The 55,493-nt window shown below is 60.3% G+C and carries 59 protein-coding genes and 1 tRNA gene (2 of these 60 cut by a window edge); 33 read left to right on the top strand and 27 right to left on the bottom strand.

The features are described from left to right. Positions 1-206: the 3' portion of a crotonase/enoyl-CoA hydratase family protein gene (locus tag ACP90_RS03065; protein ID WP_062486717.1), read on the top strand. It extends 583 nt beyond the left edge of the window; only the last 206 of its 789 coding nucleotides appear in the window; its start codon lies beyond the left edge, outside the window; the stop codon is at positions 204-206. Between the two features lie 231 nt (positions 207-437). Here the strand turns inward: ACP90_RS03065 and ACP90_RS03060 are convergent, their stop codons facing one another. From ACP90_RS03060 to hemC, 7 genes are all read right to left on the bottom strand, one after another. Further along, positions 438-1,175, bottom strand: coding sequence for a hypothetical protein (locus ACP90_RS03060; RefSeq protein WP_062486715.1), 738 nt, complete (start codon positions 1,173-1,175; stop codon positions 438-440). Positions 1,176-1,463: 288 nt separating this feature from the next. Continuing rightward, entirely contained in the window at positions 1,464-2,285 is an 822-nt protein-coding gene (locus ACP90_RS03055; protein ID WP_208984613.1) for a response regulator, read from the bottom strand. A gap of 743 nt (positions 2,286-3,028) precedes the next feature. Then, positions 3,029-3,104 (bottom strand) — tRNA-Thr (locus ACP90_RS03050). Positions 3,105-3,304: 200 nt separating this feature from the next. Continuing rightward, complete coding sequence (locus ACP90_RS03045) at positions 3,305-5,347, bottom strand: heme biosynthesis HemY N-terminal domain-containing protein (RefSeq protein WP_062486713.1); 2,043 nt, start codon at positions 5,345-5,347, stop codon at positions 3,305-3,307. 77 nt (positions 5,348-5,424) lie between these two features. Continuing rightward, positions 5,425-7,374: a hypothetical protein gene (locus ACP90_RS03040; protein ID WP_208993440.1), complete on the bottom strand. Its 1,950-nt coding sequence runs from the start codon at positions 7,372-7,374 to the stop codon at positions 5,425-5,427. A 120-nt stretch (positions 7,375-7,494) separates the two neighbouring features. Then, a complete protein-coding gene (locus ACP90_RS03025; RefSeq protein ID WP_062486705.1) occupies positions 7,495-8,211 on the bottom strand; it encodes a uroporphyrinogen-III synthase in 717 nt (238 codons plus the stop codon). A 7-nt stretch (positions 8,212-8,218) separates the two neighbouring features. Next, positions 8,219-9,145, bottom strand: a complete 927-nt coding sequence (hemC, locus tag ACP90_RS03020) for a hydroxymethylbilane synthase (protein WP_031270219.1) — start codon at positions 9,143-9,145, stop codon at positions 8,219-8,221. Positions 9,146-9,238: 93 nt separating this feature from the next. Here hemC and tsaD point away from each other — a divergent pair, with 93 nt between their 5' ends. The 13 genes from tsaD to ACP90_RS02955 all read left to right on the top strand — a co-directional run bounded on the left by tsaD (position 9,239) and on the right by ACP90_RS02955 (position 19,564). Further along, positions 9,239-10,345 (top strand): tRNA (adenosine(37)-N6)-threonylcarbamoyltransferase complex transferase subunit TsaD, encoded by a 1,107-nt coding sequence (tsaD, locus tag ACP90_RS03015; RefSeq protein ID WP_062486703.1) that lies wholly within the window; start codon positions 9,239-9,241, stop codon positions 10,343-10,345. A 103-nt stretch (positions 10,346-10,448) separates the two neighbouring features. Beyond that, positions 10,449-10,952: an NUDIX domain-containing protein gene (locus ACP90_RS03010; protein WP_062486701.1), complete on the top strand. Its 504-nt coding sequence runs from the start codon at positions 10,449-10,451 to the stop codon at positions 10,950-10,952. Between the two features lie 26 nt (positions 10,953-10,978). Then, positions 10,979-11,455 carry an NUDIX domain-containing protein gene (locus ACP90_RS03005; protein WP_055659702.1) on the top strand — a complete coding sequence of 159 codons (477 nt, stop codon included), beginning with the start codon at positions 10,979-10,981 and terminating at the stop codon, positions 11,453-11,455. Next, on the top strand, positions 11,442-12,449 hold the full coding sequence (locus ACP90_RS03000) for an NAD(P)H-dependent glycerol-3-phosphate dehydrogenase (RefSeq protein ID WP_062486699.1): 1,008 nt from the start codon (positions 11,442-11,444) through the stop codon (positions 12,447-12,449). Before ACP90_RS03005 ends, ACP90_RS03000 begins: the two co-directional genes overlap by 14 nt. 478 nt (positions 12,450-12,927) lie before the next feature. After that, the gene (locus ACP90_RS02995; protein WP_055659704.1) at positions 12,928-13,218 is read left to right on the top strand and encodes a YciI-like protein; all 291 of its coding nucleotides are present in this window, start codon (positions 12,928-12,930) and stop codon (positions 13,216-13,218) included. Next, positions 13,219-13,644 carry an EVE domain-containing protein gene (locus ACP90_RS02990; protein ID WP_023002897.1) on the top strand — a complete coding sequence of 142 codons (426 nt, stop codon included), beginning with the start codon at positions 13,219-13,221 and terminating at the stop codon, positions 13,642-13,644. It begins immediately after the preceding gene. Positions 13,645-13,671: 27 nt separating this feature from the next. Then, a complete protein-coding gene (locus ACP90_RS02985; protein ID WP_062486697.1) occupies positions 13,672-14,343 on the top strand; it encodes a methyltransferase in 672 nt (223 codons plus the stop codon). Between the two features lie 143 nt (positions 14,344-14,486). Next, the gene (locus ACP90_RS02980; RefSeq protein ID WP_055659708.1) at positions 14,487-15,659 is read left to right on the top strand and encodes a M20 aminoacylase family protein; all 1,173 of its coding nucleotides are present in this window, start codon (positions 14,487-14,489) and stop codon (positions 15,657-15,659) included. A 136-nt stretch (positions 15,660-15,795) separates the two neighbouring features. Next, positions 15,796-16,590 carry an ATP-binding protein gene (locus ACP90_RS02975; protein ID WP_062486695.1) on the top strand — a complete coding sequence of 265 codons (795 nt, stop codon included), beginning with the start codon at positions 15,796-15,798 and terminating at the stop codon, positions 16,588-16,590. A 1-nt stretch (position 16,591) separates the two neighbouring features. Beyond that, entirely contained in the window at positions 16,592-17,362 is a 771-nt protein-coding gene (locus ACP90_RS02970) for a sulfite exporter TauE/SafE family protein (RefSeq protein ID WP_062486693.1), read from the top strand. 180 nt (positions 17,363-17,542) lie between these two features. Beyond that, positions 17,543-18,655 (top strand): 3-isopropylmalate dehydrogenase, encoded by a 1,113-nt coding sequence (gene leuB / locus ACP90_RS02965; RefSeq protein WP_062486691.1) that lies wholly within the window; start codon positions 17,543-17,545, stop codon positions 18,653-18,655. Between the two features lie 80 nt (positions 18,656-18,735). Then, positions 18,736-19,155, top strand: a complete 420-nt coding sequence (locus ACP90_RS02960; RefSeq protein WP_023002891.1) for a hypothetical protein — start codon at positions 18,736-18,738, stop codon at positions 19,153-19,155. A gap of 13 nt (positions 19,156-19,168) precedes the next feature. After that, positions 19,169-19,564, top strand: coding sequence for a VOC family protein (locus ACP90_RS02955; RefSeq protein ID WP_062486689.1), 396 nt, complete (start codon positions 19,169-19,171; stop codon positions 19,562-19,564). A gap of 48 nt (positions 19,565-19,612) precedes the next feature. Here the strand turns inward: ACP90_RS02955 and ACP90_RS02950 are convergent, their stop codons facing one another. Together ACP90_RS02950 and ACP90_RS02945 are read right to left on the bottom strand one after the other, a co-directional pair. Further along, positions 19,613-20,044 carry a YqaA family protein gene (locus ACP90_RS02950; protein WP_062486688.1) on the bottom strand — a complete coding sequence of 144 codons (432 nt, stop codon included), beginning with the start codon at positions 20,042-20,044 and terminating at the stop codon, positions 19,613-19,615. After that, the gene (locus ACP90_RS02945) at positions 20,041-20,490 is read right to left on the bottom strand and encodes a MarR family transcriptional regulator (RefSeq protein WP_023002888.1); all 450 of its coding nucleotides are present in this window, start codon (positions 20,488-20,490) and stop codon (positions 20,041-20,043) included. The genes ACP90_RS02950 and ACP90_RS02945 overlap by 4 nt, the downstream gene beginning before the upstream one ends. A 69-nt stretch (positions 20,491-20,559) precedes the next feature. Here ACP90_RS02945 and ACP90_RS02940 point away from each other — a divergent pair, with 69 nt between their 5' ends. Both ACP90_RS02940 and ACP90_RS02935 read left to right on the top strand, forming a co-directional pair. Beyond that, positions 20,560-20,958, top strand: a complete 399-nt coding sequence (locus ACP90_RS02940; RefSeq protein ID WP_082809654.1) for an antibiotic biosynthesis monooxygenase family protein — start codon at positions 20,560-20,562, stop codon at positions 20,956-20,958. Further along, positions 20,955-21,449 (top strand): cytochrome b/b6 domain-containing protein, encoded by a 495-nt coding sequence (locus tag ACP90_RS02935; protein ID WP_062486685.1) that lies wholly within the window; start codon positions 20,955-20,957, stop codon positions 21,447-21,449. The genes ACP90_RS02940 and ACP90_RS02935 overlap by 4 nt, the downstream gene beginning before the upstream one ends. 88 nt (positions 21,450-21,537) lie before the next feature. On the opposite strand, the gene ACP90_RS02930 is transcribed toward ACP90_RS02935, so the two are convergent. Next, positions 21,538-23,757: an esterase-like activity of phytase family protein gene (locus ACP90_RS02930; protein WP_062486684.1), complete on the bottom strand. Its 2,220-nt coding sequence runs from the start codon at positions 23,755-23,757 to the stop codon at positions 21,538-21,540. A gap of 227 nt (positions 23,758-23,984) precedes the next feature. Here ACP90_RS02930 and ACP90_RS02925 point away from each other — a divergent pair, with 227 nt between their 5' ends. After that, positions 23,985-25,184, top strand: a complete 1,200-nt coding sequence (locus tag ACP90_RS02925; protein WP_055659725.1) for a multidrug effflux MFS transporter — start codon at positions 23,985-23,987, stop codon at positions 25,182-25,184. A gap of 35 nt (positions 25,185-25,219) precedes the next feature. On the opposite strand, the gene ACP90_RS02920 is transcribed toward ACP90_RS02925, so the two are convergent. Next, positions 25,220-25,729, bottom strand: coding sequence for an arsenate reductase ArsC (locus tag ACP90_RS02920; protein ID WP_055659727.1), 510 nt, complete (start codon positions 25,727-25,729; stop codon positions 25,220-25,222). A 16-nt stretch (positions 25,730-25,745) separates the two neighbouring features. After that, a complete protein-coding gene (locus tag ACP90_RS02915) occupies positions 25,746-26,084 on the bottom strand; it encodes a metalloregulator ArsR/SmtB family transcription factor (RefSeq protein ID WP_062486682.1) in 339 nt (112 codons plus the stop codon). A 165-nt stretch (positions 26,085-26,249) separates the two neighbouring features. On the opposite strand from ACP90_RS02915, the gene ACP90_RS02910 reads away from it, so the two are divergent. The 7 genes from ACP90_RS02910 (at position 26,250) to ACP90_RS02885 (ending at position 32,695) form a co-directional block, all read left to right on the top strand. Further along, on the top strand, positions 26,250-27,332 hold the full coding sequence (locus ACP90_RS02910; protein WP_062491294.1) for a pyridoxal-phosphate dependent enzyme: 1,083 nt from the start codon (positions 26,250-26,252) through the stop codon (positions 27,330-27,332). Next, on the top strand, positions 27,325-28,467 hold the full coding sequence (locus ACP90_RS02905; protein ID WP_062486681.1) for a Xaa-Pro peptidase family protein: 1,143 nt from the start codon (positions 27,325-27,327) through the stop codon (positions 28,465-28,467). The genes ACP90_RS02910 and ACP90_RS02905 overlap by 8 nt, the downstream gene beginning before the upstream one ends. 18 nt (positions 28,468-28,485) lie before the next feature. Continuing rightward, positions 28,486-29,229 (top strand): aspartate/glutamate racemase family protein, encoded by a 744-nt coding sequence (locus ACP90_RS02900; protein ID WP_062486678.1) that lies wholly within the window; start codon positions 28,486-28,488, stop codon positions 29,227-29,229. A gap of 208 nt (positions 29,230-29,437) precedes the next feature. Next, the gene (locus ACP90_RS28375; protein ID WP_006937785.1) at positions 29,438-29,575 is read left to right on the top strand and encodes a hypothetical protein; all 138 of its coding nucleotides are present in this window, start codon (positions 29,438-29,440) and stop codon (positions 29,573-29,575) included. Positions 29,576-29,685: 110 nt separating this feature from the next. Continuing rightward, positions 29,686-30,720, top strand: a complete 1,035-nt coding sequence (locus ACP90_RS02895) for an aspartate-semialdehyde dehydrogenase (protein ID WP_023002877.1) — start codon at positions 29,686-29,688, stop codon at positions 30,718-30,720. 336 nt (positions 30,721-31,056) lie between these two features. Beyond that, complete coding sequence (locus ACP90_RS02890) at positions 31,057-31,797, top strand: TenA family protein (protein WP_062486677.1); 741 nt, start codon at positions 31,057-31,059, stop codon at positions 31,795-31,797. A gap of 4 nt (positions 31,798-31,801) precedes the next feature. Continuing rightward, the gene (locus ACP90_RS02885) at positions 31,802-32,695 is read left to right on the top strand and encodes a DMT family transporter (RefSeq protein WP_062486675.1); all 894 of its coding nucleotides are present in this window, start codon (positions 31,802-31,804) and stop codon (positions 32,693-32,695) included. 491 nt (positions 32,696-33,186) lie between these two features. On the opposite strand, the gene ACP90_RS02880 is transcribed toward ACP90_RS02885, so the two are convergent. Continuing rightward, positions 33,187-34,179, bottom strand: a complete 993-nt coding sequence (locus ACP90_RS02880; protein WP_062486673.1) for a LysR family transcriptional regulator — start codon at positions 34,177-34,179, stop codon at positions 33,187-33,189. 111 nt (positions 34,180-34,290) lie between these two features. Between ACP90_RS02880 and ACP90_RS02875 the strand changes: the two genes are divergently transcribed. Then, on the top strand, positions 34,291-34,749 hold the full coding sequence (locus ACP90_RS02875) for a cupin domain-containing protein (RefSeq protein ID WP_055659738.1): 459 nt from the start codon (positions 34,291-34,293) through the stop codon (positions 34,747-34,749). A 9-nt stretch (positions 34,750-34,758) separates the two neighbouring features. After that, positions 34,759-35,259 (top strand): c-type cytochrome, encoded by a 501-nt coding sequence (locus ACP90_RS02870; RefSeq protein ID WP_062486671.1) that lies wholly within the window; start codon positions 34,759-34,761, stop codon positions 35,257-35,259. 77 nt (positions 35,260-35,336) lie between these two features. Here the strand turns inward: ACP90_RS02870 and ACP90_RS02865 are convergent, their stop codons facing one another. The 7 genes from ACP90_RS02865 to ACP90_RS02835 form a co-directional block, all read right to left on the bottom strand. Beyond that, positions 35,337-35,549, bottom strand: coding sequence for a hypothetical protein (locus ACP90_RS02865; RefSeq protein WP_055659743.1), 213 nt, complete (start codon positions 35,547-35,549; stop codon positions 35,337-35,339). Positions 35,550-35,658: 109 nt separating this feature from the next. Next, a complete protein-coding gene (locus tag ACP90_RS02860) occupies positions 35,659-36,072 on the bottom strand; it encodes a DUF1801 domain-containing protein (protein ID WP_062486669.1) in 414 nt (137 codons plus the stop codon). A 20-nt stretch (positions 36,073-36,092) separates the two neighbouring features. Then, complete coding sequence (locus ACP90_RS02855; RefSeq protein WP_055659748.1) at positions 36,093-36,521, bottom strand: SRPBCC domain-containing protein; 429 nt, start codon at positions 36,519-36,521, stop codon at positions 36,093-36,095. Beyond that, the gene (locus ACP90_RS02850; RefSeq protein WP_062486668.1) at positions 36,518-36,850 is read right to left on the bottom strand and encodes a metalloregulator ArsR/SmtB family transcription factor; all 333 of its coding nucleotides are present in this window, start codon (positions 36,848-36,850) and stop codon (positions 36,518-36,520) included. The genes ACP90_RS02855 and ACP90_RS02850 overlap by 4 nt, the downstream gene beginning before the upstream one ends. 60 nt (positions 36,851-36,910) lie before the next feature. Beyond that, positions 36,911-37,705, bottom strand: a complete 795-nt coding sequence (locus tag ACP90_RS02845; RefSeq protein ID WP_062491293.1) for an ABC transporter ATP-binding protein — start codon at positions 37,703-37,705, stop codon at positions 36,911-36,913. Further along, positions 37,702-38,688 carry an iron ABC transporter permease gene (locus tag ACP90_RS02840; protein ID WP_031270200.1) on the bottom strand — a complete coding sequence of 329 codons (987 nt, stop codon included), beginning with the start codon at positions 38,686-38,688 and terminating at the stop codon, positions 37,702-37,704. The genes ACP90_RS02845 and ACP90_RS02840 overlap by 4 nt, the downstream gene beginning before the upstream one ends. A 32-nt stretch (positions 38,689-38,720) precedes the next feature. Next, positions 38,721-39,755 carry an iron ABC transporter substrate-binding protein gene (locus ACP90_RS02835; RefSeq protein WP_062486663.1) on the bottom strand — a complete coding sequence of 345 codons (1,035 nt, stop codon included), beginning with the start codon at positions 39,753-39,755 and terminating at the stop codon, positions 38,721-38,723. Between the two features lie 342 nt (positions 39,756-40,097). On the opposite strand from ACP90_RS02835, the gene ACP90_RS02830 reads away from it, so the two are divergent. The 3 genes from ACP90_RS02830 to ACP90_RS02820 all read left to right on the top strand — a co-directional run bounded on the left by ACP90_RS02830 (position 40,098) and on the right by ACP90_RS02820 (position 44,965). After that, on the top strand, positions 40,098-41,738 hold the full coding sequence (locus ACP90_RS02830) for a Cache 3/Cache 2 fusion domain-containing protein (protein ID WP_208993439.1): 1,641 nt from the start codon (positions 40,098-40,100) through the stop codon (positions 41,736-41,738). Between the two features lie 468 nt (positions 41,739-42,206). Beyond that, positions 42,207-43,301 (top strand): HD domain-containing phosphohydrolase, encoded by a 1,095-nt coding sequence (locus tag ACP90_RS02825; RefSeq protein ID WP_062486661.1) that lies wholly within the window; start codon positions 42,207-42,209, stop codon positions 43,299-43,301. A 206-nt stretch (positions 43,302-43,507) separates the two neighbouring features. Beyond that, a complete protein-coding gene (locus ACP90_RS02820; RefSeq protein ID WP_023002861.1) occupies positions 43,508-44,965 on the top strand; it encodes a PAS domain-containing methyl-accepting chemotaxis protein in 1,458 nt (485 codons plus the stop codon). A gap of 101 nt (positions 44,966-45,066) precedes the next feature. Here the strand turns inward: ACP90_RS02820 and ACP90_RS02815 are convergent, their stop codons facing one another. The 3 genes from ACP90_RS02815 to ACP90_RS02805 are packed head-to-tail and all read right to left on the bottom strand — an operon-like array spanning position 45,067 to position 48,709. Then, complete coding sequence (locus ACP90_RS02815) at positions 45,067-46,089, bottom strand: substrate-binding domain-containing protein (protein ID WP_228872690.1); 1,023 nt, start codon at positions 46,087-46,089, stop codon at positions 45,067-45,069. Positions 46,090-46,145: 56 nt separating this feature from the next. Then, on the bottom strand, positions 46,146-47,174 hold the full coding sequence (locus ACP90_RS02810) for an ABC transporter permease (RefSeq protein ID WP_023002859.1): 1,029 nt from the start codon (positions 47,172-47,174) through the stop codon (positions 46,146-46,148). Next, positions 47,171-48,709 (bottom strand): sugar ABC transporter ATP-binding protein, encoded by a 1,539-nt coding sequence (locus ACP90_RS02805; protein WP_031270191.1) that lies wholly within the window; start codon positions 48,707-48,709, stop codon positions 47,171-47,173. The genes ACP90_RS02810 and ACP90_RS02805 overlap by 4 nt, the downstream gene beginning before the upstream one ends. Positions 48,710-48,847: 138 nt before the next feature. Between ACP90_RS02805 and mtnK the strand changes: the two genes are divergently transcribed. Genes mtnK through ACP90_RS02785 form a run of 4 tightly spaced genes read left to right on the top strand, consistent with a single transcriptional unit; the run spans position 48,848 to position 52,893 of the window. Then, positions 48,848-50,110: an S-methyl-5-thioribose kinase gene (mtnK, locus tag ACP90_RS02800; RefSeq protein WP_062486659.1), complete on the top strand. Its 1,263-nt coding sequence runs from the start codon at positions 48,848-48,850 to the stop codon at positions 50,108-50,110. Beyond that, positions 50,107-51,216, top strand: a complete 1,110-nt coding sequence (gene mtnA / locus ACP90_RS02795) for an S-methyl-5-thioribose-1-phosphate isomerase (RefSeq protein WP_062486657.1) — start codon at positions 50,107-50,109, stop codon at positions 51,214-51,216. Before mtnK ends, mtnA begins: the two co-directional genes overlap by 4 nt. After that, on the top strand, positions 51,213-52,232 hold the full coding sequence (locus ACP90_RS02790) for a sugar-binding transcriptional regulator (RefSeq protein WP_062486654.1): 1,020 nt from the start codon (positions 51,213-51,215) through the stop codon (positions 52,230-52,232). Before mtnA ends, ACP90_RS02790 begins: the two co-directional genes overlap by 4 nt. Next, a complete protein-coding gene (locus ACP90_RS02785) occupies positions 52,225-52,893 on the top strand; it encodes a class II aldolase/adducin family protein (protein WP_062486651.1) in 669 nt (222 codons plus the stop codon). Before ACP90_RS02790 ends, ACP90_RS02785 begins: the two co-directional genes overlap by 8 nt. 13 nt (positions 52,894-52,906) lie before the next feature. Here ACP90_RS02785 and ACP90_RS02780 read toward each other — a convergent pair whose 3' ends face one another. The 4 genes from ACP90_RS02780 to ACP90_RS02765 form a co-directional block, all read right to left on the bottom strand. Then, positions 52,907-53,410: a DinB family protein gene (locus ACP90_RS02780; RefSeq protein WP_023002853.1), complete on the bottom strand. Its 504-nt coding sequence runs from the start codon at positions 53,408-53,410 to the stop codon at positions 52,907-52,909. 22 nt (positions 53,411-53,432) lie between these two features. Continuing rightward, positions 53,433-54,092, bottom strand: a complete 660-nt coding sequence (locus ACP90_RS02775) for a carbonic anhydrase (protein ID WP_088665218.1) — start codon at positions 54,090-54,092, stop codon at positions 53,433-53,435. Positions 54,093-54,298: 206 nt separating this feature from the next. After that, entirely contained in the window at positions 54,299-54,676 is a 378-nt protein-coding gene (locus tag ACP90_RS02770; protein ID WP_023002851.1) for a hypothetical protein, read from the bottom strand. Positions 54,677-54,795: 119 nt separating this feature from the next. Continuing rightward, positions 54,796-55,493 carry the 3' portion of a diguanylate cyclase gene (locus tag ACP90_RS02765; protein WP_082809652.1) on the bottom strand. Its footprint extends 1,060 nt past the window's final position, so the window shows 698 of its 1,758 coding nt (coding positions 1,061-1,758); its start codon lies off the right edge, out of view; the stop codon is at positions 54,796-54,798.

Genomic DNA, 55,493 nt, shown 5'->3' with positions numbered 1-55,493 from the left:
AAAAGGAAATCAAACCGTATCTCTCCGCTGCCCCCGCTGCCGTAGCCGCCTCCAAGGCGCTGGCCCGCAGCCTTGGCCCGGAAATCACCGAAGAAATCATCGACGACACCATCCGCCGTCTCGCCGAGACCTGGGAAACTCCCGAAGCCCAGGAAGGCATCTCCGCATTCTTCGAAAAGCGAAAGGCGAACTGGGTCGGTTCATAGTTTGCAGCGGCTGATGCCAGCACCGGGTCTTCGGCAGATCGCCCCTCCTTCCGTCGGCGCCCCCACACGCCCTCATGCTGAGGAGGACCGTCAGGTCCGTCTCGAAGCATGTGCCAGAAACTCCTGCGCGTGCCGCCCATCCTTCGAGACGCGCGCAAGCGCGCTCCTCAGGATGAGGATGAAGTTGTGGTCAGCAGACAGCCGAATGAGATGTGAGGCTTAAAACCGCCCTCAATGGCCGGCGCTGCGCCTGGCGTGTTCGATCAGGGCTGCGATACGCGCCACTTCTCTCTGTTCCGACTGCGGCGGTTCCTGCGGCGGGCCACCGTACATGCGCTCGCGCCGCTGGCGGATCTTCTTGCGCTGATATTCACTGATCCCGTCAGGAAGCTCCATACCGGCCCTGTCGATGTTGATCAGCACCCGCTGCAGGTCCGGCACCAGTTCGGAGGAAATGGTAAAGGTTGCCCCGTCCGGGCGCTTGAAGACCAGAGTCGTGGTGGTTTCAGCCCCATTCAGCAGAACCGCTGATCTCGGCCCCAGCGAGCCGATCGTCGACTGGAACCAGGCAGCCCAGCCGGAAGCGTGCCACAGGCGGATGTCGATCTTTTTCAGATCCTCATACATCACCCGGACGCGCCGGCCGAACTGTGTGAATTCGAAACCGTTGCTGAAGAAACGGACCCAGGATGTCTCCTGTCGTGCGGACACGGTGAACAGCACCGGTGCAATCGAGGCAGGACCCAGGCAAAGCAGCGCCATCAGGGCTGCGCCTCCGCTCCAGTCTGCCATCCCGATGAATGCTATGGAAAAGAAAGCGGCACCAATAACAAACCCGATCATGTCGAGTACCAGAACCGGCGGATGACATACCGGTTTTACGGCACCGGACGGTACGTTCGGCCGCGGCAAGGCGGCATAGATCCCGGCGGCCGCGATAATGCAGAGCAGGCTGCTGAGCACCGACATGAAAAAAAATCCGCCGACTATACCCAGCACGCAGAGGCCGAGAGGCAATATCCGGCGAAGTAATTCAAGTTTTGCTGTTTTGCCCACACCGCTCTCCATGCATTCAGACAGTGGAACCGATACGAACTAGGGGGAGACTTCTGATTCTTTCATTGAATCAACTGAAGCGTTTTAAATCAAGAATGCTGACAAACAATCCAGAAACAATGTAAGCGTTCGGCAAATGGTTCCCGCGAAATGTCCAGGAGACCCAAGAGGAACGATCAGCACTCGCCAGTCCGGCGAGCCTCACGATGCCTTGCGTTCTCGTTCCATGAAGCTGAACATGTTGCGCACCTTGCCGAATTTTGGCGTATCCAGCTCCAGGAACTGATGCATGAGCGTATCTATGTCCTGAGGCGTGAACGGCTTTTTCAGGAAACCGGATATCCCGACGAAGGCCGCGGACCGCTCCAGATAGCTCGTGTCGTTGGTGGACATCATGTAGATGCCGATCTTGCTCGACAGGTCCCGGATCGAACCGGCAAGCTCGATACCGTCGACATCCGGCATGTGAAAATCCGTCAGCACCATCCGGAACTTGCCCGATGCCAGTGTACGAAGCGCCGCCTGCGCGCTGTCGGCTTCCGAGATTTCGAAGTCGAACCGGCTGGCCTCCAGAACCTTGCGCGTCAGTTTGCGCATCGTACCGCTGTCGTCGACGATCAGGATCGGATAGGTCGTCGTCATCGTCATGTAAGTGGCGACGATCTCCGACACATCCTCCTGGGTGAAAGGCTTTTTCAGGAAATGATAGGCCCCCAGCTGCTGAAGCATGTTGGCATTGCGCTCATCAAGGCCGCTTGAAATCGCGACCGTCAGACAATCTGCAGACTTCGTCTCGCTCATCGCGGCGATTACGTCCGGACCATTCAGCCCCGGCATGTTGATGTCGATGAAGGCGATGTCGATCTGTTTCTTCTTCAGAACCTCGACAGCGGAACGACCGTTATCGACGTTATCAACCTCGATGTACCGCTTGGAACGATGAACGGCGATGCCGTTGTTGATGACTTCACGAGCGATGCCGCTGTCGTCAGCGACAAGAATGCGGATCATTTTATGCAGCAATTCTCATCACCTTGTGTGCGGTTCTCGCATCGTCACTTGAGGCCATGTCTAAATTAACAAGTACAATAAGGAAACAATTGTATATTTTCTGTTACTGAAGCTCGCCAGGCATTTTACAACCTTTGATATACATAGATTTACATGAATATTCATTCACTCGATTCCAAAATTCTTACAAATAGGATGTAAAGACCGAAACCTCATCTGGGAAAATCCCACAAAATACGAGGAAACAGGCGCAACCCGTCGTCACAGGATTCCCGCAGTCGCATTATGGTTCAGTGACTTCCGTCGAATTGGAGCAACCTGTGGCCAACTTTTTCAAAACACGGGATCTAACCAGCCTGTTTCTGAAAATCAGACGAGGCCAAAACAAGCACCTGCTGGACGATACGATTGTCTCGTGAGGACAAGGGCGCCCACAACCTGCCAAACCAACTCTACGTCAATTTGTAGCGTCAGAATTGGACAATCACCTCGCCTCTTGCAAGGACTGCCGACGAGCCATCAATGTGGCACTTCCCATCCGACAAACAGAAACCGGATCAGCAGCAGGGCAACATAAGTTCGCCAGCATCAAAGTTGTCACTGTGACCTGTGCAGCCCGTGAATCTGGTGGCAGGGCCAACGATCGCACAGCTGTTTCTGAAGTCTCGTGACAGCTTCCTCAATTCTGAGGAAAGCATCAGAGAAGGGATAGCCCTGTCGGGCGCACCTGAAGAAAGGAACCTGGGCCTGGAAAGTGGTGCCGCTGAAGGGACTCGAACCCCCGACCCCATCATTACGAATGACGTGCTCTACCATCTGAGCTACAGCGGCGTTCTCCGGCAGATGCCGGGCATCGCGCGATTTGGCGCGGACACTCAGGTCAAGCCCGAGTGCGCCGCTAATTACCGGAGCTTGGCGTCAGATGCAAGAGCCTAAAACCGGTTCTTTCAGGAAGATCACATCTTCCCTTTTCCGGAAGCCAGGCAAACACATGCTCGTCAGCACATTCCGACTATCGCCGCAGCAGCGCTTCAGTTGAAAAAGCGCGGCCGTGGCGTCTTGGCGGTCTCGTCCTCGTCGTCCTCATCCGGGCCCGGATCGTCCGGCATCCGCGACAGGGGAAATTCGATTGGCCGGTTGAGATCCTCTTTGGAACTGCCGGATTTTGTTTCGCCTGTCTTGGCCTCGCTGGCTTTGGCAGCCGATGGCTTTGCATCCGCCGATTTCGAGGTTTCCTCAACCTTGGCCTCAGATGCTGCCTCTGGCTTGGAAGGCGTCTCGGAACCGTTCCGGGTGTCGGTCTTGCCGGTCACACCAGCTTTCGCTGTCCCGGCGTCTTTGCCTGTCACCACGGCAGGTTTGTCGTCTGCCCCGGCTTCGGCTTTTACCGCGGTTTCCTTGGCTGCCGTCTTCTCAACGGTCGCAGCCTTGTCCGAAGGTGCCTTGGTAGCCTCGGCGTCGGGCAGGTCCTTCAGCGCAGGGCTGTATTTGACATCGTCCGTCGTCCCTTCGTAGCCCTGCTTCTCCAGTGCTGCAGAGGCAGTGGAAGGTTCCGCGGCGGCTGACTTGGCGCTGCCGGATGTGGCGTCACCCGTCTCGGGTCCCGCAGGCTTGGCAGTGGCAGGCCTGGTGACGGGTTCGGCTTCCAGCACCACAGCGCCGTCATCCACATCTGCAACCGGGCGAACCGGCTCGGCTGGAGTGGCGGACGGCAGGGCCGGCGCCTCGAACAGGCTGTCCTCAAGCAGCGGACCATCCTCGTCCGACAGACTGCCCGGCGTTGCCCACTGGAACGCATCGAGCTTGCCGGTGACCGGTGACACCGGCTGCCATTCGGCGGAAATGATGCCGTCGGCCATCCAGACCTTGTCGAGCGGCGCACTGACGGCACGGGCCAGCCAGTCGCGTGTGCGGCCCCGGTCACCGTGTTCGGCTTCCTCCACTTCCGCCATCAGCAGAAACGCCTGACGGGTAGGTTCGGACTGCAGGACCTTTTTCAGCTGCTTGCGCGCTTCTTCAAACTCGCGCGCCTCCATGGCTGCGCGGGCGATGGCCAGCGCACCTTCGGGAGTGTTTGCCCGTTGTGCGGAAAGCGATTTCACCCGCTTCAAGCGATCGACAGCCGAATCGCCGGTACGCACATGGGCATAGGTTTCAGCCAACTCCGGATGCGGAAACAAACGCCAGGTCGCCTCCAACACTTTGGAGGCCTTGCGAATGTCGCCCCGGCGCGTTGCCAGACGAGACGTCAGCACGGCCGCCGGCACAAGGTCGAGTGCCAGGCCATGAGCTTCCTTGGCCAGCGAATAGGCCCGTTCCGGCTCGCCGTCCTCCAGCTTTGTCGCAAGCGCCGTCAGGATGACGGCGCGCTGACGCCGATAGGTTTTCTTGTCCAGCATCTTTGCGGCGTAGTTGCGCTCCAGGGTCTTGAGCGCTTCGTCCCAATGGTGGGCAACCGCCTGGTAGCCGAGAACAGCCTTGCCGGCCCACTCCAGACCCGGCGATGTCTTGGCGGCTTCCTCCGCATAATGGCGTGCTGCCACCGGCTCCCTGTGTCGCTCGGCCTCGATGAAGAGGCCGTGCAGACCAAGCGCCTTGGTGGCCGGATCTTCCAGCATCGCCTCGAAACGCTGACGCGCTTCGTCGTCCTTGCCGGCAAGCTGGGCCGTTTGCGCAAGCAGCAGCTTTGCCGCGGGTTCATCATCCAGCAGCTTGTCGGCGTCCAGCGCGTAGCGGCGCGCCAGTTTGGCATTGCCCGTGCCCAGAGCGATCAAGCCCTGTGACAGCGCATTATAGCCCTTGTCTTTCCGGCGGCGCCGAAAGAAGCGGCTGGCAATCTGCGGTGATTTCAGGACGACGCGGATCACCCAGACAATCGCCAGGAAGATCGCCAGGAAAATAGCTGCGGCAAGGGCAACAATCGCAGGCGACTGCTCCCAGATGTCCGTCCCGACCTGCTGGCCGCCTTCATAAACCGGCCAGGAAATCTGGATCGTTCCCGGCAGGTCCGCCATCCAGGCAAAGCCCATGGCAACGGCAAACAACAGCGCGAAAAAGAACAGAACGCGGATCATTCAGTTCGCTCCCTGCGACGGCCGGCTCCTGCCGGCACATAGTTCCATTGACGGGCGGGCGAGTGGCCGGCCTGCATTCAGCTATCCTTCGCAGCAAGCGCGTTGAGCACTTCCTGCGAGGCCTTGTCCGTCAGGTCATCAACCTCGACGCGGGCTTCGGCGCGCGTTGCCCAGTCGGCAGCAGCAGCCTGTCCCTGTTCTGGCAGATCCTTGTAGGCGGCAAGTGCCGACTTGAGGTCTCCCTTCCGGACGGCGTTTTCCATGCGCTGCAGGGCAGCTGCCGGCCCGTCGCCTTCACCTGAGCCCGAACGACGAACGGTGAACAGCGACTGTGCACTGGTCATCAGGCTGTCGAGTACATCACCGGACCGGTCCGGTTCGGAAAACGTCTGGTAGACAGAGCGCGCAACCGGCGGGAACTGGGCGATCAGCACGGGCACCGGTTCGACACCGGTCTTGGCGTTGGCCTCCAGTGCAGACAGGTCGAGCCCGCCCGGCAGCCCCGCCTTGACCGCGGCCAGCTCGGTTTCATAAGGGCGGCCGGAATCAACGGCCGACTTCAACGCGGAAACGGACAGTGCCCTGGCAGCAACTTCACGCGCCGTCGCATCGCCCATCGTTGCCTCAACCGCGGCAAGGCGCGTTGAAAGCGCGTCCAGTTCAGAGCGCAAACCTTCCAGCGCTGCCGTGTTGGCCGCACCGACAGACTTGATATCGGCAGCCAGCGAAGACAGGGTCTCGGTTGCCCGTGCCTGGCTGTCGGCAAGGGTCTTCAGGGAAACGTCCGACGTCGATACGGCTGTCTGCGCTGCCTTCGCGGTCGCTTCGGTATTGGAAAGGCGGGTTTCCACCTCGGAAAGGGTCGTCTTCAGGTCCGAAAGCTGGCCCTCGAGCCCGGTTACGGAACCGGAAAGCTTGTCGGCTTCGGAAGAGGTCGACGTGGTGTCGGTTTCCAGCTTGGCCAGGCGGCTTTCAAGCGGCGCCAGATCCACCTGGCTGTCGCCCTTCACTTCCTCTTCCAGCGCGGCCAGACGGCTTTCAAGCGGCTGGAGATCGGCTGGGGTTCCTTCGCCGGTGCCGGCCCCAGCCGAAGCAACGGTACTGCGCAGTCCTTCGACATCCTGCTTCAGGGCATCGACCGCGGCGCTCAGATCGGACGACGATGCATCCTGCAGTTTGGCTTCAAGCGCGGTGACCTTGCTTTCCAGAGCAGAAACAGCACCGGAGCTGCCCTGGCTGGAGACCGAAGACGTCACGTCGCCGAGTTTTTTCTCCAGATCGGAGATCTTGCGTTCGGCGGCACTGAGCGCGCTGGTGAGCTGCTGGTTCGGCTCGGGCGACAGTTTGACGAGCCCGGCCTGGTAGAGGCCGAAGCCGCCGCCAAGCACCAGGATACCGCCGATAACGGCCGCAATCAGAACGCCGAATGCCCCGACACCGCCGCGGTCTTCAGCAGCCGGCGGATTGGAAAAGCTGGTTGATCCCCCAGGACGGGAGCTGCTGCTTGTCGAGGAGGTTCCGGTCTGGCTGGTGGCAGACGTCGATGAGCCTGCCGGAGACGCCGGTTTGCCGGTCGCAGATGACGACCCGGTTGTGCCGGCTCCGGCGGGCTTTCCGGCTGTGGAAGACCCGGCAGTGGTAGAAGACGACGAAGAATAGCCTGATCCGGTCGAGGACGAGGTCGATGCAGACGAAGAGGGCGACGATGTGCTGCCCGAACTGCCGGTAGACGTTGTATTTCCGGTTGACGTTGAGCTGCCGGACGCAGTCGTGCCGCCGATGCCGCCTGTCTTGGTTGCACCCGCAGTCGTGCCGCCAGACCCCGTCGTGGCGCTCGTCGTTGAGCTCGTACCAGAGGCTGGCTTCGTGTCTGTCGGCTTGGCACCGACCTTCTCTGCGGTCAGATCGATCGTTACCGGCCGCTTGCTGCTGCCGGAGGAAGACGCAGTGCTGCTGCCCGGCTTGTCCTTGCCGCCGGTGCCGCCCGATGAAGATGTCCCGCCCGGGGATTTCTTGTCCGTCGTCATCTCATCTCCTCCTGAACCCTGCCGGTCCCAAGACCTTCACTATACACACCTCTTTGCGAAGCGGTACCGCCGCAGCAAAGACTTTTGCGCGCTGCAAAAGAACGACTCCCCCGGATCTGGTTAACACTGTGTTAAAGCCAGATCCATCAAGGCGCTTTCGTTCGGCGCAGCTGCAATACGCACCTGGCTTACCTCAAATAGGGGCTCGGCCGACTGCCGCGAAAGGGCATAAACAGGCAACCTGGAAAAAATATGGTCGAGACCGTGCCTGCGAACCAGCGCCAGAAAAGCTTCAGCCGTGCGTTTGGAATAAATGAAGACACCATCAAAGGCATTCTGGCGAAGGCCGTCAACCACGGCAGAAGGCAGGTTTTCCGCCGGCTCCATGCGGTAAAGCACGACGGTGCGACAGGAAATGCCCCCTGCGGCGAGAAGTCCCTCCAGATCCCCCGCCCGATCCTCGGCAGCTGGATAAAGGACGGCCCCTGAGGACAATCCGCTCCGATTATCGAGAATCAGCTGAGCCAGCGCAGCGACATCCCCGCTGGCCGAAAGTACATTTGAAAAGCCCGCTTCCCGGCAGGCGAGTGCGGTCGCGTCGCCCACCGTGAAAACCGGCAAGTTCCGCAAGGCATCGATCCGGCCCTGCGCTAACAGGACGGCGACCGACCGCCGGCTGGAAAACGCCAGCGCCGACACGCCATCCGGCCCGAATTGTGCCGACCGCACCTCAACGGTTTTCAGAACGGGAGCTTCATCGGCAACATGCCCCAACGCCCGCAGTTTTTCAGCGGTCCGCCGGCAATCCGGCTGGGGGCGTGTCACCAGAAAGCGCATGACCGGGTCAGGCTCCTGCCAGAAAGTCCGGTCCCATCCGGGTTTTCAGATCTTCCCCGACAGACCGGCCAATCCGCGCGGCCTCTGCCGCAGGCCCACTGCCCGATGCCTCATGCGCGGCCGATCCGTCCGGCTTCAGCACAATCCCTCGGAAGTGCATCGTATCACCTTCGAGCGTTGCCAGGCCGCCGATGGGCGTGCGGCAAGACCCGTCCAGAACAGCAAGGAAGGCGCGCTCCGCATCAAGGCGGATCTGCGTTGCCGCGTCGTGAATTGCCGCCAGCATTTCAAGGGTAGCCTTGTCGTCCGCCCGGCTTTCGATGCAGATCGCACCTTGGCCGACAGCCGGCAGAAACTGGTCGGTTTCCAGAAGGCTGGTGATTTCCGCTTCCAGGCCCAACCGGCGCAGACCGGCCGCCGCCAGAAGTGTTGCGTCCACCTCGCCCTCTGCCAGCTTGCGCAGGCGTGTCTGCAGGTTGCCGCGGTACATCACCACTTCGATATCCGGGCGCAGCCGCTTGATCATCGCCTGGCGCCGCAGCGAACTGGACCCGACGACGGCACCCTGCGGCAGATCGGTCAGGGTCTTTGCCTTGGGCGACAGGAACGCATCGCGCACATCTTCCCGCGGCAGGAAGGCCGTCAAAGCCAGACCATCCGGCAGGACCGTCGGCATGTCCTTGGACGAATGAACGGCAAGATCGATCCGCCCGTCCAGAAGCGCTTCCTCGATTTCCTTCGTGAACAGCCCCTTGCCACCGACTTCCGACAGCGGCCTGTCCTGGATCCTGTCGCCGGAGGTCTTGATGACCACGATCTCGAACGCGTCTTCGGCCAGATCATGGGCCGCCATCAGCCGGTCGCGGGTTTCGTGGGCCTGTGCCAGCGCCAGCGCGCTGCCCCTTGTTCCGATACGCAAAGGATTTGATTGCAAGGTTTACCGTCCAGATGCTACGCCCGGCAGAAATGACGGGCACCGATTTATGTCTTTTCGGATGTCCTAACACAGGCCACCGCACTTAGACCAATGACCTCAGTCAAAACAGATGACAATGCGACCAATCTGACGGTCCTGGGCATTGAAACCAGCTGCGACGAAACCGCAGCAGCGGTTGTGTGCGGCCCTGCGCACAAGAAGATCCTCTCCAATACGATCCGTTCGCAGATCGACGAGCATACAGAATTCGGTGGCGTGGTGCCGGAAATTGCCGCCCGTGCCCACATCGAGATCCTCGACCGGATCGTTGCCGAAGCCATGAACGAGGCCGGTTGCGGCTGGGACGATATCGACGCGATTGCCGCAACTGCCGGTCCCGGCCTCATCGGTGGTGTCATCGTCGGCTTCATGACCGCCAAGGCCATCGCGATGGCAGCGGGAAAGCCGATCGTCGGCGTCAATCACCTGGAAGGCCACGCCCTGACCGCGCGCCTGACCGACGATCTCGAGTTTCCGTTCCTCTTGCTGCTCGTCTCCGGCGGCCACAGCCAGTTCCTGCTGGTGCGCGGCGTCGGGGACTATGAACGTCTCGGCACGACCATCGACGATGCCATTGGCGAAGCTTTCGACAAGACAGCCAAACTGCTGGGCCTGCCCTATCCCGGCGGCCCGCATGTAGAAAAAATGGCTGCCAAGGGCGACGTCACCCGCTTCCGCCTGCCGCGTCCGCTTCTGGATCGCCCGGGCCTCGACATGTCCTTCGCCGGACTGAAGACGGCCCTTCGCACCCAGGCGAAAAAGCTTGAACCTGTCGATGAACAGACGATTGCCGACCTCTGCGCGGCATTTCAGCGATCTGTGTCCGACGTTTTGGCAGCCCGCACCCGCTCCGCACTCGATCTCTTCCGGACACGCCACCCAGGTGTCAAACCGGCAATCGTTGTGGCTGGCGGCGTCGCGGCGAACCAGGAAATCCGCAACAGTCTTCTGGCTGCGGCAGAAGAGGCAGATGCCCGTTTCATCGCGCCGCCCATGCGCCTTTGCACCGACAATGCAGCAATGATCGCCTGGGCCGGTATTGAGCGGCTTCGACTTGGCCCCGTGGACGACATGAGCCTGTCACCCAGGCCTCGCTGGCCGCTGGATTCAGCCAATGCCGGTGTGCTCGGCGCGGGTAAAAAGGGCGCCAAGGTCTAGGATGTGGACCTGTAAATCATCGCTCAATTTCCCACCGACCCTTTTGCGCGACCAAAGACCCTGTTAGGAAACTTCAGCCTTCCAACAAGGACTGTTCTGAGAAATGCGCGTCTACCACAAGGCCTATGTCTACCTGACCTGCGGCACGGACCTTCTGGTCTTCGACGAACCGGACACGCCTCATCTGGGCCTGCAGGTTCCGGGCGGCACCATCGATCCGGGGGAAAGCTTTCTGCATGGCGCCATGCGGGAATTTGCCGAGGAAACAGGCCTCGAACTGGACGTGGCCTTTGATCATTTTTCCAGTCAGGATATCCCGTTCGAAACGATCCCTCCCGTCGGCCAGTACCGGCCCGCACCAAACCGCCCGCTGCTTGGCCGCCACATCCGCCGCAACTACCATGTCCGCCTCGGTGCCCGGCCGGAGAGCGAGTGGGAGCATTACGAAATGCATCCCAGCAGCGGCGGCGAACCGATTCGCTATCGTTTCTTCTGGGTTGACCTCTTTGGCGAACGGGCAAGCGACGAGGAAAACTTCTTCGCAGCCTTCGGCGCGCCCCTCGATGCGCTGCGCAAACGTGTGACACGCCTCGCCAACGCGGCATAAACAACAGTTCTTTCAAGGACCTGCCCGTGCTGATCTACCAAAAGGCCTATGTCTACCTGACCTGTGGAACAGAGCTTCTCGTGTTTGTGGAACCCGATTTCCCGAATGCCGGCCTCCAGGTTCCCGGAGGCACGGTCGACCCCGGCGAAAGCTATCTGCAGGCTGCCAGGAGAGAATTTGCCGAGGAGACCGGACTTTCGTTGGATATCGCGCTCGAATCGTTCGCCGACCAGGACCATATCTTCAAAGATGTTCCCCGTTGTCTCGACGGCTTGCATCGCCGGCGGCATTTTCACGGCCGAATTCGTGAAAAGCCCGCGACAGAATGGGAACATTTCGAAATGTCACCGAACGCAGGCGGTCCACCGATAAGGTTCCGTCTGTTCTGGATTGACCTGTTCACCATGGATGCGCCGACCGAGGCCCGCTTTTTTGAAGGGTTTGGAGCGCAACTTGAAACATTACGGACGCGCGTGGAAAGGCAGAGCAATGGGCGCCATTAGGTCTATCGGCGTCGTTGGCGGCGGCGCCTGGGGCACTGCCCTGGCCCTGACCGCAGCCCGTGCCGGACGGGAAGTGCGCCTTTGGGCGCGTGATCCCGGCACGGTCTCCGATATCAGGTCCCGTCGGCAGAACCCGAGGTATCTGCCGGGAATCACCTTTGACGAGGAACTGGAAGCGACATCTTCGCTGGAAGAGGTTGCCGACGCCGATGCCATCTTGCTGGTGACACCCGCCCAGACAACCCGTGCGATGCTGGCTGCCCTCAAACAGACCGGCAAGGTACGCGGCCCCGTCGTGCTGTGCGCCAAGGGCATCGAACAATCCTCCGGAAAGCTCTTGTCCAAGGTCATGAGCGAGGAACTGCCCGGCGTCGAACCGGGCGTGCTGTCCGGCCCGAGCTTTGCCGACGACGTCGCCAAGGGCCTGCCGACCGCCGTCACCGTTGCCGCCAATTCGGCCAAGACCGCGCTCAGCCTGTGCGAAGCGATGCAATCGCCCTGTTTCCGGCCTTATGCCTCGATCGACATTCTCGGTGCCCAGATTGGCGGCGCCCTCAAGAACGTGCTCGCGATCGCCTGCGGGGCCGTGGTCGGCCGCAAGCTCGGCGCCAGTGCCCAGGCGGCGCTGACAGCACGCGGCTTTGCCGAACTGTCTCGCCTCGGCACTGCCATGGGCGCACAGGGCGAAACCCTGACAGGCCTTTCCGGTCTGGGGGATCTTGTGCTCACCTGTTCGTCCAGCCAGTCGCGCAACTTTTCCTTCGGGCTGCGGCTCGGGGAAGGCTTCATGGCTTCCGAGCTGATTTCGGCAGGCGGCAAGCTCGCGGAAGGCGCCTTTTCCGCCCGCGTCGCCGTAAAGTTGGCCCGCAAATACGATGTCGAAGTGCCGATCTGCGAGACGGTGGCCAGGATGATCGACGAGGACCTGACCATCGATGACGCCCTCAACACCCTGATGGCACGCCCACTGAAATCGGAAACGGCAGGGCTTTGACCCCGTCTCGACGAAACCGGCCTTCGACATAGGCACAAGCCGGCACCTGGCTCTCTTTCCGCTTGTGATAGGGGATTGGCATATGAGCGATATCCTCATCCCCACGGCGTCACCCCGGACAAGCGAAGCGCAGATCCGGGGCCCACTCGCCGCGCCGCTTGCCGAAGCAGACAAGGTGCCCTGAAGAGGCACAACCCATTCCAGCTCTCTGGAAACGAGTAGCCCCCGGGTCTCGCGTTGCTCGCCCGGGGTGACACTTGTGCTTGCTGCCTGTCTTTAGTCCAAAGTCAGTTGCCCTGCCACAAAGGGGAGAACAGCTCCCCCACGTCCTCATCCTGAGGAGCCGGGCAACGCCAGGCGTCTCGATGGATGGGCCGCTTGCATAGGGTGTGATGCACCTCCCCGACTTTCCCCCATTGAGTTTCCCCCGCCCCGGCCCTAGGTTCGACGCAGATTCGACCAACCCGGGGAATTCTTCATGCTTTATGCCCTGATCTGCACCGACAAGCCCGGTGCCCTGCAGACGCGCCTCGACAACCGCGCCGCCCATCTCGACTTCCTGAAAGGCCTCGGCGACAGCCTCAAGGCAGCCGGCCCGTTCCTTGACGACGACGGCAACATGACCGGCTCGCTGGTGGTGATCGAAGCCTCCAACCGCGACGAGATCCTGGCGATCTCCCAGGAAGATCCCTACGCCCGTGCCGGTTTGTTCGAAAGCGTCGAGATCCGCCCCTGGAACTGGGCAATCAAGAACCCGGAGGCAAACTGAGTGCAGTACTGGCTGATCAAGTCCGAGCCCGACAAATGGTCATGGGAACAGCAGAAGGCCCGTGGCGACAAGGGTGAGCAGTGGGACGGTATCCGGAACTACCAGGCACGCAATAACATGCGGGCCATGGAAATCGGCGACAAGGCGTTCTTCTACCATTCCAACATCGGCAAGGAAGTCGTCGGCATCGTTGAGGTCTGCAGCGACATCCATCCGGACACCACCATCGATGACCCCCGCTGGGAATGCGTGGACTTCAAGGCCGTCCGCGACATGCCCAAGCCAGTGACCCTGGCCGACGTCAAGGCCGAACCGCGCCTTGCCAAGATGTCGCTGGTCACCTCCATGCGCCTGTCGGTTCAGCCGGTCACGGAAGAGGAATGGAAAATCGTCTGTGAAATGGGCGGTCTCAAAGAGCCTGCGTAACTTCCTCTCCTGAGAGATCCGCCCTGAATGGCCCTTATCAAGGATCCGGCAGCCTTCATCCGGAAGGAGACCAAGGTCAAACCCGTGCCGCATGCAGAGGAAATCCTGCTGCATGTGGCCGATGAGGCCATGGATCTGTGGCAAAAGACCGAAGACGAACTGGGTGAGCTTGGCCTGCCGCCGCCATTCTGGGCCTTTGCCTGGGCAGGTGGCCAGGGACTTGCCCGCTACGTGCTCGACACGCCGGAACTGGTCGCAGGAAAGCGCGTTGTCGACTTTGCCTGCGGCTCCGGTCTGGTCGGTATAGCCGCCATGAAGGCCGGCGCAGCGTCCTGCCACGCGGTCGACATCGACCCCTACGCCCTGACCGCAACACGCCTCAACGCCGCGCTCAACGAGGTGGAGATCACCACCGAGACCGCGGACATCACCACCGGAGAACCGCCGCAAGCGGACCTTGTCTTCTGTGGTGACGTTTTCTACGACAAGCCCATGGCCGACAAGGTGCTGGCATTTCTCGACAGGTTGCTGGCGAACAACATCGAGGTCTATGTCGGCGACCCTGGCCGGTCCTATCTGCCCTCGTCACGCTTGATTGAACTGGCGGCCTACAGCGTTCCGGTGGTCGGTGCGCTGGAAGACAACGAGATCAAACGCACGCGCGTTTTCCGTTTGCAGGAAAAATCATCCGGAGAATGACCTGGTGGCGGATCAGTCTTGCAGACCATCGCCTTGCACATAACTTTTTCCGCAATCCCACTTCCTCTTTTTGCAGCTTGCGATAGGTTAGCCGTTCAAGCTTAATGCGCTTTCCTGTTCCGATGTGTTTCTAGGAGTCCTGCATGCCCATCGTTAATCGCCTCGCGGATCTGGCCGACGAGATCACCGCCTGGCGCCGCGACATTCACGAAAATCCCGAAATTCTCTACGAAACGGTGCGGACTGCCGAGAAGGTGTCCGAGCTGCTGCAGAGCTTCGGTGTCGATGAAATCGCAACGGGCGTCGGCAAGACGGGCGTCGTCGGCGTGATCAAGGGCCGCAACGGTGGTGCCGGCAAGACCATCGGCCTGCGTGCCGACATGGACGCGCTGCCGATCGAGGAAATCACCGGCAAGGACTATGCCTCCAAGATCCCGGGCAAGATGCACGCCTGCGGCCATGACGGCCACACCGCCATGTTGCTGGGCGCTGCAAAGTATCTCGCCGAGACCCGCAACTTCGACGGCACGGTCGTCGTCATCTTCCAGCCGGCTGAAGAAGGTGGCGCAGGCGCGAAGGCGATGATCGACGATGGTCTCCTGACCCGCTGGCCGATCGAGGAAGTCTACGGCATGCACAACTTCCCGGGCATGCCGGTGGGCGAATTCGCCATCCGCAAGGGCCCGATCATGGCCGCGACCGACGAATTCCGCATCACCATCACCGGCCGGGGCGGCCATGCCGCCAAGCCGCATGAGACCATCGACCCGATCGTGATCGGCTCGCAACTGGTGTCCGCGCTGCAAACCATCGCCAGCCGCAATGCCAATCCGCTCGATTCGGTTGTTGTGTCGGTGACCGTTTTCCAGGGTGGCAACGCCTTCAACGTCATTCCGCAGGAAGTGCTGCTGCGCGGCACCGTGCGCACGCTGAGCCCGGAAATGCGGGATCTCGCCCAGGCACGGATGGAATCCATCGTCAGCTCTGTTGGCGATGCGTTCGGCGCAAAGGCAGTTCTGCAGTTCACGCGCGGGTATCCGGTCACGGCGAACCACGACGAGCAGACGGATTTCGCGGCAGCCGTCGCCGAAGGCATTGCCGGGGTCGGCAAGGTCAATCGCGAGATCGAGCCGATGATGGGCGGTGAGGATTTCTCCTACATGCTGGAAGAACGCCCGGGCGCGTTCATCTTCGCCGGCAACGGCGACAGCGCGGGCCTGCACCATCCGGCCTATGACTTCAACGACGACCTGATCCCTGTCGGCTGTTCCTACTGGGTGAAACTGGTCGAAACGGCCCTGCCCGCGGCGGCCTGACCGCCTGTGAAATCCTTCATCGCCATCCCGGTTCGCACGATGCCGACCCGGGATGACGGGCCGGGATGACGGCGGGAAGGTTTTGGATTAAGAGTGACGCCGGTTCCGACCGGCGTTTTCATTTGGATTTTCAAATATGGCTCTTTCCCCGTTCAAGCTTCCCTTTCTGGCAGCCTATGTCGTGGTCGGGGCCATTGTCGGTGTCCTGGTGATCCACCCGCTGAACCTTGTGGTGGTCTGGTGGGAACTGGCCCGTTTTTCGGAAACGGCTCCGAACCTCCTTGAATTTCTGACGGCGCGCCTGTGGCTGGTGCTGCTTCCCCGGCATCTGGATGTTGCGGTTGCCTATACCGGTCTCGGCGCAGTTGTCGGCCTCGCCTTCGGCATCTTCACCCGCAACTACATGCGAACATCCAAAGCCTACCGGTCGCTGCGCGAAGAGCAGACCGCGCTCATTCCCGATCTTCTGAAACAGGGCGAAAACCGGCGCGTGGAGTTCAAGTCGTCGCTGCGCTGGGACCTGAAGGAAAACCGGACCAACCGGTCCCTGGAAAAGGTCATCGCCAAGACCCTTGCCGGCTTCTTCAATGCCGATGGCGGCCATCTTCTGATCGGTGTTGACGACAACGGCACACCGCTTGGTCTCGACAAGGACCTGGCAACGCTGAAAAGCCCGGACCTCGATTCGTTCGAGCGCACCGTCAACGACATCGTTTCCAAGACACTCGGCGGAGATCTCTGTCCTTACATCCACACGGTCTTTTCCAGGGTGGACGGCAAAGACGTGGCGATGGTCATCGTCAGCCCGGCACCCCGCGCCGTCTATCTGGAAGAAAACAAGGCCTCGGTCTTCTATCTGCGCAGCGGCAATTCCACCCGCGCACTGGATGTCCGCGAAGCGGTCAACTACGCCAACAAGAGATGGTCGTGACATGTCGGACATCGCCGGCTTCTTCTTTCCCGATCAGCTGCACCTTGCTGCATCGCTGACACTGATCGTCACGAGTTTCTTCACCTCGGCCCTGACAGCGGCCGTCGGCCTTGGCGGCGGGGTCGCGCTGATCGCGATCATGGCAACCGTCATGCCGGCCAGTGCCCTGGTGCCGGTCCACGGTGTCGTTCAGCTCGGATCGAACGCCGGGCGTGCGCTGGTGCAACTGAAACATGTCGACTGGCTGATTGCGCTGTGGTTCGCAGTCGGGGCGGCAATTGGCGCAGCCGTGGGCGGCGCTATCGCGGTGGAATTGCCGCCGGCGGTTCTGAAGGCGGGCATCGGCCTGTTTGTGCTGTGGGTCGTCTGGGGCAAGGCACCGCATTTCGGCAAGGCGCCGAAACGGGTCATGGCAGCAGCGGGTTTTGCCTCCACGTTCCTGTCCATGTTCTTCGGTGCGGCCGGCCCCATCGGCGGTGCCGTCTTGTCGACCCTCGGCCTGCCGCGCCACGGGTTCGTCGCCAACCAGGCAATCACCGCGCTGATCATGCACATCTTCAAGATCATTGCGTTCGGCGCGCTCGGCTTCGCCTTTGCGCCCTGGCTGGGACTGATTGTCCTGATGATCGCCAGCGGCTTTCTCGGCACACTCGCCGGCAGCCGCCTGCTCGGCCGAATGGACGAGAAGAGCTTCAAGACCGGCTTCAGATGGGTGATGACCGCGCTGGCGCTGAACCTCCTGTTCCAGGCAGTGCGGGGCTGGCTCGGCTGATCCTTGCAGGAGCTGTCCTGAAACCGGCTTCAATCCCTCTGCTCTCCGGGCCCTTCAGCCGTTCTTGACCTTTCCCCACGGCTTGCTTGAGTTCTTCGCAACTGGCTTCATCTTGAAAGACAACGGCCGACGCGCTAACCCATCGCCATCAGATTTCTCAAAATGCGGGATGGAACATCCATGGCTTCACAAAACCTTCTGCTTCTGCCGGGTGACGGCATTGGCCCGGAAATCATGCAGGAAGTGAAAAAGGTCATTGCCTGGTTCAATGAAAAGGGCGGCATGTCCTTTGAAACCGACGAAGGCCTGGTGGGTGGTTCCGCCTATGACGCGCATGGCCAGTCGATCTCCGAAGAAGACATGGCCAAGGCCATGGCTGCCGACGCGGTTATCTTCGGCGCCGTCGGTGGGCCCAAGTGGGACGACGTTCCCTACGAAGTTCGCCCGGAAGCCGGCCTTTTGCGTCTGCGCAAGGACATGCAGCTGTTCGCCAACCTGCGCCCGGCCATCTGCTACCCGGCGCTTGCCGATGCATCCTCGCTGAAGAAGGACGTGATCGAAGGTCTCGACATCCTGATCGTGCGCGAGCTGACCGGCGGCGTCTACTTCGGCGAACCGAAGGAAATCATCGACCTCGGCAACGGCCAGAAACGCGGTATCGACACGCAGGTCTACGACACCTACGAGATCGAGCGCATTTCCGGCGTCGCCTTTGAGCTGGCACGCACGCGCGGCAACAAGGTCACGTCCATGGAAAAGCGGAACGTGATGAAGTCCGGCGTACTGTGGAACGAAGTCGTTACCCAGACGCACAAGAACGGCTACGAGGATGTTCAGCTGGAGCACATGCTGGCTGACGCCGGCGGCATGCAGCTTGTCCGCTGGCCCAAGCAGTTCGACGTCATCGTGACGGACAACCTCTTCGGCGACATGCTGTCCGACGTTGCCGCCATGCTGACCGGTTCGCTCGGCATGCTCCCGTCCGCATCGCTCGGCGCACCGGATGGTGTTACCGGCAAGCGCAAGGCGCTTTATGAGCCTGTCCACGGCTCGGCTCCGGACATTGCCGGCACGGGCGCTGCCAACCCGATCGCCATGATTGCCAGCTTCGGCATGGCGCTGCGTTACTCCTTCGAGGAAGTTGCAGCCGCCGACAAACTGGACAAGGCCATCGCCAACGCTCTCGACAAGGGCCTGCGGACGAAAGATATCGCAGCGCCTGGCCAGGCCACCGTTTCCACCGTGGAAATGGGCGACGCCATCATTGCCGAACTGGACGCCTTGAGCGCTTGATAGGCAATCGCCATTTGCAAGCAGAGCCGTCACCGGTTATCCCGGTGGCGGCTTTCCCTTTTCAAGATACCGCTGGTCCCATGATCGAAGACAAACTCGCCCCCTTTCTCGGCACCTGGATCCTCGACACGGAGGAAAGCGACTTCGAACAAGGCGAACCGCCACGCAGCGCCACACTCAAGATCGATGAGAACTTCGGCGTTGCCGTCTTCACGATGAACCAGGTGGCCTCCGACGGCGAAGTCACCAACGACACTTTCGAGGCAATGCCGGACGGTCCGGAAGTGCGTCTTGGCAAAAGCGGCCTGGTCGACGCCATGCGTCTCGTGTTCCAGGGAGATCGCAACCTCATTTCGGAAGCCCGCCGCGGAGGGTTGACGATCATGAAAGCCGACCGGGAACTGTCTGACGACGGCAGAACGCTGACCGTGACGCAAACCGTCCACCTGGTCGACGTTGCAAGCTACACGAACGTGTCCGTCTACCGGCGCGCGCAGTAGGAAACGGCCTGCCATGAAACAGATGATTGGAGCGATCGCCCTCATCGTGCCGGATTATGACCAGGGCATCGACTTTTATGTCGGCAAGCTTGGCTTTAACCTGGTTGAAGACACTCACCTTGGCGGCGGCAAGCGCTGGGTACTGGTTGCGCCCAAGGGCAGCTCCGAGACACGTCTCCTGCTGGCGCAAGCCGACGGTGACGATCAGCACGCCGCCATCGGCAACCAGACCGGCGGCCGTGTGTTCCTGTTCCTGCACACCGACAACTTCGATCGCGATCATCAGGCGATGCTAACGGCCGGCGTCACCTTTCTGGAGACACCACGCCACGAGGCTTATGGCAAGGTTGCCGTCTTCCAGGACCCCTTCGGCAACAAGTGGGATCTGATCGAGCGTTTTGAGGGTTAAGCGTCCCGCGCAGCGAAGGTTTCGTATTCCCCCGACTGGCCCGCAGTCTCAGATAACCTGCAACGTGATCAACGCGACAGCGACATAGCGTGCTGTCTTTGCAATTGCGACCAGCAGGGTGAAGCTCCAGAAGGGCTCCTTGAGCACGCCTGCCGCCAATGTCAGGGGATCGCCGATAATCGGCGCCCAACTGAGCAGCAGGCTCCATCGTCCGTAGCGGTGATACCAGCCCGTTGCCTTGGCGAGCTTGTCAGGCTTGACCGGAAACCAGGAAGCGGTCGACCAGGCGGTTGCGGCCCTGCCGAGGCCCCAATTGACCATTGATCCGAGCGTGTTGCCAAGGCTTGCCGCCGCAACCAGCAGAACGACAGGTTCCGTTCCAAGCGCAATCAGGCCGGAAAGGCCCAGTTCGGATTGGGCGGGCAGCAGGGTGGCAGCCAGAAAGGATACGCCGAACAGGCCCAGCATGCTGGCACTCATCGGGAACTGCCGGTCTGGGCTTTCTGCATGGCTGAAATGGCTCTGTGCATGAAATCCAGGAACTGCGCCTTTTCCTGTTCCGAAAACCCCTCCAGCGCCTCTCCGTTCTGGGCAATCGCAGACGCGATGGCTTCCTTTTCCAAAACCTTGGCCTTGTCGGTCAGGAATATTTCCTGAACCCGGCCGTCTTCTTCACTCGCCCGACGGGTGATCAAGCCGTCCCGCTCCATCCGGGCCAGGGTGTTTGCCAGCGTTGCCTGTTCGATATCAAGCAACTGCACGAGTTCCTTTTGCGTGCGTCCTTCCTTTGCCCAAAGGGCGACCAGTGCCGGAAATTGGCCCGGCGAAAGGCCTAGCGGCCGGATACGGCGATGGAGACCGGCGGCAAACAGCCGTGCCATGTGGTTTGCCAGATACCCGGCGGAGGAATCTTTTTCGAAGGTCATCCCTTGCATATACGATAGATAGCACCCTATATAAATAAACATAGCTTGCTATATAATTAGGAGTTCGAAATGACATCACTCTGGACACGTCGTGCCATTCATCTGGCAGCACTTTCCTTCCTGACCGCCAACTTGGGAGTCTCCGCCATGGCGAGTGAAATCAACACCAACACACCGGTAACGCTGATCAATTCCTTCGAAGTTCCCGAAGACCGTCTTGCCGACGCAGTTCGCAGCTGGGAACAGGCGCGCGACTTCCTGAAAGAGCAGCCTGGCTACATCACCACGCGCCTGCACCAGTCCCTGTCTCCGCAGGCGAAGTTCCAGCTGGTCAACATCGCGCTTTGGGAAAGTCCAGATGCGTATCAGGCCGCCATTCAGAAGCTCGGCAAAAGCGGCATTGTCGCCGAATTCAAGGGCATCAGCTTTCATGCCGCACTCTACACCGTCATTCGGGAGGATGAATGATGGCGGCCTTGCCCGTAACCGGATACCGGTTGCTGCACTGGACGATTGCCGCTCTTACCATCAGCGCCCTGGCTACCGGCTATGCCCTGACGAACAACGAACCGTTTTCGCCAAACCTTCTGAAAACCCATCTGGGACTTGGCTTGTCTGCGGGCCTGCTCGCTCTTGTCCGCACAATCTTTTGGCTGGCAAAGGGTACCCCTCACCCGGTGTTCGCCGTTCATTCCGGGTTGCAGCAAGCTATCGGCAAGGGCGTCCACGCCGCCTTGCGCCTCATACCGCTGCTGCTCCTGGTCAGCGGTATCGGCATGATCGTCATATCCGGTAGCCTTGAAAAGATTGCGAATGGCACATTGCCGGGACTTGCGGCTTTCGCCGGATTGCCACCGGCAGGCCTGCACCATGCCGCGGCGCTTTTGCTTGCAGCACTCATCGGACTGCACAGCCTTGCTGCCCTGTGGCACTGGCAAAGACGAAGTTTCACGGCATGAGAATGGCAATGCAGAAAAGGAAAGGCCCGGCTGCATAAAGCGGCCGGACCTTCGCTCAGGTCTTGGGAGGACCTTTGTCTGAAGTGCCTTAGTTCAGGCGGCTTGCCGGGCCGAGGTCGATCAACCGGGTTTCACCCGGTGCATCGTCAACACCGTCATTGTCGGTGACCAGGATCAGACGGCCATCGGCCGTGATCGTCAGGCCTTCCGGCTTGTCGAGAACCCAGCCCTTGCCTTCAGCCAGAGCCGGCAGGATATCCATGGCGTAGCGCTTCTGGACCACCGGGAGCTCAGATCCGTAGGCAGCCGGGGTCACACCTTCCAGGGAAATCGTGGTGATCTGCTTGATGGCTGCGTCTTCACCACCCTTGTTATCGCGCTCCAGAATGGCGAACTTGCCGTCGCCCATGGAGACGATTTCCGACAGGCCGACCCAGCCGCCGGCTGCGCTCTTCGGCTTGTCGAGCGGATAGTGAACGAAGCCCCAGGACTTGTCGGCCGGGTTGTAGATGGCCAGCTTCACCATGCCCTTCGGGTCGTCTTTCCATTCACGCTGAACGGCGACGGCCACCAGCGTCTTGCCGTCCATTTCGAACTCGGCAACGCCTTCAAAGGAGAAACGCGCGGACTGGGCGTTCAGCTCTTCCGGAAGCGTGATTTCTTCCTGAACCTGACCGTCGGTGCCGACTTTCAGCAGCAGGTGCTGCAGTTCCTTTTCCGGATTGCCTTCGGAAGCCAGCCAGAAGCCGCCATCCTTGGCAACAGAGATGCCTTCCAGGTCCAGTTTTGCCTGCTTGCCACCCTGAACGGTTGCATAGGCAACGATTTTTGCCGGTTTGGAAGAGATGTCCAGCGTGTAGATGCGGGCGTCGTCATAGAAGCTGTCGCTGACGGCGTAGAGCTTGTTGCCGTCTTCCGGGTCTGCAGCCAGTGCGGACAGTGCGCCCCAGCCGATCGGCGCGCCTTTTTCCGGGTCGGTTTCGGACACGACCATCGGGTAGGACGGAGCGTCCGCACCGAACTTGTAGAGGGAGACCTGCGCGCGAACGTTGTCTTCCGCACTGTCGACCTCGTTGGCAACCACAAACAGGTCACGGCTCGGGATCGCAAGTGAGCCTTCCGGACCGACGTGGGTCGGCAGGAACTGGACGAATTCCGGCTCGGCACCGGTGTCCTTGTAGACAGCGACGAAGTTGCCGCGTTCGGAATTGACGAAGATCAGCTTTTCACCGCCGAATTCACCAACCGTCACACCTTCCGGCTCGGTGCCCTTCTTGGACGCGCGCTTGGCCGGATAGTGGCCGTTGGCCATGCCAAGGTGTTCCATCTGGTTGCCGCTGTCGAACAGGACCTCGCCCTTGGTGTTCCAAATGGTGAAGCCGCGCGAACCGCCTTCGTAGTCGCCTTCGTTGGCGGTCACGAAACGCTCGTCGTCGATCCAGGCAACCGCATCCGGCTCACGCTTGACGTTTTCGGTCGAACCGGAGGCATCGCTCATGCGCGCCTTGGACACCGGAATGTTTTCAGCCGAAGCCGTACCGGCGGAAAAATGGCTGACAACTTCACCGGAGGCCAGATCGACCACGGCGATATGGTTGTTTTCCTGCAGCGTGACGACAACCTGGTTCTGGGAGTTGATCGAAACGAACTCCGGCTCCGAATCGGTCGGCGCAATTTCGGCAAGACCTGTCAGGTCGACAATGCGAACCGCGTCGCAGTTGGTCGGCGTGCCGGTTTCGTCCAGATCGAAGATCGCGAGATGGCCGGCCGGCATTTGCGGGATCACACCGTCGTTCAGATCTTCATCGCGCTCGTTCTCGATGGCGATCGCAACGAACTTGCCGTCCGGAGAGATGGCAACGCTGTCCGGCTGACCCTTTGCATCGCACTTCGCGGTGATACCAAGACCGTCGAGAGCGATCACGGCCAGATGGCCGGACGCATTGACGTAGTCTTCGGACGTGTTGACGCCGGCATAGGCGAATGTTTCGCCGACGGCGACCGAAGTCGGCTCACCACCAAGCGCGGTGCGGCCCATCGGCTGCAGGTTCAGCGGGTTGGCCGCATTCACGAAAACAATGGCTTCGCCCGGGCTGTCGGTGAAGACGAGCGTGCGGCCGTCCTTCGTGGCGTAGATGATTTCGGCAACGGTTTCGGTGGCCTGATCCACGCCTTCCGGCAGGGTCTTGTAGACCGGGAATGTGTTGATACGCTCGAAATACTCTGCCTGTGCTGCCGACACGGCGCCAAGGCCGAACAGGACTGAAAGGCTGACACCTTTTAAAAAGCGCCCACGAAGGTCCGCCATTGCACTCGCTCCCACAAAATATCGGGTTGATGGTGCGCGCAAGCTAGTGGCCCTGATTACAATATCGGTGACAGTTGCATGAAGCTTTCATGACAACACCCAGCAAGCCTTGAATTTGCATTTCGAGCACTTACATCATATCAAGGCCGGGCGGTAATCTCCGCCACCTCCATCTTCCAGACTTTCCCGCATTTGTGCCTCCGGCGCATTTTTCATCGGATTTTCCAATGCAGATCGGTTTTGTCCGCTCCGCCATTGTGCTGGGGCTTCTCGCTGCTGTCGGTCCATTTGCCATCGACCTCTATCTGCCCGCCATGCCGGAAATCGTGCAGGCATTGCAGACGGACGACGCTGCGGTTCATATGACCTTCACGGTCTATTTCATCGCTTTCGGGTTAGCCCAGTTGATCTACGGTCCGCTGGCAGACCGGTTTGGACGCAAGCTGCCCGCCTTCCTGGGCCTGATCGTCTTCCTCATCGGATCGGTCATGTGTGCGACCGCGGTGGACGTTTCAGCCCTGACATTCGGCCGTTTCGTGCAGGCGCTTGGTGCCGGCGCGCCGATGGTCATCGTGCGGGCCGTGGTCCGCGACCTCCACACCGGACCAAAGGCGACCAGGCTGATGGCTCTGGTGATGCTGGTCTTCAGCGTTTCGCCGATGCTTGCACCGCTCGCCGGCAGCCTGATCATCCAGTTCGGCAGTTGGCGCCTGATCTTTGTGGCCCTGGGCGTGATTTCCCTTCTCGCCATGCTGCAAATGGCCTTCTTGCTGCCCGAAACGCTACCGGCCGAGCGCCGGGGCAAGATCGACCCGACAGCAATGCTGCGCAGCGCCATCTACCTGATGCGTGACAGCAGGTTCATGGGTCTGACGCTGATCGGTGGCTTCTCGCTTGCGAGTTTCTTCGTCTTCATCGCCGCAGCGCCGCTGGTCTACATGACACAGTACCAGTTGACGCCGACAGCCTTCAGCCTTGTTTTCGCGCTGAACGCGATCGGCTTCTTTGCGTCTTCCCAGTTTGCCGCCTCGCTTGGTGAGCGCTTCGGCATGGGCAGAGTGGCATTGAGGGCCGTCAGCGGATTTGCGGCAGCCAACGTTCTGCTGGTCATTCTTGTGTGGAGCGGCATCGACGACCTGCCGGTTCTGATGGCACTCTTCTTCATCGGCAACACCTGCCTCGGACAGGTCATTGCTCCTGTGATGGTCATGGCGCTGGAAGAACATGGCGAACATGCCGGCATGGCATCCTCCCTCGGTGGCACCTTCCAGATGGTTGCCGGTGGCGTGATGATCCTCGTCTGCAGCCCGTTCTTCGACCGGACAGCTTTGCCATTGGTTGGCGCGGTTGCCGCCTGTGCTCTCATCGCCCTGGTCATCGCACTGCTGACCCTGCGCACGTCGCGCGAAGGCCAGGCAGTCGCCTGACGCGACAACCTTGAAACCAGTCCGCCGGAGAAACGTTACACGCGCTCTTCGGCGGACTGCCCGATTTGATCGAGTTTCTTCTGCAGGGACAGACGGTCGAGCGAAGACATCGGCAGGCTCACGAAAACCGAGATCCGGTTGCTGAGCATCCGGAAGGCATCGTTGAATGCGACAGCCCTTTCGCTATCGCTTCCGGAAACGGCTGCCGGATCCGGCAGGCCCCAATGGGCTGACATTGGCTGGCCAGGCCAGACAGGGCAGGTTTCCTTCGCCGCATTGTCGCAAACGGTAAAGACGAAATCCATGACCGGGGCATCCGGCGCAGCGAATTCGGCCCAGTCCTTCGAGCGCAGCTCATCCGTCTTGAAATTGAGCTTGCTGAGCAAGGCAAGTGCTTCCGGACGCACCGCTCCAGCCGGTTGTGACCCGGCAGAAAACGCCCTGAAGCGGCCCTGCCCCTCCCGGCTCAGGATCGCCTCCGCCATGATCGACCGGGCGGAATTGCCAGTGCACAGGAAAAGCACGTTGTAGACATCGCCGGACATTTGATCCCCCTTAACCTCAACAGGTCTCTCCGCAGGCAATCGTCTCGATGACCTGCGCACAAAGTTCCGGATGACCACCACAGCAATCAGCCATCAGAAACGTCAGCAACTCGCGTATGCCGTCAAGATCCGCGAAGTAGCGAATCGACCGCCCCTCGCGTTCATTTCGGACCAGCCCGGACTGAAGCAGAACAGCAAGGTTCGCCGACATGGTGTTCTGCCGAACGTCCAGAGCCTCACCGATCTCGCCGGCGGTCATTCCTGCCTCACCAGCCCGGATCAACAACCGGAAGACTTCCAGTCTGGTTTTCTGGCTGAGCGCCCCAAAGGCGCTCAGTGCATCTTTCATATCCATAATTCATGATATTTCGATTCATCAGAAACAGGCAAGTCTTTTTCGCAACCAGGCGCAACATCTCGGACACGGCCCGATCTGGTTCGTAACCGTCATTTTCAGCAAGTCGCTTGCAACCGGCCTTCAGAGCTGCTGACCTGCCTGGGAAACCGCGCGGGGCAGATGATGAAAACACTGAAAAATCCGTTCCTCGGCAAAGGCCTTCCCGAGCAAAGCGGGCTTGCGGATGGATCCGTGTCGCAGGACGTCGCCGGAGCAGAGAACCTTTTTCGGAAATGCCCGCGTGCCGATGAAACCCCGCTGCTGATTGTGAATGACCTCGCGGCCGGTCTTGCTATCGGCAACCTTGCCCTCAAGGACGAACGGCAACGCATGGGTCTTGGCAGCTTCAAGGCACTTGGCGCGGCCTATGCGATTGCCAAACTGGCGGACAGCCGCGTTCGGGGCGGACTTGCCCAGTCGCACGCTTCCGCGCTGACCGGCAGAACCTTTGTGTGTGCGAGTGCCGGGAACCACGGCATGTCCCTTGCAGCAGGCGCTCCGCTGTTTGGGGCCAGGGCCGTCGTCTTCGTGGCCGAAACTGTTCCAAGCGCCTTTGAGGCCCGCCTCAAGGCCCGGGGCGCTGATGTTGTCCGGGCCGGAGCCACCTATGAAGACAGCATGGCGGAAGCCCAGAGACGCGCCGACGCCGAAGGCTGGACCTTGCTGCCAGACAGCACCTGGCCGGGCATGACCGCCGCCGGACACGACGTCATGGAGGGCTATCTTGTGATAGCCGCGGAAATTGCCCGGCAGATCAAGACGCCGCCCACGCATGTCTTCTTGCAGGCGGGTGTCGGCGGACTTGCCGCCGCCTGTGCCGTCGGCGCTCGCCTGACCTGGGGCCGCGATGTCACCATCGTCGTGGTGGAGCCAGAATACGCACCCGCCCTTATGGCCAGCATCGAAGCCGGAAAGCCCGTCACGGCGCCCGGTCCGGTGTCGAACATGGGCCGGTTAGACTGCAAGGAACCCTCGCATCTGGCGCTGAAGTACCTGGCCAGGGAAGCCGATTTCTTCGTGACCGTTTCCGACAGCGAAGCGGCTGAAACGGTCGACTGGCTGGGCAACAACGGCATTGCGACGACGCCATCCGGTGCGGGCGGCATCACAGCCGTTCGACACGCAGGTGGCGGGGCATCGACCCTCGGCCTCGGATCTGAAGCCCGGGTGCTCTGCTATCTTTCCGAGGGACCGGAAGATGTCTGAACAGGATTTTCCTGAAGACGAATTTGCCGCGCGCACGCAAGCGGCCCAAAAAGCCATGCATTCCCAGGGCATCGAGGCGCTGTTTTTCACGACCGAAGCCGAAATGCGCTATTTCACCGGGTTCCGGACCCTGTTCTGGCAGAGCCCTACGCGGCCCTGGTTCCTCGTGGTGCCGGTAACCGGCAAGCCGATTGCGGTCATTCCGCAGATCGGCGCGCACCTGATGGCGAGCACCTGGATTGACGATATCCGGGTGTTTTCCGCCCCGCACCCCGTCGATGACGGCATCGCCCTGCTCGCGGATACCCTCAAGGGCTTCACGAAAATCGCCATGCCGATGGGGCGGGAAAGCGTGCTTCGCATGCCACTTCGCGACTTTCAGCGCCTTCGAGATCTCACAAACGACGCTGAATATCTGGACGGAACCGGTGTGATCCAGAGCCTCAAGATGGTGAAATCTGAACGTGAAATTGCTCTCCTGCGCGAGATTTGCGGTATCGGTTCGGAAGCATTTGCCAGGGCACCGGAGCTTTTCCACACCGGCCAACAGCTCAACGAGGTTTTCCGGTCCTTCCGGATCGAGCTTCTGAAGCAAGGTGCGGACGATGTGCCTTATCTGGTCGGCGGAGCCGGACAGGACGGCTACGGCGATGTTATTTCTCCCCCCTCGGCCCGGCCCCTACAGGAAGGGGACGTCCTGATGCTCGATACGGGTGCCACCAAAAGCGGATATTTCTGCGATTTTGACCGCAACTTTGCGATCGGCCAGGCGAGTGATGCCGTCAGATCCGCCCATGAAACACTTGTCCGGGCCGTTGAGGCAGCTGCCGAAATTGCCCGCCCGGGCCGTACCTGTGCCGATCTATTCCAGGCCATGACCAAGGTGCTGGACCAGGGCGAAGGTGACGTCGGCCGGCTCGGCCACGGGCTTGGCATGCAGCTTACCGAAGCGCCCAGCCTGACCGGCTTCGACGAGACCCCACTTCGAGAAAACATGGTGCTGACACTGGAGCCGAGCCTTGCTCTCGGACCCGGCAGGATGATGGTTCACGAGGAAAACATCGTCATTCGAGACGGATCGCCCGAATTCCTGACCGTGCCGGCAGGGCCGGACATTCCGGTTATCACCCGCTAGAACACCTGGAACCGCGGCATGAAACTTTCCTTCGACTGCGACAGGGGATCGGCAACCAAAGCGGCTTTAGGCCTGATCTTGCTGTCGGTTGACGAAACCATCGAGCGCGAGTTTCGGCCCCTCTTTGATCAGGAAGGCGTCTCGCTGCTTCACGCAAGAATCGAGAGCGCTTCCGAAGTCACCTCCGAAAAACTCATGCAGATGAAGGCCCGGCTGACGGACACCGCGGCCCTCTTGCCGGGAACGCGCCCACTCGACGTCATTGCCTATGCCTGTACGTCCGGCGCAACGGTGATCGGATCGGATCAGGTCGCCGGTGCGATCCAGGCAACTCATCCTGGCGCACGCGTGACCGACCCCGCCCGCGCAGTCGTTGCAGCCCTTGCACACCTTGGTGTCTCGCGGATCGCCATCGTCTCGCCCTATGTGGAGGAAGTCTCCGACGCACTCTGCCGTCTCCTGGAAGAAAACGGCATAACGCCCTTGAGTGTCGGTTCTTTCGGGCAAGCGGAAGAAGCCGTAGTTGCAAGGATCAGCCTGCAGTCCGTGGAAGAGGCAATCTGCGAGGTCGGGAAAGATCCGGAGATAGAAGCCGTCTTTGCCTCCTGCACTAACTTGCGCACGATGCCTGTCATTGAAGCCTGCGAAAAACGTCTTTCCAAACCCGTCATCAGCTCCAACCTGGCGCTCGCATGGCACATGATGCATCTGGCGGACCTGCCGACGGCGGACCGTGGACCGGGACGGCTCTTTGCCACCTGACCTGCAAAAAACGAACACATCCACGCCAGAACACAAGGCTGCCGAAGGTCTTCTTTCGGTGAAATTGCCGAGGCTGTTGCTATTCGACTGTTCCCGAACGGCATCAATTCGTTCACTTAGCTGGCAACACCTGCCTATTCCTTGTTGACTCGCGGGGATTTCCGGGCAAAAACACCGCCGTCTCAAGTTTTGACGATTGCGAGCCCCGATGACCCGGCTGAAAGCCGACATTCTGGATATGATGTCCCAGGCCCTTGCCAGCGCTACCTTCATGCGCGGCGAGCCCCGGACGGCTGCCGCAACCGCTCTTAAACGCACTACCAAGACCACCAAGACCACCGCTTGACGGTGCCGCTCATCCCGCCTCCCCGGGGATGGGAGGCGCCGGGAGCCGGCCACGCCCATCCAGAACCGGGCGGCTGGCGAAGCGGGGAGACGGACAAGGACTAGTCAAAGATGGGTTTCAAGATCGCAATTGCAGGCGCTACCGGCAATGTCGGACGCGAGATGCTGGACATTCTCGCTGAGCGCGGCTTTCCGGCAGACGAAGTCGTCGCCCTCGCTTCCCGCCGTTCCCAGGGCACCGAAGTCTCCTTCGGCGACAAGACGCTGAAGGTTCAGGCCATGGAGAACTACGATTTCTCCGACACCGACATCTGCTTGATGTCCGCCGGTGGCACCGTTTCCAAAGAATGGTCGCCGAAGATCGCTGCCAAGGGCTGCATTGTCATCGATAACTCTTCCGCATGGCGCTACGACGCGGATGTGCCGCTGATCGTGCCGGAAGTGAATGCCGATGCCGTTGCCGGTTTCACGAAAAAGAACATCATTGCCAATCCGAACTGCTCCACCGCCCAGCTGGTCGTGGCGCTGAAGCCGCTGCATGATCACGCAAAGATCAAGCGCGTCGTCGTTTCCACCTACCAGTCGGTTTCCGGTGGCGGCAAGGAAGCGATGGAAGAGCTGTTCAACCAGACCCGTGCGGTTTTCGTGAACGATCCGATTGAGCCGAGCAAGTTCACCAAGCGCATCGCCTTCAACGTGATCCCGCACATCGACAGCTTCATGGAAGACGGCTACACCAAGGAAGAATGGAAGGTGCTGGCGGAAACCAAGAAGATGCTCGATCCGGCCATCAAGGTGACCTGCACCGCCGTGCGCGTACCGGTGTTCATCGGCCATTCGGAAAGCGTCAACATCGAGTTCGAAAACGAGATCACCGCTGAAGAAGCCCGCAACATCCTGCGCGAAGCTCCGGGATGCCTCGTCATCGACAAGCAGGAAGACGGCGGCTACATCACGCCATACGAAAGTGCTGGCGAAGATGCGACCTACATCTCCCGCATCCGCGAGGACGCAACCGTTGAAAACGGCCTCAACATCTGGGTCGTTTCCGACAACCTGCGCAAGGGTGCGGCGCTCAACGCCGTCCAGATCGCCGAGGTTCTCGTGAACCGCGGCCTGATCACGCCGAAGAAGGCAGCAGCCTGATCGACAGTTCAAACGGGCGCCTCGGGCGCCCGTTTTCTTGTGGCCTGCCGGCTGCCATCCGGTCGACGGCACTGCGAAGGTCCTGAAGCGGGAACCGCGTTCCCGACACGTACCAAGCAGCCCCCCGAGCCATCGATCCAGGCCCCGGATTTCCTCTTTGCGGGGAAGCTCGATGCGCTATGTCGAGCGTTGAAGCGACAACACTCAGCTCAGCGCCACAAACCCGAACATTGCCGGCGACCGACAGGTTTTGATGTTGACAGGCCGCCAAAACAGCATCACCTCTGTCATCTCCTGTTCCCGGCGTTCGCAAAGGTCGCCAACGAGTTTTCTCCCATGCCCTCTGAATTTGACGGGTCGTTCACCGACTTCCTTGAAAGCACTCCCGGCGGACGCTTCACCGACTGGCTGGCAGCTTGCGCCGAGCCCTACTGGAGCGATGCGTGCAGCCACCCCTTCACCGTTGCGATCGGCGATGGCACCATGCCGGAGGAAGCCTATGCGCGTTATCTGATCGAGGATTACACCTTCGTCACGGATCTCGCTTCCACGCTGGGATATCTAGTCGCCAAAGCTCCCGGAATGCCCGCCAAGTCTCGGCTCTCCGGTTTCCTGGCTCTGCTGACCTCGGAGGAAAACGACTATTTCCTGCGCTCGTTCGAGGCGCTCGGCGTGGAACCGCGGGTTTACGAGACCGCAGCACAGGGCCCCGTGACCCGCGCCTTCTCGCAGCTCCTGCTGAAATCGTCCGGACAAGGCAGTTACGCCGAAGGGCTTGCATGCCTTCTCTCCGCGGAATGGTGCTACCTGACCTGGGGCCAGCGCGAAGCGGGAAAACCGCGCCCGGACGCGTTTTATCTCGCCGAGTGGATTGACCTGCACGCCGTGCCTGGCTTCGAGGCTTTCGTGACCTGGATTCGGGCGGAAATGGACCGGATCGGCCTCAATCTGCCGGAACCCGAGCAGGCCCGCGTTGCGGGCCTTTTCCGCCAGATGAGCAAACTGGAAGTCGCCTTCTTCGAAGCCGCCTGGACCGGCAAAGTGCCCGGTCCGGAGGACGATCTGTTACGGACCTGACCCGATGTTTCTCTATGAAGCCGCAGCCCTCGGCGCGGCTGCCCTGTGGGCGCTGACAGGTCTGCTGTCCACCGGCCCCGCTCAGCATCTCGGCGCGATTGCCTTCAACTGTACCCGCATGGTGCTTGTGGCATTGATGCTGTGTGCCTGGGTTCTCCTGACCACGGGGTGGAGCTCCATCGGCGACGCGCAGATGCTGCCTCTTGTCCTGTCCGGTTTCGTCGGCATCTTTCTTGGCGACACCGCGCTTTTCCTGACGTTGAACCGCATGGGTCCACGCCGGACTGCAATGCTGTTTTCTCTGAATGCCCCCATGTCGGCGATCCTTGGCTGGCTGCTCTTGAACGAAGACCTCAGCCCCACGCAGATGGTCGGTATCGGCCTTACCTTTCTGGGTGTCCTGCTGGCCATCCGTTTCGGCAAGCGCAAGTCCCAGCTTCACAAATGGGAAAACATCAAGGGTCCGGTATGGATTGGCGTGCTTCTCGGCCTTGCCGCGGCGCTGTCCCAGTCGGTCGGCTCCCTCATTGCCCGTCCGATCATGGAAACCGGCGCTGACCCGGTCGCAGCCTCCAGCATACGCGTCGGCGTTGCGGCTGTGGGCCTGCTGCTCCTGACACGCCTTCCGGTCAGCTGGGTCAAGCCGGCGGGAAATTTTACGCTTCCGGTCGTCGGCCTGATCGCCATTTCCGGCTTGCTCGGCATGGGTCTCGGGATGACGCTGATCCTGTTCGCGCTGTCCGGCGGAGAAGTCGGCATCATCGCGACCCTGTCGGCAACGACACCCGTCCTCATGCTACCGATGATGTGGTGGCGAACCGGGGAAGCACCGGCGCTCGGCGCCTGGGTAGGCGCGGCAGGTGTTGTGGCAGGCAGTGCGCTGCTCTTTGCCAGCTAGGCAAAAGGAAGTTGGCAGATCGGAACAATGGATCTACAAGTGTGAGAGGAATATGGGAGCCGGATTCGAACCGGTACTTTGCAGCGGGCTGCAAGCGGGTAGTTCCGACCTCACCCGGCTCCCTAACGCCAGTATCGATAGTTTAAAAAACACCCGAAACGAATTTCGAGGACCGACCGCCCCTCGAGTAAGCAACCGGCAAAAACACAGCTGACACCAAACAAGACGTTCCAGCTTAAACAGCCATACCGCCCCGACGCAGCCAGGAAGATCTTATGCCCCTACGGCATATCTCCTATTCCCCATCTGGGGAATATATCGGTACTTTTTTCGAAAAATTTACTTAAACCCGTTTCTCAACCTCGCCTGAATTACTACTAATGGGTGTATTTTTTCAACAAACACCTCAATGACAGGAACAGGCGTCAGCATCGATTTACGGCCAAGCAGCGCCTTTCGGTCGCCAAAAACCGAACGGTAATGCGCGCAAATCAACGCAAACTGGCGGCCTGTTCGTCGGGGCGCGAACCATCCGAAATCACATTTATGCCATCTGCGGGACATCCATCTTGCGCTACGTCCATGTCCGGCATGTCGCTTAGACTTTGGCGCAGGATCGGCGCCAGGTGATCGACAAAGCGGCGCACCTTCGCCGTCACCAGTCGGTTTGAAGGATAGACGGCATAGATGCCGCTTTCAGGTAGCGTCCAGTCCCGCATCACCCTGACCAGGGCCCCCTCATTCAGCTCAGTGGCAACCGCCCAACGGGGGAGTGCCGCCAGGCCGATACCCGACACGACCGCTGCCCGTAGCGATGCCGTGCTGTTACAAATCATCACGGGAGACAGTGAAACGGTGTGTTTCTGAGGCGACAAGAACGGCCATTCCCGTGCCCAGTAGAGCGCAGCGAACCCGATGCACTTGTGGTCCGGAATGTCGACGGGATGTTGCGGCACCCCATGCCTTGCGATGTAGTCCGGTGCGGCACAGACGAGGATCTCCGACATGCCGAGTTTACGGACAATCGTCGCAGGCTCCGGTTCACGCACGATCCTTATCGACAGGTCGAGACGCTGCTCAACGAGGTTGACCATGCGCATGTCTTCTACGATTTCTGCTGTCACTTGCGGATTCTCTGCAAGAAAAGACCCGAGTGCCGGAATGATAAACCGGTCAGCAAAAGCTTCAGGCGCACCGATCCGCATATGGCCAACTGGAGTTTCCTGATACGCCATCACTTCAGTTACGCCTGCGTGTGCCTCTTCCAGTGCACGGGTACAGCGCTGGTAGAAAATCACACCGGCTTCGGTTGGAGAAACGTGACGGGTGGTCCGGTCGAGGAGCCGTACCCCCAGACGTTTTTCCAGGGCAATGACACATTCGCTGACACGGGATTTGGACAAGCCGAGCTGCTCGGCGGCCCGGGTAATGTTTCCGGCTTCAACCACCCGGGCGAAGATCTCGATTGCATCAAAGAGTGCCATGCGAACGTCCTGTGAAACCGGACAAACTGTCCGGAGTATCACCACTTCCGCAATTTCGGGAAAGTCGTATTTTTTGCCCTCGCCGCAGTTTGCGGCTTGAGGAGACCCATTATGACAGCAATTTTTAATGCAGCCGCAATCGCGGCGCACCGGGACGCTTGCGAAAACGAAATACTCGGCTTCCGCCGCTTAAGGGTGCGGAGTGCCGATACCGGCGGACGGCTTGGATTTTTTGAGGAAATCGTTCCGCCCGGAGAAGGTGTCCCCCTGCACATTCATCACAAGGAAGACGAGATGTTCAATGTCCGCGAAGGTCATTTCCGCATCTGGTGCGCCGATGAAGTCTTCGACGTCCATCCAGGTGATGTCGTCGTCCTGCCACGTGGTGTCCCGCATGCGTTTCGCAATGTCGGCGATGTCGAGGGCTGGCTCGATGTGACCGTTACGCCCGGCGGGTTCGAAACGATGTTCGCACGCGCTGCCGAAGCCGGCACGGAAGGAGCAGAACGTTTCATGGAACTTGCTCCCGACTACGGCCTGGAAATGCTTCCAGGTCAGGCTGCGGCTTAGGAGGCGGCAATGATCTGCTTGGTCTTCCAGAGAACCATTCTGGCTTTTGCCGTGCTCGCGGCCTTTTCAGGATCCGTGTCCGCGGATGAGAACAAGGCTGCACGTGGAGCCTACCTTGCCCGGATCATGGCTTGCGCCGATTGTCACAGTCCGCGCGGACCGAACGGCGCGCCGATGCCCGAAGCCGGGCTCATCGGCGGCAATGTCGGCTTTGAAATTCCGCAGGCAGGTATTGTCTGGGGCCCGAACCTCACGCCCGCCAATGGCGGGGCGGGATCCTGGAGTACGGAAGAAATCGTAACGGCCCTGACGACCGGCGTTCGACCAGACGGACGGTTGCTCATTCCCGTTATGCCCTGGCCTGCCTACGCCGGACTGACCACACAGGACGCCGAAGCTCTTGCGAGCTACCTGCAGTCCCTGACACCGGATGACAATCCCGTTCCAGGGATGATTGCGCCGGGGGAAAACGCCCCTGCCCCCTATTTCACGATAAAGTTTCCAGGATAGGGCACACCAATGCCGTTGGCCTGACGGCCAACGGCGCCTGGAAGCCGAATTCGGGCTATCCTCCAATCGACTGCCCGTTACCGTGCCTGCCGACGCCACCTTTCGGCATAAGGTAGGGCAAAAAGGTAAAGTCCCGATACCAGCAAGAAGATCAATGGCACCAACGCCAGCAATCCGACCCAGAGTGCCGGTTCGGACTGCCCCATGGCAGCCAGATTGACAACCACGGCCAGTGTAAAGGCTATGGACAGCCAGCGGTGCAGCTGACGGATGATCTTGTTCCAATTCATGGTTTGCTCCTGGTAATCACGACGCAAGATCCCGTCTGCCGGAAAGATCCGTCAGCAAAGGGTTCTTGAGAGTTGGGGGTGTGCGCTCAGTCCGCCACGTGGCGGACTGTCAGACCTGGGCTGATTTCCTGCGCGTTTTCCTGGCAGCCGAGGCAGTGGCATTCTGCTCGGCGGCTGCACAAACGAGGGCTTTCAGCGCCGCTTCATCGATGACTGCATCCTCGAACAGGTCGATTGCCCGGCGCACGTTGCCGTCCAGGCTGGAATTGAAGAGACCAGCCGGATCATCAAGTGATGCGCCTTTTGCGAACGTCAGCTTCACGGCTTTCTTGTAAGTCTCTCCAGTGCAGATGATGCCATCCTTTTCCCAGACGGGAACACCGCGCCATTTCCAGGTTTCCTCGACATCGGGAACCGCTTCGTGGATGAGGGCGCGCATCCGCGCCAGTGTGCGTCCACGCCAGTCGTCAAGTTCTGCGATCCTGGCGTCGATCTGCTGCGCGGGGGACATTTGATTGTCCATGGTCGTCCTCCTTGCGGTTATCAGGCGTCTTTGCCGGCATCGTCCAGCCGCGCAACAACGCTTTCCAGCGCCTCCATGAAGCGGGGCCAGGCGGCGCTTGCACCGCGATAGTAGGGCAGCTGTTCCTGCGTGAAGCCGATTTGCTCCATACGCAGAAGGGTGCCGTTATCCGTCGGGGTCAATGTCCAGGTCACTGTGCTTCGAAGATCCTTGGTGTTCCAGCTGTAGGCCAGCGCTTTATGCGGCTCGATCGACTGGACTTCGCAATCAACCATTCCCCAGTCGGCACTCAGGTCGAAGCGGTGGCCGACAACCGGTTTGAAGGCATTTTTCATGAGCCATTCCTCGATCAGGTGGGGCTGGGTCAACGCGCGCCAGATCTTTTCCGCGGGAAAGGGAACTTCCCGTTCCACGACAACAGCAAGGGTATCTTCGTCCGAGAAACTCATTGGTCCATTCTTCTCAAAAGGTCTTCCAGATCGTCGAACCGGCGTTCCCAGAACACGTTCATGCGCTGGGTCCAGTCGACCAGCGGTGCGAGCGCTCCGGGCCTGGCGCTATAGTGCGACTGCCTGCCGTCCTGGCGGTCCGTGACAAGCCCGGCCTCCTTCAGGACGCCAAGATGTTTGGAAACCGCAGGCTGGGAGACACCGGCCTGATCGGTCAACACCCGCACCGTCAGCTCGCCTTCACGGCAAAGCCGCTCGAACAACGCCCGCCGGGTCGGGTCGGCCAGCGTCCGAAACAGAAGGTCAGGTGTTGGCTCACTCAAATACATAACTCCGCGGTTATTGATTGAATTGATAACCTTGGAGTTATGAATGAGTCAAGGGGCAATTCAGACCTGCTCCACTTCCCGCTTGCGCGCAAGTGACGGCAGGCAGACGGTGCGGCCATCGGCGAACTGTTCGATCCGCACATCGACACCATAGACTTTGCAAAGAGCAGCGCTTGTCAGCACTTCCTTTGGGGGGCCATCCGTCTTGATGCGACCATCGTGTAGCAAAGCCACCCTGGTTCCGATTGCAAAGGCGTGATCAGGGTCGTGGGTCGACAGGACAACGGTCAGGCCGTCCGCCGCAAGACCCGCAACTTCGGAAAGCACCAGCGCCTGATTCCCGAAATCGAGACTGGCTGTCGGCTCATCCATCACGAGGACACGTGTTTCCTGCGCAAGTGCCCTGGCGATCAGCACCAGTTGCCTCTGTCCACCGGAAAGCTGCGTATAGTCTGCGCCGGCGAGTTCCCCGATACCGAGCCTTTCCAGCGCCGCCAACGCTACGTCCCTGTCACGCGGGCCGGGCTGCTGAAAGGCACGCAGTTTTGCGGTTCGGCCCATCAACACGACTTCCAGAACCGGAAAAGCAAAGGGCGCGGCGTGTGCCTGTGGAACGTAGGCGATCCGCGTCGCGATATCCGCACGGGACAGCGACTTCAGCGGTCGTCCTTCCACCAGCACCGTGCCGCCACGCGCCGGCAACAGCCCCAGAAGCGTCTTGAAAAGAGTGGTCTTGCCGGACCCGTTGGGCCCAAGCAGGCAATAGACGTCGCCAGTGGAAGCGGTCAGGTTCAACTCGCTCCCGACATCGTGGCCCGGATAGCCGATGGACAGGTTTTCAGCCCTGAGCTTCACGCCCATGCCCGCCTCCCCCTGGCAAGCAGCCACAGGAAAAATGGCGCACCGACAACAGCAGTCAGAATGCCGAGCGGGACTTCGGTTCCCGAGAGCGTGCGTGCCAGCGTGTCGACTGCAAGAAGGTATCCCGCACCAAGCAAGGCTGCTGCCGGCAACAGGCGCCCGAAACCAGGGCCAACGATCATCCGGGCGATATGCGGTATCACCAGCCCCACCCAGCCAACGACACCGGCAATGGCGACGACGCTTGCGGTGATCAAGGTCGCGCAGAAAATGACAACAAGCCGCAGTCGACCGGCCTCCACGCCAAGCGCCTTCGCTTCTTCATCCCCCAGAGACAGGACGTTGATCCGCCAGCGCAACAGGAACAGAGGGACAAGCCCGAACAGAACTGCAGGTACCGCCGGCAGGATATCGCCGGCCTTCACGCCTGCCAGACTGCCCAGCAACCAGAAAGTGATCGCCGGAAGCTGGTCATAAGGATCTGCCAGCACTTTCAGCAAGGATGTCGCCGCCCCCGCCAGAGCACCTACGACGACGCCTGCAAGCACAAGGACAAGCGTACTGTCTCCACCGCGCACCGTCGCGGCAACAAAACCGACGAGAGCAACAGCGGCAAGACCGCCGGCAAAACCCATCAGCTGGATTGCCGCGACAGGAAGCGACAGGAAGATGCCGAGCACGGCCCCGAGCCCCGCGCCGGCAGAAACACCGAGAATATCCGGTGACACCAGCGGATTGCGGAAAAGGGTCTGGTAACATGCACCGGCGGCAGCAAGCGAAGCGCCGACGAGCAGCGCGGCAACCACCCTTGGCAGACGGATCGACAGCAGGACCGTGTCCTGCGTTCCCGAAGGCTGTGCGCCGGACACGACGCGCGCCAGCACACCGACGGCCTCGGACGGCGTAAGCGGAAACGGACCGATCAGAAGAGCCGCGAAACTGCCAAGAACAAGCGCGAGGCCAAGCCATACGAACAATCCGGAACGCGCGAAAGAAGTAGATTTGCCGGTCAGGGAGCCCGCCCCTTTGCCCATTCCAGCAGAGTGTCGAGCTCTGCTTCACTCAGGTCCACATGATACCACAACTTATAGAAGTCGGCGGTTTCCTGACGCAGCTCCCCATCCCAGAGTTCGGGATAGAATAGACCTGCAAGCCATTTCAGACCCATCATCCGATTGACGGACGGCGGCCTGTCGATCCAGCCGTAAGGGGCCGTTGGTGACAGGAAAACCCGGCCTTCACGTACCGCGGCAATGCCTTGCCACAGGGGATCCTGCCAGACAGCTTCATAGAAGCTACGATCCCACGTCACGATTGTGTCCGGATTGGCAACGATAATCTGCTCGGGACTTGCCTGCACCAGTCCGTATTGCCCAGGCACATCGGCAACGTTGCGTCCACCGGCCTTTTCGATGATTTCGGTGTTGATCGACCCTTTCAGGCCTGTTTCAAGTCCATCCGCCCCACGGGCGAGGTAGACACGCGGCCTGTCCGCCTCGGGTACGGCACCGAGTGCCGACGTCAGCGCGGTGAAGGTTGCCTCGACATCTGCGGCCAGAAGATCTCCACGCTCCGGAACGCCAAGCGCTTCGCCCACAAGACGCAACGCGCCGGCGGTTTCATCGAACCGGCCGTTGACCAGGAGATAGGGAATCCCTGTCTGTTCCTGCACACGGTCGGCAAGATCGATATAGGTATCGCGGACGGACCCGAAATCGATGATCAGATCGGGTTTCAGGGCAAGAACCTGCTCCAGGTTTGCCTCCCCGCCGCGTCCGGTCAGGCGGCCGGTCTCGGGCAGGTCCCGAAAGGCTTCGGCGATGAATGGCTTCTCGTAGTCCCGAAGCGCTCTCGGCCAGCCGAGCAGCGCTTCCGGTTTGAGCGCGTAGACGAGAATGGACGCCGGAGGCCCGGCAGCAAACACCCGGGTCACCGTATCCGGGATCTCGACCGTACGACCCGCGGAATCGGTAACGCTTCGCGCCAGGACGGACGTCCCCGAAATGCAAAGCAGGAAAAGGCAAATAGCGGCCAGGCGCGTCATGTTTCCTCCAGCATTCTTGTAACTGACCGAGGGTTTCTGCTCATTTCAGTTCAGCTTCAGGAAAGCGACAAGACAGAAACTCTATCGGCACAGAGATGGATCATGCGGAGAAAATACACAAAAACAACATAAACTGCAGCTCTTTCACGGAACTATGAAACGCTCACTAAACTGTGATTATCACTGCTATTTTTACGCGAATTTTCTTTCATTCTTAATTTACGCAAATCGACAAAGATGATCCCAATTATGACCTTGGGGGAAATGATGAAGAAGTTCTTGTCCCGATTAAGCGTGACTTCGACGCTCGCAATTATTTCTGCCAGCGTGCTTGGAATATCGATGATTGTTGTGGGCTTTATCCTGTATCAGGTAGCCCTTGGCCAGGCTGAGGACCGTGCCCTCGTCAAACAGGATATCAACCTTCGCGTGGCCGCGACGCTGCTTCAGGACCGCATCGACGGTGCAAAGGTCAGCTGGGACGCAAACAACAACGTCAAGCGGATCGAACTGGCCGAAATGCCGGTGTTCGAAAACCATGACATGATCGACGCCGTCGGGCGCATGACAGGTGAAACCGCGACTGTTTTTGCCTGGGATCCGGAAACGAAGGATTTCTGGCGCAAGACCACCAACATCATCAAGGGTGACGGCAAGCGTGCCGTCGGAACCCAGCTCGGCCAGAACGGCGCGGTTTATCCTGTCGTTACCCAGGGCAAGACCTTCCACGGGCAGGCCACCATTCTCGGCAAGGACTACTTCACTGTTTACCAGCCGATCTTCTCTTCCAAGGGCGATATTCTCGGCATCCTTTATGCCGGCGTGGAAAAGGCTGCAGTCGAAGCCAACGCATGGGAACTGACCAGCCGCTACGCGATGCTGGTGCTACCGGTCGTCGCCGTTTCGGTGGTCCTTCTGATCCTCGCAATTCGCCGCCAGCTGCGTCCGATTACGCGCCTTGCGGAAATCACGGACCAGATTGCGCAGGACAATCTCGCAGACGAAGTCCCCTTCAAGGAACGCTCCGACCAGATCGGCACGCTTGCGCAGGCCGTCAGCACCCTGCGTGACAGGGCCGTCGAGCGGATCGAACTGACCGAGCACCAGCGCACGTCCGAAGCCGCTGCGATCGACCGCCAGAACCGTGTTCAGGGTCTGATCGAAACCTTCCGGACCAATGTCTCCAACGTGCTCAACTCGGTCAACGAAACCGTTCATGGCCTGGAAGGCACCGCGGGACACCTCTCCGACCTGTCCGGCCAGAGCGCCTCAAGCGCGACGGAAACCCTGAACTCTGCCGATGAAGCGACCTCGAGCGTTCAGACCGTGGCCAGTGCCGCGGAAGAACTCTCCGCGTCCATCAGCGAAATTTCCCGCCAGGTGGCCCAGACGACGGAAGTTGTTGGCCGGGCAACCGAAGGCACCCGCATGACCAACGAAAAGGTGGAAGGCCTTGCAGCCTCCGCCTCCAAGATCGGCGAAGTGGTAACGCTCATCCAGGCGATTGCCGAGCAGACCAACCTGCTGGCCCTCAACGCCACCATCGAAGCGGCACGCGCCGGGGAAGCCGGCAAGGGCTTCGCGGTCGTCGCAGCGGAAGTGAAGGAACTGGCCACCCAGACCTCCAAGGCGACCGAGGAGATCAGCGCCCAGATCACCGCCATTCAGGATGCAACCAAGGACTCGGTCGGTGCGATCGCGGAAATCACCAAGATCATGGAAGAGGTGAATTCCTACACCAGCACCATCGCGGCAGCCGTGAGCCAGCAGGGCTCGGCCACCGGCGAGATTTCGCAGAACGCCCAGAATGCCGCCGAAGGCACCACCTTCGTGTCGTCCTGCATGTCCGACCTTTCCAGTGCGGTCAATCAGACGTCACAGGCTTCCCAATCGGTTCTGGACGCATCGGAAATGCTGTCTTCGCGCACGGAAGAGCTGAAACAGGAAGTGGAAACATTCCTGAACGGTGTGGCAGCCGCCTGAGGCAACCAACCATCGACAATTTATCTTGTCAGGAAGGCGCGGACATCGTCCGCGCCTTTTCGTTTTCGGCATCCGGTTTTCGCTTAGAACTCTCCCGACATCAGAGCCCCGCTTCGCGGCAATCAGCCTCCAACCACGTTTATCCAGAGACCGCACAGGCCGGCCCGCCCGGCACGTTGGTGAGCGCAGGAAACGTCGAGCACCTGAAAAGGCGAGACTTTCAGACCTGCAACCGTCACGCAGCACTTTTCACGTAGCCAAAACTTTGCTGCACTGCACACGATTATTCACCAAGTGCCTTTAACGTTTACAGGCAGGCCAATTCACACAGGCGGTTAAAGGGAAGTGTCCGAAGCAAAAATTACTCAGCATCCTGCGTATTTTTACTTGGCAGATTTACTAAACCTTTTTTAGGTTTTTTCTACAATCCTTGATTTCAACCAAAATTGTTTCAGATGCCAATTGATCATGGTTCAAATTTTAGTTGCGGCAGTGGATTTCGGAAATTTTCCATCGCGTTTCGCCAGAATCGCGACCCTCTACCCGACAAAACGAATTGCCTTCTCCCGCGCCAACCTGAGGGACATCAAGCCCCGCTCACTGCTTCTTGTCGACTTTCTGGACCTTGGCACTGACCACATCGAAATCCTTCGAGATTTTTCGAGAAGCGGCCAATCCGTGCCGGCGCTCGGCATCGTTGACACAAAAAGCAGACAGAGCGTGCTGCAGGCGCGCGAGCTCGGCTTCTACAATCTGATAGATCGCGAGGAAAAATTCGCGACACTGTTCGAAAAAATACGCGAAGTGGTGGGAGACTATTCCAAACCGACGCTGCCCAGCCGGTACTCGGAGAAAATCGTCAAGTCGGTTGAAACCACCAGCATGGGCTTGAACCTGATGTCGGCCGCCGCCCTTTCCGGCGCTCCCCTGCCTATGCAGCTTCTGGCAACCAACGCCCAGGACATCACCTCGGTCATCATGACGGACGGTCTCGACAGTTGGTTGAGTGCGGTTCAATGCCACCACAGCCACACCTTCTGCCACACGATGATGGTCGCCGGACACACGGTTTCGTTTTCGCGTGCACTCGGCCATTCCGAAGCGCAGCAGACAATTCTCGGCCTGGGTGCACTGGTGCACGACCTGGGCAAGGTCAAGATCCCGCTTTCCATCCTGGACAAGCCTGGCAGGCTGACCCTGGAAGAACGTGAGCTTGTCAACAAACATCCGCTCTTTAGCCGGGAGATGCTGGCAACGCGCCAGGAAGTTCCAAAGCAGGTTGTCGAGATGGCGCTGTATCACCATGAGTTTCTGGACGGAACCGGGTATCCGGATGGCCTCAGGGGCAATCAGATCTCGCAAAGGGTCAGGCTTCTGACGATCAGCGACATCTATTCCGCCCTCACCGAAAAACGAGCCTACAAGGACAGCCTCAGTCCGCGCCAGGCCTTTGCGATCATGTTCGAGATGAAGGGCAAGCTCGACATGGACCTGTTGCGAAAATTTAGAACCCAGGTGCTGAGCTCGGAATTCGGCCGTGTCCGGCGGCAGGCCAGGGCCTGAGACCTGGGAAAACACCCCAAGGCTGCAGCGCTAAATTCGACACCGTCTCAGGATTGCGCGATCACCTATTTGTGTTGTCAAAAATAGCTATATCGTCCGACTAGAAAGGGTCATTGAAACTCTTTCTTCAGTTTCCCCTACGACAATATCTCCCCCTACAGAGGCAAAAACCGGGAGTAAACAAGGTGCTGTTTTCAGGGTCGAACATGTGGAAAGCCGCCTTTGATGCGCTAAACCGCTCGCAGGCCATCATCGAGTTTACACCCGAAGGCACGATCCTGACTGCCAATCCCAATTTCCTGAAAGCGATGGGCTACGCCCTCAATGAAGTTCAGGGAAAACCTCACAGCATGTTTGTCGACCCCGCCTACGCGGCATCGGCAGAATACAAGGCCTTCTGGAAAAAGCTGGCGCAAGGCGAATTTCAGACCGCCGAATATCTGCGCTACGGCAAGGGTGGCCGGGAAGTCTGGATCCAGGCTTCGTACAACCCGATCCTCAACACCGCCGGCAAGGTGGTCAAGGTAGTCAAGATCGCCTCGGACATCACCGAGCGCAAGCAAAAGAGCGCCGATTTTGAAGGTCAGGTTGAAGCGATGAATCGGTCGCAGGCCGTGATCCATTTCGACCTCGACGGCACGATCCTCGACGCAAACGAAAATTTCCTGTCCGCGATGGGTTACTCCCTCGATGAAATCAAGGGCCGTAAACACAGCATGTTCGTCGAAAAGGACCATGCGGCGAGCACGGAGTACCGGCAGTTCTGGAAGAATCTCGCCGAAGGCAAATTTCAGGCGGGTGAGTTCAAGCGCATCGGCAATGGTGGGCGCGAAGTCTGGATCCAGGCAACCTACAATCCGATATTCGATTCCGCCGGTCGTCCCTTCAAGGTCGTGAAGTTCGCGACTGACCGCACTCCGCAAGTCGTCGAAAGACGTCGCCGCGCGACCGTTCAACAGGGCATCGACCAGGATCTTTCCGAAATCGCCACGGCCATTTCCAACACGACGGAACAGGCAACAACTTCCGCATCAGCGTCCGAACAGACCTATTCCAGCGTGCAGACAGTTGCCGCAGCGGCAGAAGAACTCGTTGCCTCGATTCAGGAAATCAGCCGCCAGGTCCAGACCGCGCTTGAAGTTTCGCAAAGCGCTGCGACCGAGGCCGAGCGGTCCAGTGACATCATGAGCGGGCTGTCTGAGGATGCAAAGACGATCGGTTCGGTAATCGAACTGATCGACGGCATTGCCGACCAGACCAATCTCCTGGCCCTGAACGCGACCATCGAGGCCGCAAGAGCTGGCGAAGCCGGCAAGGGCTTTGCCGTTGTTGCCTCCGAAGTGAAGAGCCTCGCCGCGCAGACAAGCAAGGCAACCGAAGAGATCTCCAACCAGATCGGCTCCATGCAGGAGACGACCGGTCAGGCAGTCGCCGCAATCGAATCGATCCTTGCGGTCATCAAGAATGTCGGAGACATCGCCGCCAGCATCGCATCTTCGGTCGAGGAGCAGTCGGCGGTTACGAACGACATATCCTCCAACATGCATTCAGCCGCCCAGGGCGTTGAACGGATCACCTCCAACATGCAGTCGATCTCCTCGGCAACTGCCCAGATAGACGCCGCGACCAAGAACGTTAAGCAGGCCTCGCAATCCCTGATGTGAACAAGGGACGCGTAATGTGACATCACGCCCAGCCCCTGCCAGACAAAAAAACCCGGTGCCAAGGCACCGGGTTTTCTTTTGACGGGTTATTGAACCTGGCCTTAGCGCGCCGGAAGCGGGATCCATTCGGCAACAGAAACATCCGCATGCTGGAACTGCGGCATCTTCTGGCCCAGCTCTTCCATGTTCTTGACGTCCTGCTCGTTCAGGAAGTCCTGGGTGATCAGGGTCGGCGGCACGACAACCTGCTTGCCCGGGTCTTCACCTGCCAGCATCAGCGCCAGCGTGCGCACGCTGACCTCACCGACAACCGCCGGGTTGGTCGCGACCGTTGCCGCCCACGCGGAATCCGGCTCGCGCATGGCAGAGATATCGGCCGTGGACACGTCCGCGGAATAAATGGCGATGTCCTGATTGAGACCGGCTTCATCGACCGCGATCTTCACGCCTTTGGCAAATTCATCGTAAGGGGCAAAGACGACGTTGATGTTCGGGTTGGCCTGCAGCACTGAACGGGCCTGGTTGGCAACGGAGTTGGCAATCGGGTTATCAAGCGTGCCGAACATGGCCGCTTCCGTGATCCCCGGATTGGCTTCCTTGACTTCCTTCCAGGCGACGTCGCGGCGGTCCAGCGGTGCGATGCCCGGCACATAGACATAGCCGGCGGTAAAGCTGTCGCCATTGTCCTTGATCGCCTGTTCCAGGGCCAGCTTGCCGAGCAGGTAGTCGGACTGTTCGATCTGCGGGATCGCATCGTTTTCAACGTTGACGTCGAAGGCGACAACCTTGATGCCCGCATCGACGGCGCGCTGTGCAGCGGCCTTCATGGATTCGGTCAGGCCGTGCTGGATGATGATGCCGTCGACACCAAGCGCGATGGCCTGGTCGACCATGTCGGCCTGAAGGGCGGCATCCTGACGGCTGTCGAGAACACGCAGATCAACGCCAAGGGCAGCTGACTGCTTTTCAACACCTGAAAGATAGGACTGGAAGAAGTCACCGGTGGACAGATAACGCACCAGCGCGATCTTGACCTCTTCCGGCTTGTCGAACGGCGCCGGCATGTCGGCTGCGAAAGCCGCTCCGCCGGAAAGCCCGATCCCGGCGGCAACCGCCAGCTTCATGAATTCACGTCTCAGCATTTGTTTTCCTCCCAATGGAAACGGCGCCATTCAGGGCGTCACGCTGTTCTCCGGCCCCCACGTCGCGAGGACAGGTAGAATGTGAAGACAAGGGCGGCAACCAACACGGCCCCCTTGACGAAATCCTGCATGTAGTAAGGAGCGTTCATCATCGTCAGCCCCTGAAGAAGAATGCCGACAAACAGTGCCCCTGCCGCCGTGCCGAAGGCGTTCGGGCGGGCAGCGCCCAGTACCGCGAAGCCGATGAGGGCTGCGGCCACGCTGTCGAGCAGAAGGTTGTTGCCGGAGGCGATGTCACCGCGGCCAAGGCGGGCAGCCAGCAGAATGCCGCCAACCGATGCCAGCATGCCGGAAATCATGTAGGCCACGATCTTGTAGCGCTGCACGTTGGTGCCGACCAGTTCGGCAGCCCGTTCGTTGGAGCCGATGGCATACATCAGGCGGCCATGCCGGGTGTACCCCAGGAACAGCCAGATCAGCAGCGCGATCAAAAGGAACACCACCACCGGCACCGGCAGCAACCGGTCCAGGAACAGGTCGAACCGGTGCCGACCGAGCCACAGGAAGGCCGCGGAGAACGTTCCCTCCGCAACGACGCCCTCGCCCAGGCTCATCCCGGTCGCAATCGAATTGCCCTGGGTCGGAATGCGCTGCAAACCGATGAGAAGGAACATCATGCCGAGCGTCGCCAAAAGGTCCGGCACCCGCATCTTCACGATCAGGAACCCGTTGATCAGCCCGACGACCGCACCCATCACCAGGCAGAGTGCAACCGCGACAAAGGCGGATTGCTCCAGCACCACCATGGAATAGGCGGACAGCATCAGCGCCGAGGTTGCGACCGAGCCGATCGACAGGTCGAACCCGCCCACCACCAGCGTACAGGTGACACCGAGCGCGAGAATGCCGGTAATGGCCACCGACTGCAGGATGAAGACTGCCGAACGCGGGCTGGCAAAGCCGCTGGCATAGAGGCTGAAGAAAAGGGCCAGTCCGCCGAGTAGGACGAGGAAGCCGTAGCGGATGGCAAGTTCGAGCGGGTTCTTGTTCATTGTTCCGGTATTCATCCTGCCATTGCCTGCGTTGCTGGCTCGCTCTGCCCCTGCCCGCCTGCGGGCCCGGAGACATCCGCGACCAGACGGTTCAGGTCGACGTTCTTGTTGATGTATTCACCGACGATGGCGGCCTCGTGCATGACGACGATGCGGTCGGCGATTTCCAGGGCCTCGTCGATTTCCGCCACGAAGACGAGCGTCGTGCGCCCTTTTGCGGTCTGCCGGATGTAGTGACCGATGTCCCGCCGGGCGCCGATGTCGACACCCTGGAAAGGTTCGTCCAGCAACAGCACGCGGCTTGCCTGCAACAGCCAGCGGCCGATCATGACCTTCTGCTGGTTGCCACCCGACAGGGTGTTGATGCCGTCGCCGTTGCCCTGACAGACGATCCCGATCTTGCCGATCATGTCGTCAGCAGCCCGGCGCTGTCCGCGTTCGCTCAGGAAAGAGAACCGGCTGAATGCCCCCAGGAAAGGCAGTGTCATGTTGTTGGCGATGTCGAAGTCCGGCACCACGGCGTTCACGCTGCGGTCCTTGGGCGACATGAACACACCCTTGGCGACGGCGTCTTCCGCACTCTTCGGAGTGTAGGCCTTGCCGTCCAGGCGCAAGGTGCCGCCGGCCGGTTTCGCAAGGCCAAACAGCACTTCCGCCAGTTCCGTGGTGCCGCTGCCGAGCAGACCCGTCAAGGCAACCACTTCGCCTTCGCGAGCAGTCAGATCGATCTGCGGGCCATTTTCGTGTAGGCGCACACCATCGACTTCCAGGATCGGATCACCGCCGGCAACCGGATCGATATCGACCTCGGTCATCTGGTGGCCAAGCATGGCGTTGACCGCGCCGACATAGTCCAGAGGCTCTGTCTCGAACAGGCCGGAAATCGCCCCGTCTCGCATGGAAACGATCCGGTCGGCCACGCGGCGGATGTCCGACATGCGGTGGGAAATATAAAGAATGGCGACACCTTCCGCACGCAGCCGGTCAATCAGCGCGAACAGGCGGTCGGCTTCGGAAGCGGACAGTGATGAGGTCGGCTCGTCCAGAATGAGCAACTTCGGCGCGCGGGCCATGGCACGTGCGATCGCGATCATCTGGCGGTCGGCAACCTCCAGATCCGCAACACGGGTGCGCACGTCCATCGTCAGACCCATGCTTTCGGCAACCTTGCGGGCCTGCCGGCGAAGTTTCCTGTCGTTGACGAAGAAATCGGCACCCGGTTCGGTCAGGAGGTCCAGCGTCAGGTTGGTGGCAACATCGAGATCCGGAATGACACCGTCATCAATGGACTGGTGAACGGTCACGACACCCTTTGAGATGGCATCGGCCGCATCAAGCGGCTTGAAGGGTGCACCGGCCAGCTCGATCTCGCCGGCATCGGCAAAATGATAGCCGCACAGGACCTTCACCAGCGTCGACTTGCCGGCACCGTTGGCTCCCATCAGCGCCGTGACTTCGCCGGCGCGCAGCTCCAGATCGATCCCCCGAAGCACGTGGTTGCGCCCGAAGGACTTTTCCAAGCCGCTCAATTTACAGGTGACGTCTGGCACCTTTCCTCCCGATATTCTTGCGAGTTCCTCCCCCGCTTCTCATCGTTACAACACGCTAAATAGGCATTTGTCAACTGTGTTGACTTTTGAATAATCTTGACCATTATCGGGGCAAAATAGGGAGGAACAAGACCCAAGATGGACACGCCAGACCTCTATCGGCCCCTCACGCCGGAAACGCTCGGCGAAAGACTTTCCGGCATTTCCGCCGTTGCGGACAGGATCGGAGCAGACCCGTCTGACTGGACCGTTCGCGAAGTTGGCGACGGCAACCTGAACCTCGTCTTCATTGTCGAGGGCCCCAAAGGCACGATCATCGTCAAGCAGGCACTGCCCTATGTACGCCTGGTGGGCGACAGCTGGCCGCTGCCGCTTTATCGCGCGCTTTACGAGAACCATGCGCTTGTGCGACAGGCCGCCCGTGATCCGGGCGCAGTGCCGGAGGTCTACCACTTCGATGAGGACCAGGCGCTGATCGTCATGGAATTCCTCTCGCCGCACAAGATCCTGCGGCGCAAGATGATCGATGGTGAAAAGGTTGCAGGGCTCGGTACTTTCCTTGGCACCTTCTGCGCCCGCACCGCGTTTCGCGGCTCGGAACTGTCCATGAAGAGCGCGGACAAGAAGGCCGATGTCAGCCTGTTCGCCGGCAACGTGGAAATCCCCGCAATCACCGAAGCGCTGGTTTTCACCGATCCTTATTTTGCTGCTGAAATGAACCACCACACGGAAGGTCTCGACCCCGTTGTGGCAGACCTGCGCGCCAATGCCGAACTGAAGGCAAAGGTGCAGCGGTTCCTGATGAAATTTGCCTCCAACACCGAAACAATGGTGCACGGCGACCTGCACAGTGGCTCGATCATGTCCACGGACAGCGACAGCCGCGTCATCGATCCCGAATTCGTGCAATACGGCCCGCTCGGCTTCGACATCGGCATGCTGACGGCCAACTTCCTGATGGCCTATTTCAGCCAGCCGGCTCATCGCAGCGCGGAAACACTCGACGATTTCCAGGAATGGGTTCTGTCGGTCATCGCCGAAACCTTCTCATCCTTCGAGGCCGAGTTCACCCGCCTCTGGAACACCGAGCGCACCGGCATGCTTTACCCGGCTTCCCTGTTCGAGGATCAGGGGCAGGCATCGGACTTCGCATGTGCGGGCCTCCTGCAGGAAATCCGCAACGAAGCCATGGGCTATTGCGGTATCGAGATGCACCGCCGTACCCTGTCGCTCGCCCACAATGCCGACTTCGAGGAAATCGAGGACAAGCAGCTGAAGCGCCGTCTGGAAACGCGCAACCTGCTGATGGGGGCCGACCTCATCCTGTCGCCAGAAAGTTACGGCTCGACCGATGCGCTCGTGAAGCTTGCGCGCCAATTCAACAAGAAGGACATCCCATGAAGGTCAACGGCACTCATTACCGCTCGCTCTGGTGGGATGACGACAAGGCTGCCCTGCAGATCATCGATCAGCGCTGGCTGCCGCACGAATTCCGCATCCAGCAGGTCGACACACTTCAGGACTTCGCCGACGCGATCGTTGAGATGCGCGTGCGCGGCGCGCCGCTCATTGGTGCTACCGCTGCCTACGGCATGGCACTGGCCGCAAAGATCGACCCGTCCAATGCGCATCTGGACACGGCCTGGGAGTTTCTCGACAAGACCCGGCCGACGGCCATCAACCTGCGTTGGGCGCTCAACCGCTGCCGAGCGCACCTGCTCCCGCTGCCGGAATCCGACCGTCCCGCCGCAGCGCTGAAGCTCGCGCACGAGATTTCCGACGAGGATGTCGGCATCAACCACAGCATCGGCCAGAATGGTCTTGAGATCATCCGCAAGATCGCAGCCAGCAAGAAGGACGGAGAGCCTGTCCGCATCCTGACCCATTGCAACGCCGGCTGGATTGCGACCGTGGACTGGGGCACGGCGACGAGCCCGATGTACCAGGCCCATGACGCCGGCATTCCGATCCATGTCTGGGTGGATGAAACCCGCCCGCGCAACCAGGGTGCCCTCACCTCCTGGGAACTGGGCAGCCACGGCATTCCGCACACCTACATCACCGACAATGCCGGCGGCCACCTGATGCAGCACGGCCTTGTCGACATGGTCATCGTCGGAACCGACCGCACCACACGCCGCGGCGACGTCTGCAACAAGATCGGCACCTATCTGAAGGCACTCGCCGCCAAGGCCAACAACGTGCCGTTCTACGTTGCCCTGCCTTCGCCGACCATCGACTGGACGGTAGATGACGGCGTTGCCGAAATACCGATCGAGGAACGCCAGGAACGCGAAGTCACGCACATCCAGGGCCTGACGGACGACGGCAAGATCGGCGTCGTCCAGGTGACACCGGTTGGCACGCCCGGCGGTAATCCTGCCTTCGATGTCACGCCGAACCACCTCGTCACCGGCCTGATTACCGAACGCGGTGTCTGCGAGGCCAGCGCCGAAGGCCTTGCCGCTCTCTTCCCGGATCTCAGCGGGATCGCCAAGAGCGCATGAGCCCTGGCCCGACCAGTTCCCGGCCAACCGGCACCAAGGCCGCGGCACCCTCCGCGGCCACCAGGGCGCGCAGCCAGGACGATGCCATCATCGAGGTCACCTGGTGCTACTACCAGGAAGGCATGAACCAGAACGAGATCGCCGAACGCCTCGGCATTTCGCGGGCGACGGTCGTCAACTATCTGTCCGAAGCGCGAAAGCGCGACTATGTCCGCATCACGCTGGACACGGACATTTTCCGCGACCACGATCTGGCGCGCCGTCTCGTCGACCGGTTCGGTCTGCAGGACGCCATCGTCGTTCCGACATCGCCCGCCGGGGCCGATCAGTCCCTTGACCGGGTCACCCGGGTGGTTGCCGACTGGTTGCCAGGCCTGCTGGAACCGGGCGACCGGCTTGGCGTTGCCTGGGGCGAAACGGTCTACAGGGTGGCGGAGGCCGCGCCGCGGGTGACGGTTCCGGACCTTACCGTGGTGCAGCTGGTCGGCTCGCGCCCGGCAGCCCTCGGCTTTGCCGCGGAAACCTGCTCGGCAACGCTCGCCCGCCGCTATGGCGCGCACTGCGTCAACCTTCATGTGCCGCTGCTCTTGTCCAACCGGGCGCTTGTGGAAGAACTGAAGCGGGAACCGGTGATCCGCATGCAGCTTGATGCGGTGGCCGACTGCAACAAGACCATCTTCGCCTGCGGCACCTGCACAGCAGACAGCCACGTTGTCCATACCGGTCTGCTTGACCCCGCCGACGTTGACCCATGCGCGGAACGCGGTGCCATCGGCGTGATCTGCGGCCGCCTGATCGACCACGACGGCAACGGTCTCAACCGGGAAATCGAGGACCGGATGATTGCCGTGACGCTGGACCAGATGCGCGGCAAGGACATGGGCCTGCTGGTCGGCTCCGGCCCGGACCGTGCCAGACCGATGCTGGCCGCCCTGCGCGGCGGCTACGCCACCCACATCGCCACCTGCTCGGAAACGGCGACGGAAATGCTCAATCTGACGGAAAACAATGCTTAAGACGCCTTATCAGGACACATCCGAACTTCGCCAGGCCATCATCGATTCCTGCAAGGAGATGAACAGCCGCGGTATCAACCAGGGCACATCGGGCAATATTTCCGCGCGCGCAGGCGACCGGATGATCATCACGCCTTCCGGCGTGCCCTATGACCGCATGACCCCGGAGATGCTGGCCTCCATCCCGCTGGAGGGCGACAGCGCTTTCGAAGGGCCCCTGCCACCTTCAACCGAGTGGCAGTTCCACCTTGCGCTGCTGCGGGCAAAGCCGGACATGCACGCTGTCGTACACGCCCACCCGGTCCACTGCACCGCGCTGGCGATCAACCGGATGGAGATCCCCTCCTGCCATTACATGATCGCGCTCTTCGGTGGTGACACGGTTCCCCTGGCAGGCTACGCCCTTTTCGGCAGCGACGAACTTGCGCGGGAAGTGACAGACGTCATGAAAGACCGGCAAGGCTGCCTGATGGCCAACCACGGTGCCGTGGTTGTCGGAGAGACCCTTGAAAAGGGCCTCTGGCGTCTTGAGGAACTGGAAGTCCTGGCCAAGGCCTATATCCTCAGCCGGACGATCGGCTCGCCGCACATTCTCTCGAAATCCGAGATCGACGCAGTGCTTGGCGCGGTGAAGAACTACGGAATGAAGACGGAAGTCTGAACAGGCTTCGCCGTCACACCAGATCGGGCATGAACGGCAGATCGGTGACGCCGATGTCATGCCCGGCCTGTGTCAACAGCGTCGACACCTGGCCGCGATGATGGGTCTGGTGATTGAACATGTGGGTGACAAGCATCCAGCGCGGCCGGGACCGGGGAATACCGTCCTGGCCGCTTGTCCATTCCAGATCCTCCGCCAGCCAGTCGATGGTCAGCCACTCGGCAAAGTCGGAAATCTGCAGGCACATGTCGAAATGGGCGGCTTTCAACTCATCAAAATTCTCGAAGAGGTCAACGCCCATGCCCTTGATTTCGTATTTGCGGCCAGTAAAGCGGCTCATCCAGGCCCTGTCGGCAAACAGAATGTGGTTAAGCGTGGAATGCACGGACCGGAAGAAGGCACCCCGGTCGGCCTTGCGGTCTTCGTCACTCATGAGATCCGCTGCCGCATAGACCTTTTCGGTCATCCAGCTGTTGTATTTGGCCATTCGGCGATAGAGCACCGGATCGACGAGCATGACGTCCCTTTCCTTGCGGCGCTTATCCCGCCGTGGCGAGAACTTCCGGGGCTGTCGTGGAGAATCTCTGTGTTTCGGCATCCATGACCCGCAATTCGCCGGACCCGATGTCGAACCAGGACCCGTGCAGGCTGAGCGAACCCGCCGAAACGGCCGCCTCGATGAACGGGAAGGTCATCAGGTTCTTCAGCGACTGGCGGATACCGGCATATTCCATGGCAAGCTGAGGATCGTCAGCCTTGTCCACCGGCATGCAGGCCATCGCGATTGCCGCCGGCTCCAGCAGCTTGATCCACCGACCAATGAACTGACCTGTCGCCAACGGCGCATTCGCGTTTTCCCGGAACGCCTTCACGCCGCCGCACTGGCCATGCCCCATGATCACAATGTGCTTGACCTTGAGCCCGTTGACCGCGAATTCGATCGCAGCGCTGGTGCCGTGCTGGCCTTCCGTATCCTCGTAAGGCGGCACCAGGTTGGCAACGTTGCGCACCACGAACAATTCGCCCGGACCGACATTGAAGATGCCTTCCGGCGTGACGCGGCTGTCGCAGCAGGAAATCACCATCACATCCGGCGTCTGACCATAGACCGCCAGGCGTTCATGGGTTTCCTTGTATCTGACGAACCCCTTGTTGAGGTAACGGCCGTAGCCTTCGAGAAGATGTGCGGGGAAAGTCAAACTCAAGTCTCCAGCTCTTGTCACCCGGGATCAGCCACCTGCGCCAGATATGGGCAGGCCTGCCAACCGGAATGGCGGCACCTGGTACTGCATCCCGAAGGACGCGCACCTGTGCACGAACGATAGGGGATCTCCCCTGCCGGCCATAGATACGGGTTAATACGTAACGAGCCAAGTGACTTCAACCTTTTGGACGACTTCGCCCGTCAGGTCGCAACATTCACCTCATGGGGCGGCTCACCGTCCTCGTGATCCTCATAGGCATGACGGACGTTGTCCGCGGGCATCCTGTCCACAGGTCCCCGCAAGGGGTGAACCGGCCCGTGATCGATGCCCGGTTCCATGACCTGCAACGCGACAGCCCGATAGGCGGCAACGCCATCCAGCACATGATTTACGGTGTGGTGATCGTCAACAAGAACTGCCGGAGTGTCCTCGGACATCCCGGTTTCATTTTCATGGCGCTCTGCGGTGTCACGCTTCTTTCTGCGGTCGTAACCGGTGCCGTCACCGTCACGGTCCGCGGGGTACTCTGTCGCATGCGCCACGACCTGGGCCGATTGCGGCCTTTCGATCGTCGCCATTCCGGCCTCCTGGCCCTCAGAGAATTGCCGCCTTCTGGCGGAACCCGCCAATTGTTTCAACAAAGGGTTAACAAAACTTTACGTTAAGTTAACCCTCGGTTTCATCAAAAGCAACGGCGTCAGGCCGACTGGGACCGAGGGGGCGGATAGTCGACACAGACCCGGTTGCGGCCCGACGATTTGGCGATGTAAAGCGCCTGATCCGCCCGGGCGATCGTGTCTTCGACATCACGATCATCAGCCGTGACTTCCGCCAGACCAACGCTGACCGTGACGGAAATATTGCCAACGCCGGCATCCACGGTGAGGGCTGCAATTCTCAACCTGATGCGCTCGGCCAGAACCCAGGCCCCGTTTGCGTCATTTTCCCTCAGGAGGAGAACGAATTCTTCCCCGCCGAACCGGGCAGCCTTGTCGGTCGAACGGATTTCTTCAACGATGGCATCCCCGATGGCCCGGATGACGTCGTCACCGGCCCGGTGCCCGAATTGGTCATTGACGGTCTTGAAGTGGTCCGCATCGATCATCAGCACGCTGAACAGCCGGTCATGGCGCTGGAAGGTCGCAAAGGCATCTTCCGCAAATGGCTGGAACGCACGCCGGTTCAGGAGGCCCGACAGGGAATCGTGTTCCGCCAGCGTTCTCAAGGAGCGGATGTCGGCTCCCAGTTGCCGGTTCCGTTCCTCACTGGACCGTATGTTGCGGCTGTATTCGTCCTTCAGAACCGCCAGCATGTCCCGGGCTGTCCTGGCGCTTTCTTCCACCGTACCGAGCCGGCGTAGCAGCGATCTGACGGAGGCAGACACCTGCGAAAGCT

This window comes from Labrenzia sp. CP4 (assembly GCF_001579905.1).
Classification (GTDB): domain Bacteria; phylum Pseudomonadota; class Alphaproteobacteria; order Rhizobiales; family Stappiaceae; genus Roseibium; species Roseibium algicola.
The sequence above is the reverse complement of the archived record's forward strand: the minus strand, read 5'-3'. Positions and strand labels throughout refer to the sequence as shown.

Excerpts from the sequence above, each read along its gene's own strand:
- ACP90_RS03060 (WP_062486715.1), bottom strand. The coding sequence starts at position 1,175 with ATGTCGGTGCTCAGCAGCCTGCTCTGCATTATCGCGGCCGCCGGGATC.
- ACP90_RS03045 (WP_062486713.1), bottom strand. The coding sequence starts at position 5,347 with ATGATCCGCGTTCTGTTCTTTTTCGCGCTGTTGTTTGCCGTTGCCATG.
- ACP90_RS03040 (WP_208993440.1), bottom strand. The coding sequence starts at position 7,374 with ATGACGACGGACAAGAAATCCCCGGGCGGGACATCTTCATCGGGCGGC.
- ACP90_RS03025 (WP_062486705.1), bottom strand. The coding sequence starts at position 8,211 with ATGCGCTTTCTGGTGACACGCCCCCAGCCGGATTGCCGGCGGACCGCT.
- tsaD (WP_062486703.1), top strand. The coding sequence starts at position 9,239 with ATGACCTCAGTCAAAACAGATGACAATGCGACCAATCTGACGGTCCTG.
- ACP90_RS03010 (WP_062486701.1), top strand. The coding sequence starts at position 10,449 with ATGCGCGTCTACCACAAGGCCTATGTCTACCTGACCTGCGGCACGGAC.
- ACP90_RS03000 (WP_062486699.1), top strand. The coding sequence starts at position 11,442 with ATGGGCGCCATTAGGTCTATCGGCGTCGTTGGCGGCGGCGCCTGGGGC.
- ACP90_RS02995 (WP_055659704.1), top strand. The coding sequence starts at position 12,928 with ATGCTTTATGCCCTGATCTGCACCGACAAGCCCGGTGCCCTGCAGACG.
- ACP90_RS02985 (WP_062486697.1), top strand. The coding sequence starts at position 13,672 with ATGGCCCTTATCAAGGATCCGGCAGCCTTCATCCGGAAGGAGACCAAG.
- ACP90_RS02980 (WP_055659708.1), top strand. The coding sequence starts at position 14,487 with ATGCCCATCGTTAATCGCCTCGCGGATCTGGCCGACGAGATCACCGCC.
- ACP90_RS02975 (WP_062486695.1), top strand. The coding sequence starts at position 15,796 with ATGGCTCTTTCCCCGTTCAAGCTTCCCTTTCTGGCAGCCTATGTCGTG.
- ACP90_RS02970 (WP_062486693.1), top strand. The coding sequence starts at position 16,592 with ATGTCGGACATCGCCGGCTTCTTCTTTCCCGATCAGCTGCACCTTGCT.
- leuB (WP_062486691.1), top strand. The coding sequence starts at position 17,543 with ATGGCTTCACAAAACCTTCTGCTTCTGCCGGGTGACGGCATTGGCCCG.
- ACP90_RS02960 (WP_023002891.1), top strand. The coding sequence starts at position 18,736 with ATGATCGAAGACAAACTCGCCCCCTTTCTCGGCACCTGGATCCTCGAC.
- ACP90_RS02955 (WP_062486689.1), top strand. The coding sequence starts at position 19,169 with ATGAAACAGATGATTGGAGCGATCGCCCTCATCGTGCCGGATTATGAC.
- ACP90_RS02950 (WP_062486688.1), bottom strand. The coding sequence starts at position 20,044 with ATGAGTGCCAGCATGCTGGGCCTGTTCGGCGTATCCTTTCTGGCTGCC.
- ACP90_RS02945 (WP_023002888.1), bottom strand. The coding sequence starts at position 20,490 with ATGACCTTCGAAAAAGATTCCTCCGCCGGGTATCTGGCAAACCACATG.
- ACP90_RS02940 (WP_082809654.1), top strand. The coding sequence starts at position 20,560 with ATGACATCACTCTGGACACGTCGTGCCATTCATCTGGCAGCACTTTCC.
- ACP90_RS02935 (WP_062486685.1), top strand. The coding sequence starts at position 20,955 with ATGATGGCGGCCTTGCCCGTAACCGGATACCGGTTGCTGCACTGGACG.
- ACP90_RS02930 (WP_062486684.1), bottom strand. The coding sequence starts at position 23,757 with ATGGCGGACCTTCGTGGGCGCTTTTTAAAAGGTGTCAGCCTTTCAGTC.
- ACP90_RS02925 (WP_055659725.1), top strand. The coding sequence starts at position 23,985 with ATGCAGATCGGTTTTGTCCGCTCCGCCATTGTGCTGGGGCTTCTCGCT.
- ACP90_RS02920 (WP_055659727.1), bottom strand. The coding sequence starts at position 25,729 with ATGTCCGGCGATGTCTACAACGTGCTTTTCCTGTGCACTGGCAATTCC.
- ACP90_RS02915 (WP_062486682.1), bottom strand. The coding sequence starts at position 26,084 with ATGGATATGAAAGATGCACTGAGCGCCTTTGGGGCGCTCAGCCAGAAA.
- ACP90_RS02910 (WP_062491294.1), top strand. The coding sequence starts at position 26,250 with ATGAAAACACTGAAAAATCCGTTCCTCGGCAAAGGCCTTCCCGAGCAA.
- ACP90_RS02905 (WP_062486681.1), top strand. The coding sequence starts at position 27,325 with ATGTCTGAACAGGATTTTCCTGAAGACGAATTTGCCGCGCGCACGCAA.
- ACP90_RS02900 (WP_062486678.1), top strand. The coding sequence starts at position 28,486 with ATGAAACTTTCCTTCGACTGCGACAGGGGATCGGCAACCAAAGCGGCT.
- ACP90_RS28375 (WP_006937785.1), top strand. The coding sequence starts at position 29,438 with ATGACCCGGCTGAAAGCCGACATTCTGGATATGATGTCCCAGGCCCTT.
- ACP90_RS02895 (WP_023002877.1), top strand. The coding sequence starts at position 29,686 with ATGGGTTTCAAGATCGCAATTGCAGGCGCTACCGGCAATGTCGGACGC.
- ACP90_RS02890 (WP_062486677.1), top strand. The coding sequence starts at position 31,057 with ATGCCCTCTGAATTTGACGGGTCGTTCACCGACTTCCTTGAAAGCACT.
- ACP90_RS02885 (WP_062486675.1), top strand. The coding sequence starts at position 31,802 with ATGTTTCTCTATGAAGCCGCAGCCCTCGGCGCGGCTGCCCTGTGGGCG.
- ACP90_RS02880 (WP_062486673.1), bottom strand. The coding sequence starts at position 34,179 with ATGGCACTCTTTGATGCAATCGAGATCTTCGCCCGGGTGGTTGAAGCC.
- ACP90_RS02875 (WP_055659738.1), top strand. The coding sequence starts at position 34,291 with ATGACAGCAATTTTTAATGCAGCCGCAATCGCGGCGCACCGGGACGCT.
- ACP90_RS02870 (WP_062486671.1), top strand. The coding sequence starts at position 34,759 with ATGATCTGCTTGGTCTTCCAGAGAACCATTCTGGCTTTTGCCGTGCTC.
- ACP90_RS02865 (WP_055659743.1), bottom strand. The coding sequence starts at position 35,549 with ATGAATTGGAACAAGATCATCCGTCAGCTGCACCGCTGGCTGTCCATA.
- ACP90_RS02860 (WP_062486669.1), bottom strand. The coding sequence starts at position 36,072 with ATGGACAATCAAATGTCCCCCGCGCAGCAGATCGACGCCAGGATCGCA.
- ACP90_RS02855 (WP_055659748.1), bottom strand. The coding sequence starts at position 36,521 with ATGAGTTTCTCGGACGAAGATACCCTTGCTGTTGTCGTGGAACGGGAA.
- ACP90_RS02850 (WP_062486668.1), bottom strand. The coding sequence starts at position 36,850 with ATGTATTTGAGTGAGCCAACACCTGACCTTCTGTTTCGGACGCTGGCC.
- ACP90_RS02835 (WP_062486663.1), bottom strand. The coding sequence starts at position 39,755 with ATGACGCGCCTGGCCGCTATTTGCCTTTTCCTGCTTTGCATTTCGGGG.
- ACP90_RS02830 (WP_208993439.1), top strand. The coding sequence starts at position 40,098 with ATGATTGTTGTGGGCTTTATCCTGTATCAGGTAGCCCTTGGCCAGGCT.
- ACP90_RS02825 (WP_062486661.1), top strand. The coding sequence starts at position 42,207 with ATGGTTCAAATTTTAGTTGCGGCAGTGGATTTCGGAAATTTTCCATCG.
- ACP90_RS02820 (WP_023002861.1), top strand. The coding sequence starts at position 43,508 with ATGTGGAAAGCCGCCTTTGATGCGCTAAACCGCTCGCAGGCCATCATC.
- ACP90_RS02815 (WP_228872690.1), bottom strand. The coding sequence starts at position 46,089 with ATGAAGCTGGCGGTTGCCGCCGGGATCGGGCTTTCCGGCGGAGCGGCT.
- ACP90_RS02810 (WP_023002859.1), bottom strand. The coding sequence starts at position 47,174 with ATGAATACCGGAACAATGAACAAGAACCCGCTCGAACTTGCCATCCGC.
- mtnK (WP_062486659.1), top strand. The coding sequence starts at position 48,848 with ATGGACACGCCAGACCTCTATCGGCCCCTCACGCCGGAAACGCTCGGC.
- mtnA (WP_062486657.1), top strand. The coding sequence starts at position 50,107 with ATGAAGGTCAACGGCACTCATTACCGCTCGCTCTGGTGGGATGACGAC.
- ACP90_RS02790 (WP_062486654.1), top strand. The coding sequence starts at position 51,213 with ATGAGCCCTGGCCCGACCAGTTCCCGGCCAACCGGCACCAAGGCCGCG.
- ACP90_RS02785 (WP_062486651.1), top strand. The coding sequence starts at position 52,225 with ATGCTTAAGACGCCTTATCAGGACACATCCGAACTTCGCCAGGCCATC.
- ACP90_RS02780 (WP_023002853.1), bottom strand. The coding sequence starts at position 53,410 with ATGCTCGTCGATCCGGTGCTCTATCGCCGAATGGCCAAATACAACAGC.
- ACP90_RS02770 (WP_023002851.1), bottom strand. The coding sequence starts at position 54,676 with ATGGCGACGATCGAAAGGCCGCAATCGGCCCAGGTCGTGGCGCATGCG.